At 58.3% G+C, this 57671-nt stretch carries 46 protein-coding genes and 2 pseudogenes (1 of these 48 running past the window's edge); 22 read left to right on the top strand and 26 right to left on the bottom strand.

Annotation, left to right across the window (positions count from 1 at the left end):
- On the top strand, nucleotides 1-210 hold a 210-nt coding region (locus tag ABID16_RS22310; protein WP_354558586.1), incomplete at its 5' end, for a 3-keto-5-aminohexanoate cleavage protein.
- A gap of 105 nt (nucleotides 211-315) precedes the next feature.
- Here ABID16_RS22310 and ABID16_RS22315 read toward each other — a convergent pair.
- The 10 genes from ABID16_RS22315 to ABID16_RS22360 form a co-directional block, all read right to left on the bottom strand.
- The gene (locus ABID16_RS22315; protein ID WP_435532467.1) at nucleotides 316-1812 is read right to left on the bottom strand and encodes an aldehyde dehydrogenase; all 1497 of its coding nucleotides are present in this window, start codon (nucleotides 1810-1812) and stop codon (nucleotides 316-318) included.
- Between the two features lie 74 nt (nucleotides 1813-1886).
- The gene (locus ABID16_RS22320; protein ID WP_354558587.1) at nucleotides 1887-3014 is read right to left on the bottom strand and encodes a zinc-dependent alcohol dehydrogenase family protein; all 1128 of its coding nucleotides are present in this window, start codon (nucleotides 3012-3014) and stop codon (nucleotides 1887-1889) included.
- 48 nt (nucleotides 3015-3062) lie between these two features.
- Complete coding sequence (locus tag ABID16_RS22325) at nucleotides 3063-4559, bottom strand: sugar ABC transporter ATP-binding protein (protein WP_354558588.1); 1497 nt, start codon at nucleotides 4557-4559, stop codon at nucleotides 3063-3065.
- Between the two features lies 1 nt (nucleotide 4560).
- The gene (locus ABID16_RS22330) at nucleotides 4561-5649 is read right to left on the bottom strand and encodes a strictosidine synthase (protein WP_354558589.1); all 1089 of its coding nucleotides are present in this window, start codon (nucleotides 5647-5649) and stop codon (nucleotides 4561-4563) included.
- Between the two features lie 2 nt (nucleotides 5650-5651).
- Nucleotides 5652-7769 carry an ABC transporter permease gene (locus ABID16_RS22335; RefSeq protein ID WP_354558590.1) on the bottom strand — a complete coding sequence of 706 codons (2118 nt, stop codon included), beginning with the start codon at nucleotides 7767-7769 and terminating at the stop codon, nucleotides 5652-5654.
- 85 nt (nucleotides 7770-7854) lie between these two features.
- Nucleotides 7855-8883, bottom strand: a complete 1029-nt coding sequence (locus tag ABID16_RS22340; protein ID WP_354558591.1) for a sugar ABC transporter substrate-binding protein — start codon at nucleotides 8881-8883, stop codon at nucleotides 7855-7857.
- Nucleotides 8884-8925: 42 nt separating this feature from the next.
- Complete coding sequence (locus tag ABID16_RS22345; protein WP_354558632.1) at nucleotides 8926-9894, bottom strand: ABC transporter permease; 969 nt, start codon at nucleotides 9892-9894, stop codon at nucleotides 8926-8928.
- Nucleotides 9895-10274: 380 nt separating this feature from the next.
- Nucleotides 10275-11060, bottom strand: a complete 786-nt coding sequence (locus ABID16_RS22350) for a glucose 1-dehydrogenase (protein ID WP_354558592.1) — start codon at nucleotides 11058-11060, stop codon at nucleotides 10275-10277.
- 90 nt (nucleotides 11061-11150) lie between these two features.
- On the bottom strand, nucleotides 11151-12101 hold the full coding sequence (locus tag ABID16_RS22355) for a LysR family transcriptional regulator (protein ID WP_354558593.1): 951 nt from the start codon (nucleotides 12099-12101) through the stop codon (nucleotides 11151-11153).
- A 109-nt stretch (nucleotides 12102-12210) separates the two neighbouring features.
- A complete protein-coding gene (locus tag ABID16_RS22360) occupies nucleotides 12211-13350 on the bottom strand; it encodes a CaiB/BaiF CoA transferase family protein (RefSeq protein ID WP_354558594.1) in 1140 nt (379 codons plus the stop codon).
- 289 nt (nucleotides 13351-13639) lie between these two features.
- On the opposite strand from ABID16_RS22360, the gene ABID16_RS22365 reads away from it, so the two are divergent.
- From ABID16_RS22365 to ABID16_RS22380, 4 genes are all read left to right on the top strand, one after another.
- The gene (locus ABID16_RS22365; protein WP_354558595.1) at nucleotides 13640-14443 is read left to right on the top strand and encodes an HpcH/HpaI aldolase/citrate lyase family protein; all 804 of its coding nucleotides are present in this window, start codon (nucleotides 13640-13642) and stop codon (nucleotides 14441-14443) included.
- 3 nt (nucleotides 14444-14446) lie between these two features.
- Nucleotides 14447-15805 (top strand): MmgE/PrpD family protein, encoded by a 1359-nt coding sequence (locus ABID16_RS22370; RefSeq protein WP_354558596.1) that lies wholly within the window; start codon nucleotides 14447-14449, stop codon nucleotides 15803-15805.
- A gap of 101 nt (nucleotides 15806-15906) precedes the next feature.
- Nucleotides 15907-17061 (top strand): acyl-CoA dehydrogenase family protein, encoded by a 1155-nt coding sequence (locus tag ABID16_RS22375; protein WP_354558597.1) that lies wholly within the window; start codon nucleotides 15907-15909, stop codon nucleotides 17059-17061.
- Between the two features lie 11 nt (nucleotides 17062-17072).
- Nucleotides 17073-17939 carry an HTD2 family dehydratase gene (locus tag ABID16_RS22380; RefSeq protein WP_354558598.1) on the top strand — a complete coding sequence of 289 codons (867 nt, stop codon included), beginning with the start codon at nucleotides 17073-17075 and terminating at the stop codon, nucleotides 17937-17939.
- Nucleotides 17940-18107: 168 nt separating this feature from the next.
- On the opposite strand, the gene ABID16_RS22385 is transcribed toward ABID16_RS22380, so the two are convergent.
- Nucleotides 18108-19106, bottom strand: coding sequence for an IS5 family transposase (locus ABID16_RS22385; RefSeq protein ID WP_354558599.1), 999 nt, complete (start codon nucleotides 19104-19106; stop codon nucleotides 18108-18110).
- 80 nt (nucleotides 19107-19186) lie between these two features.
- On the opposite strand from ABID16_RS22385, the gene ABID16_RS22390 reads away from it, so the two are divergent.
- The 7 genes from ABID16_RS22390 (at nucleotide 19187) to ABID16_RS22420 (ending at nucleotide 25574) form a co-directional block, all read left to right on the top strand.
- Nucleotides 19187-19735 carry a topoisomerase DNA-binding C4 zinc finger domain-containing protein gene (locus ABID16_RS22390; RefSeq protein ID WP_354558600.1) on the top strand — a complete coding sequence of 183 codons (549 nt, stop codon included), beginning with the start codon at nucleotides 19187-19189 and terminating at the stop codon, nucleotides 19733-19735.
- 156 nt (nucleotides 19736-19891) lie between these two features.
- Nucleotides 19892-20737 carry a type IV toxin-antitoxin system AbiEi family antitoxin domain-containing protein gene (locus ABID16_RS22395; protein ID WP_354558601.1) on the top strand — a complete coding sequence of 282 codons (846 nt, stop codon included), beginning with the start codon at nucleotides 19892-19894 and terminating at the stop codon, nucleotides 20735-20737.
- Nucleotides 20727-21647: a nucleotidyl transferase AbiEii/AbiGii toxin family protein gene (locus tag ABID16_RS22400; RefSeq protein ID WP_354558602.1), complete on the top strand. Its 921-nt coding sequence runs from the start codon at nucleotides 20727-20729 to the stop codon at nucleotides 21645-21647. The genes ABID16_RS22395 and ABID16_RS22400 overlap by 11 nt, the downstream gene beginning before the upstream one ends.
- Before the next feature lie 183 nt (nucleotides 21648-21830).
- Entirely contained in the window at nucleotides 21831-22223 is a 393-nt protein-coding gene (locus ABID16_RS22405; protein ID WP_354558603.1) for a BP74-related protein, read from the top strand.
- A 270-nt stretch (nucleotides 22224-22493) separates the two neighbouring features.
- Complete coding sequence (locus ABID16_RS22410) at nucleotides 22494-24851, top strand: hypothetical protein (RefSeq protein WP_354558604.1); 2358 nt, start codon at nucleotides 22494-22496, stop codon at nucleotides 24849-24851.
- Between the two features lie 50 nt (nucleotides 24852-24901).
- The gene (locus tag ABID16_RS22415) at nucleotides 24902-25261 is read left to right on the top strand and encodes a type II toxin-antitoxin system RelE/ParE family toxin (protein WP_354558605.1); all 360 of its coding nucleotides are present in this window, start codon (nucleotides 24902-24904) and stop codon (nucleotides 25259-25261) included.
- Nucleotides 25251-25574, top strand: coding sequence for a helix-turn-helix domain-containing protein (locus ABID16_RS22420; protein WP_354558606.1), 324 nt, complete (start codon nucleotides 25251-25253; stop codon nucleotides 25572-25574). Before ABID16_RS22415 ends, ABID16_RS22420 begins: the two co-directional genes overlap by 11 nt.
- On the opposite strand, the gene ABID16_RS22425 is transcribed toward ABID16_RS22420, so the two are convergent.
- Complete coding sequence (locus ABID16_RS22425; protein ID WP_354558607.1) at nucleotides 25559-25996, bottom strand: hypothetical protein; 438 nt, start codon at nucleotides 25994-25996, stop codon at nucleotides 25559-25561. The genes ABID16_RS22420 and ABID16_RS22425 overlap by 16 nt on opposite strands.
- Nucleotides 25993-26730 (bottom strand): restriction endonuclease, encoded by a 738-nt coding sequence (locus tag ABID16_RS22430; protein WP_354558608.1) that lies wholly within the window; start codon nucleotides 26728-26730, stop codon nucleotides 25993-25995. Before ABID16_RS22430 ends, ABID16_RS22425 begins: the two co-directional genes overlap by 4 nt.
- Before the next feature lie 859 nt (nucleotides 26731-27589).
- On the opposite strand from ABID16_RS22430, the gene ABID16_RS22435 reads away from it, so the two are divergent.
- Together ABID16_RS22435 and ABID16_RS22440 are read left to right on the top strand one after the other, a co-directional pair.
- Nucleotides 27590-27793 (top strand): cold-shock protein, encoded by a 204-nt coding sequence (locus ABID16_RS22435; protein WP_354558609.1) that lies wholly within the window; start codon nucleotides 27590-27592, stop codon nucleotides 27791-27793.
- A 104-nt stretch (nucleotides 27794-27897) separates the two neighbouring features.
- The gene (locus tag ABID16_RS22440; RefSeq protein ID WP_354558610.1) at nucleotides 27898-28686 is read left to right on the top strand and encodes an NYN domain-containing protein; all 789 of its coding nucleotides are present in this window, start codon (nucleotides 27898-27900) and stop codon (nucleotides 28684-28686) included.
- 1 nt (nucleotide 28687) lies between these two features.
- On the opposite strand, the gene ABID16_RS22445 is transcribed toward ABID16_RS22440, so the two are convergent.
- On the bottom strand, nucleotides 28688-29902 hold the full coding sequence (locus ABID16_RS22445) for a Swt1 family HEPN domain-containing protein (RefSeq protein ID WP_354558611.1): 1215 nt from the start codon (nucleotides 29900-29902) through the stop codon (nucleotides 28688-28690).
- 264 nt (nucleotides 29903-30166) lie between these two features.
- Between ABID16_RS22445 and ABID16_RS22450 the strand changes: the two genes are divergently transcribed.
- Nucleotides 30167-31030: a restriction endonuclease gene (locus ABID16_RS22450; RefSeq protein ID WP_354558612.1), complete on the top strand. Its 864-nt coding sequence runs from the start codon at nucleotides 30167-30169 to the stop codon at nucleotides 31028-31030.
- Nucleotides 31031-31039: 9 nt separating this feature from the next.
- Nucleotides 31040-31900 carry a hypothetical protein gene (locus ABID16_RS22455; RefSeq protein ID WP_354558613.1) on the top strand — a complete coding sequence of 287 codons (861 nt, stop codon included), beginning with the start codon at nucleotides 31040-31042 and terminating at the stop codon, nucleotides 31898-31900.
- A 174-nt stretch (nucleotides 31901-32074) separates the two neighbouring features.
- On the opposite strand, the gene ABID16_RS22460 is transcribed toward ABID16_RS22455, so the two are convergent.
- Both ABID16_RS22460 and ABID16_RS22465 read right to left on the bottom strand, forming a co-directional pair.
- Nucleotides 32075-32956 (bottom strand): nucleotidyl transferase AbiEii/AbiGii toxin family protein, encoded by an 882-nt coding sequence (locus tag ABID16_RS22460; protein WP_354558614.1) that lies wholly within the window; start codon nucleotides 32954-32956, stop codon nucleotides 32075-32077.
- On the bottom strand, nucleotides 32944-34023 hold the full coding sequence (locus tag ABID16_RS22465) for a type IV toxin-antitoxin system AbiEi family antitoxin (RefSeq protein WP_354558615.1): 1080 nt from the start codon (nucleotides 34021-34023) through the stop codon (nucleotides 32944-32946). The genes ABID16_RS22460 and ABID16_RS22465 overlap by 13 nt, the downstream gene beginning before the upstream one ends.
- Before the next feature lie 260 nt (nucleotides 34024-34283).
- Here ABID16_RS22465 and ABID16_RS22470 point away from each other — a divergent pair, with 260 nt between their 5' ends.
- The 4 genes from ABID16_RS22470 (at nucleotide 34284) to ABID16_RS22485 (ending at nucleotide 43889) form a co-directional block, all read left to right on the top strand.
- Nucleotides 34284-35669, top strand: a complete 1386-nt coding sequence (locus tag ABID16_RS22470; protein WP_354558616.1) for a hypothetical protein — start codon at nucleotides 34284-34286, stop codon at nucleotides 35667-35669.
- Between the two features lie 24 nt (nucleotides 35670-35693).
- The gene (locus tag ABID16_RS22475; protein WP_354558617.1) at nucleotides 35694-38414 is read left to right on the top strand and encodes a UvrD-helicase domain-containing protein; all 2721 of its coding nucleotides are present in this window, start codon (nucleotides 35694-35696) and stop codon (nucleotides 38412-38414) included.
- A gap of 214 nt (nucleotides 38415-38628) precedes the next feature.
- Entirely contained in the window at nucleotides 38629-42090 is a 3462-nt protein-coding gene (locus tag ABID16_RS22480) for a DEAD/DEAH box helicase (protein ID WP_354558618.1), read from the top strand.
- Nucleotides 42087-43889: a phospholipase D-like domain-containing protein gene (locus tag ABID16_RS22485; RefSeq protein WP_354558619.1), complete on the top strand. Its 1803-nt coding sequence runs from the start codon at nucleotides 42087-42089 to the stop codon at nucleotides 43887-43889. Before ABID16_RS22480 ends, ABID16_RS22485 begins: the two co-directional genes overlap by 4 nt.
- Here ABID16_RS22485 and ABID16_RS22490 read toward each other — a convergent pair.
- From ABID16_RS22490 to ABID16_RS22525, 8 genes are all read right to left on the bottom strand, one after another.
- Complete coding sequence (locus ABID16_RS22490; protein WP_354558620.1) at nucleotides 43886-45184, bottom strand: DUF4062 domain-containing protein; 1299 nt, start codon at nucleotides 45182-45184, stop codon at nucleotides 43886-43888. The genes ABID16_RS22485 and ABID16_RS22490 overlap by 4 nt on opposite strands.
- A gap of 119 nt (nucleotides 45185-45303) precedes the next feature.
- Nucleotides 45304-47589 (bottom strand): nSTAND3 domain-containing NTPase, encoded by a 2286-nt coding sequence (locus tag ABID16_RS22495; RefSeq protein ID WP_354558621.1) that lies wholly within the window; start codon nucleotides 47587-47589, stop codon nucleotides 45304-45306.
- A gap of 16 nt (nucleotides 47590-47605) precedes the next feature.
- Nucleotides 47606-49636 (bottom strand): AAA family ATPase, encoded by a 2031-nt coding sequence (locus ABID16_RS22500; RefSeq protein WP_354558622.1) that lies wholly within the window; start codon nucleotides 49634-49636, stop codon nucleotides 47606-47608.
- Nucleotides 49633-50163 (bottom strand): hypothetical protein, encoded by a 531-nt coding sequence (locus ABID16_RS22505; protein WP_354558623.1) that lies wholly within the window; start codon nucleotides 50161-50163, stop codon nucleotides 49633-49635. The genes ABID16_RS22500 and ABID16_RS22505 overlap by 4 nt, the downstream gene beginning before the upstream one ends.
- The gene (locus ABID16_RS22510; protein ID WP_354558624.1) at nucleotides 50160-51488 is read right to left on the bottom strand and encodes an SIR2 family protein; all 1329 of its coding nucleotides are present in this window, start codon (nucleotides 51486-51488) and stop codon (nucleotides 50160-50162) included. The genes ABID16_RS22505 and ABID16_RS22510 overlap by 4 nt, the downstream gene beginning before the upstream one ends.
- A gap of 310 nt (nucleotides 51489-51798) precedes the next feature.
- Complete coding sequence (locus ABID16_RS22515; RefSeq protein ID WP_354558625.1) at nucleotides 51799-52683, bottom strand: hypothetical protein; 885 nt, start codon at nucleotides 52681-52683, stop codon at nucleotides 51799-51801.
- A gap of 20 nt (nucleotides 52684-52703) precedes the next feature.
- On the bottom strand, nucleotides 52704-53279 hold the full coding sequence (locus tag ABID16_RS22520; RefSeq protein WP_354558626.1) for a hypothetical protein: 576 nt from the start codon (nucleotides 53277-53279) through the stop codon (nucleotides 52704-52706).
- A gap of 249 nt (nucleotides 53280-53528) precedes the next feature.
- Complete coding sequence (locus ABID16_RS22525) at nucleotides 53529-54611, bottom strand: RHE_PE00001 family protein (protein WP_354558627.1); 1083 nt, start codon at nucleotides 54609-54611, stop codon at nucleotides 53529-53531.
- A 131-nt stretch (nucleotides 54612-54742) separates the two neighbouring features.
- On the opposite strand from ABID16_RS22525, the pseudogene ABID16_RS22530 reads away from it, so the two are divergent.
- Nucleotides 54743-55522: pseudogene (locus tag ABID16_RS22530) on the top strand (IS66 family transposase); the annotation flags it as partial.
- Nucleotides 55523-55599: 77 nt separating this feature from the next.
- Here ABID16_RS22530 and ABID16_RS22535 read toward each other — a convergent pair.
- The gene (locus tag ABID16_RS22535) at nucleotides 55600-55857 is read right to left on the bottom strand and encodes a HipA domain-containing protein (RefSeq protein ID WP_354558629.1); all 258 of its coding nucleotides are present in this window, start codon (nucleotides 55855-55857) and stop codon (nucleotides 55600-55602) included.
- Nucleotides 55858-55951: 94 nt separating this feature from the next.
- On the opposite strand from ABID16_RS22535, the pseudogene ABID16_RS22540 reads away from it, so the two are divergent.
- Nucleotides 55952-56076 (top strand): annotated as a pseudogene (locus tag ABID16_RS22540) (homocysteine S-methyltransferase family protein); the annotation flags it as partial.
- A gap of 223 nt (nucleotides 56077-56299) precedes the next feature.
- On the opposite strand, the gene ABID16_RS22545 reads toward ABID16_RS22540, so the two are convergent.
- Nucleotides 56300-57671: part of an autotransporter domain-containing protein coding region (locus ABID16_RS22545; protein WP_354558630.1), annotated on the bottom strand (this coding region is incomplete at its 5' end). 173 nt of the annotated region lie beyond the right edge of the window; the window shows 1372 of its 1545 annotated nt.

The raw sequence follows: 57671 nt of genomic DNA on the forward strand, positions 1-57671 counted from the left end.
GGGCGATCGCACATTGGAAAGACGTGGCCGGAATTGCCACCTGATCACCCCAACCCCACCGGATGCGCGCTCGTCCGGATTAACCTGACAGCACCCCAACAGGTAGTCAAGGTTCGTCGAATCGTCGAGGAACTGGGATGCGAGGTGGCGACCCCCGACGAGGCGCGTGAAATCCTGGACCTCAAGGGCAGCGAAAAGGTCGGTTTCTGAGGAACGCCGACCTCAACACCCTTTGTCTTTAGGCGGCTGAAGGTCGTTCAACAAGATAATTTCGAAGACCGGATCGGCGATCCATTTCCCGGTCAATATGCCCCCTCACCGCATGACGAAGGGGTTCGGCACATCCTTGTTGAAGGCGAGCCAGACGGCCTTGGTCTCGAGGAATTCATAGATGGCGTCCTGCCCGCTTTCCCTTCCCATGCCCGAATTCTTGATCCCGCCAAAGGGCATCATGTAGGAGACGGCGCGATAGGTATTGGTCCAGATGGTCCCTGCCCGCAGCCGCTTGGCGGCGGTGAAGGCGCGCGCCATGTCGCTGGTCCAGACGCCGGCGGCCAGACCATAGGCCGTATCATTGGCAATGTGATAGGCTTCGTCGTCGTCCTTGAAGCGGATCACCGACAGGACCGGCCCGAAGACCTCCTGCTGGGCGATCTGCATCTCGTTCTTCACATCGGCAAAGACGGTCGGCTCGATAAACCAGCCATCGCCGCATTCCGGCCGGTCGGCGGGCTTGCCGCCCATGCGGATCGTCGCGCCCTCGTTCTTGGCCATGTCGATCATCGACAGGACGCGATTGAATTGCGGCTGGGTGGTCACCGGACCGACCTGCGTGGTCATTTCCATCGGGTCGCCCATGCGGGCGGTTGCGGCAAGCGCCAGGAATTTCTCAAGGAACTCGTCATGGATGGATTCATGCACCAGCAGCCGCGAACCGGCAATGCAGGTCTGCCCGGTCGCCGCGAAAATGCCCGATACGACGCCCTTGACGGCATTGTCGATATTGGCGTCCGGGAAGACGAGCTGGGCCGATTTGCCGCCCAGTTCCAGCGTCAGCCGTTTGAAATTCACCGAGGCCTGCTGCATGATGCGGCGGCCCGACACCTCGCCGCCGGTGAAGGCGATCTTGTCGATCTTGTCATGGGTCGAAATCGCCTCGCCGACATCCTGGCCGAAGCCGGTGATGACATTGACGACGCCCTTGGGGAAACCCGCCTCTTCCACGAGCCGCATGAGTTCGAGCGTCGAGGCGGAGGTGAATTCGGAGGGCTTGATGACCATGGTGCAGCCGGCCGCCAGCGCCGGGGCCATTTTCCATGTCAGAAGCAGAAGCGGCGAATTCCACGGCGTGATCGCCGCGACCACGCCGACCGGTTCGTGGCGCGTATAGGTGAACATGTCCGGCTTGTCGATCGGCGGAACCGCCCCCTCGACCTTGTCCGCCATGCCAGCGAAATAATAGAACCATTGCGGGATATAGCCGACCTGGCCGCGCATTTCGGCGTAAAGCTTGCCATTGTCCTGCACTTCCGTGGAGGCCAGATGGTCGGCATCGCGGGCGATCAGGTCGCCGAGTTTGCGCAGCAGATGACCCCGCTGGCTCGGCGTCAGCGCCGGCCATTCGCCCTTGTCGAAGGCGTTCCGCGCCGCCTCGACCGCGCGATCCACGTCGCGCGCATCGCATTTGGGAACGCGCGACCAGACCTTGGCGGTGAAGGGGTCATGCGACTCGAAGGTCTCGCCGGATTGCGCGCCGACCCATTCGCCATTGATGTAACACCGAAAATCCTTGATGCCCTCGGTTCTGGCCATGTCTCATACTCCGGATCTGAAATGGAAAATTTGCCCGCGCGGCAGGCTTGGGAGGACCTGCCGCATCAATGGCTTCATGGGAATTCGACGATCTGACGCACGGCCGAGCCGTCGGACAGCCGGTCGAAGCCTTCGTTGATCTCGTCCAGCTTCAGGCGATGGGTCAGAAGCTTGTCCACCGGCAGTTTTCCGCGCCGGAAAAGATTGAGGAAGCGCGGAATGTCACGCGACGGCACGCCGGAGCCGATATAGCTGCCCTTCAGGGTCCGCTCCTCGGCGACCAGCGACACGGCCGGGATCGACATCATCGCTTTGGGATGCGGCAGGCCCGCCGTGATCGTCGTGCCGCCCCGGCGCGTGATGGCGTAGCTGAATTCCAGCGCCTTGGCGGAGCCGGCGAATTCGAGCGCCGCCTGCACGCCGCCCTTCGTTGCCTCGCGCACCTTGGCCGTCACGTCGGGATCGTCGGCGTTGAACGTATGCGTGGCGCCGAGTTCCCTGGCAAAGGCGAGTTTTGAATCCAGCCGGTCGATGGCGACGATGGTTTCAGAGCCCGCCGCGACCGCGCCGATCAGCGCCGCCAGGCCGACACCGCCAAGCCCGACCACCGCCATCGTGCCGCCCGGTTTGACGTCGCCCGTATTGAACACCGCGCCCGCCCCGGTCAGCACGGCGCAGCCGATCAGGCCTGCGACATCGAGGGGGATTTCCGGATCGATCTTGACCAGCGAGCGGCGCGACACCGTGGCATATTCGGCAAAGGACGAAACGCCGACATGATGCAGGAGCCTCTCGCCGTTGCGCGACAGCCGCGTCGCGCCGGTCAGGAGATCGCCCTTGCCATTGTGCTCGGCGCCCGGCTCGCAAAGCGCCGGCCGGCCTTCCGAGCAGGGCGCGCAATGGCCGCAGCTTGGCATGAAGACGAAGACGACGTGATCGCCAGGCTTCAGGTCCTCGACATAGTCGCCTACCTCCTCGACGATGCCGGAGGCCTCGTGGCCCAGCACCATCGGCAGCGGGCGGGGACGATTGCCGTCAATCACCGAAAGGTCGGAATGGCAAAGTCCGGCAACCGCCATTTTCACCAGTACCTCGCCCGGTCCCGGCCCGTCGAGATCGACCTCCTGGATCTTGAGGGGCAGGCTCTTGGCATAGGGGCGTTCGAGGCCCATTTCCTCCAACACGGCCGCTCTGATTTTCATCGATAGTCTCCTTTCGCCGGCAAACCGGCATTCCTCCGGTAGCCACCTTCAGTGGACGGCCGCATACATGATCTTTTCCTCGGTCGCTTCCTCGACCGAGAATTCCTCCACCACGCGGCCCTGCCGCGACACCAGGATGCGGTCGGCAAGGTTCAGGATTTCCGGCAGGTACGAGGAAATGACGACCACGGCGAGCCCGGCATCCGCCAGGCTGTTGATGACCTGGTGCAACTCGGCAATCGCGCCGACATCGACGCCGCGCGTCGGCTCGTCGAAAATCACCAGCTTCGGCTTCTGGACCAGCGACTTGGCGATCACCACCTTTTGCTGGTTACCGCCCGACAGTTCGATGACGCGCGCATCGGCATCGATCGCCCGGACATTCAGCCGCTTGGTCCAATCGCCGGCCAGCTCCATCATTTCGGACCGGCTGAAGATGGCGGACTTGTTGAGATCGGCGGAGAGCAGGTTCAGATAGATGTTTTCGGCAATCGACTTGGTCTCGTAGAAACCTTCCAGCTTGCGGTCCTCGGTGACATAGACGATGCCGTCCTTGACCGCCGGGCGCGGCACGCGGTAGCGCACCGCCTTGCCTTCCAGCCGGACCTCGCCGCCATGGAAGAAATCGCGCTTCACCACGCCGGAAATGATCTTGGCCGTCTCGGTGCGGCCTGAGCCGATCAGGCCGAAAATGCCGGTAATCTGCCCGGCATAGACCGAAAACGAGGTGTTGCGGACCATCTTGCCCATGGAAAGGTTCTGCACGGAAAGGACCTTCTTGCCATAGGGGCGTGCGGCGCGCGTCTTGTCGCGGCTGTAAAGCTCCTCCGACAGGGAACGGCCGACCATCGAGGCGATGATCTTGTCGCGGTCGAAATTCCTCACCTCGTCGGTCACGACATGCTGACCGTCGCGCAGGATGGTGATGCGGTCGGAGATTTCCAGCGCCTCCTCCAGCGCATGCGAAATGAAGATGATCGACACGCCGTCCTGCTTCAACCGCCTTACCAGCGCGAAGAAATGGTGCTTTTCCTCCGGCGTCAGCGTGGCGGTCGGTTCGTCAAAGATGATCACCTTCGCCTTGTGATGCACGGCGCGGGCAATCTCCACCATCTGCTTCTGGGCCGCACCCAGCTGCGACACATACATGGTGGGGTCGACACCGAAATTCAGCGACTGCAGGAATTGCTGGGCAGCGATATAGATGCCGCGCAGGCGGTTCAGGAATTTCTCGTTGCCGAGATAGATATTCTGGGCCACTGTCAGCGAGGGAACCAGGCTCGTCTCCTGGAACACCATGGCAATGCCCTTGCGCAGCGCATCGGCCGGACTGCCGAATTCCATCGGCTGCCCCTGGAAGAAGACCTCGCCTTTCGTCGGCTCGTAAACACCCGCCAGGATCTTGGTCAGGGTTGACTTGCCGGCGCCGTTTTCACCGAGAAGGGAATGAATTTCGCCGGGCATCAGCGTGAAGCTGACATTGCGCAGCGCCGCGACGCTGTGAAATTCCTTGGTGACGTCCTTGATCTCAACGATCGGGCTCATGTCAATTGCCTCCCAGGTCGATGGCGAAGACTTCGTCCCCGCCCTTGCTGGTCATCCAGAGCTTACCGTCTGCCTCGACCGCCGAGGTGATGCCATGGCGCCGGCCGCCGGTGCGGCTGTGGAAGCTGCGCGCGGGAACGAAATCGCCGGTCAGTTCGACGACGAGACCATAGGAGCGCGTCGGCGCCCAGGGCTTCAGGATGCCCATCTGTTTCAACGCGCCGCCCTGCATCGGCTCGCGGAAAGAATAGCCGCTGCGCAATGCCGGCGCGACCCAGAACTCCTTGTCGACCTCCGCCATCATGGCTTTTCGGTAAGCTGGCTCGCGCAGAACGAATTCGATCAACTGGCTGCGCGGCGCAAAGACGGACAGCCAATAGCCGCCTCTGCCCGACGGGCTGATGCGGGCCGGATAACCCGGAAGGTCCTCGATCACCTGGCCGATCAGCGTGCCATTGGGGGCAAGCCGGATCAACTGCTTTTCCCAGGCTTCCGAGACGATGATGGTTCCATCCGGCGCGACGGCAAGACCGTTGGGATAGCGCAGACGTTGGGCGAACTGGGTCGCCTTTCCCGTGGATGGCACAAGCCGCCACACCAAGCCCGCCCGTTCGCGTTCCAGAAGATCGCGCTGCCAGTCGGCAGGCAGGTTCTTGCTCGATCCGACGGCGATCACGAGTGTGTCGTCGGGGGCGAAGGCAAGGGCTGTCACGGTGGTCCAATTCTGCTGGCCGCCGGAGAGCCCGCTCATCGGCGCGCCGCTGAGATCGAGGAACTGGATCTTGCCGGCGATGGCGAGCGCAAGGATGCCGGCGGAGGAGACGGCAAGCGCTGTCACCTCCGAGGCGGCGCGGTGGAATTCCCGGCCGGCGCTACCGTCGAAGGGCATCAGGAAGAGCGTGTTGCCGCTCGAATAGATGAGCCCGGCTGGCGTCGTCACGCAGCAATCGGGCTGCGGAACCGTGATCCCCCTCGGCGCCTCTTCCAGGCGATTGTTGGGCTTCAGCGCGCCGTCGAGCGGCGGCACGGTCACGGCGGCATCGCCGCTGCCGAGGAAATTGTCGAGCCAGTTGCGCAGGATATTGGCCATGATCAAACTCCCCAATAGCTTTGGTAGCCGGACCAGGAGGCATCATGCCCGTCGAGCTTGATGCGGCCGATGCGGTTGTTGGTGATCCCGCCGAGGTAGAGATAGCCCTTGTGCTCGCGCATGGAGGTGATCATCGGATGGTTTTCCGCGCCCTGGTCCCACAGCGATTCCAGCACCTCGCCGCGATCGTTGAAGCGAATGACGCAGCCGATATTGAGATTGGGATAGAGCCACTGGTCCGGTGCGATGCGCCGCGCCATGCGGCGACGGAAGGCCGGCATCCGCAGCGCCACGTCGAGCGCCGGCGAGCGCATGCCCATGATCGCCGCCCAATAGGTTCCGTCCGAGGCGCGGTTGATATTGTCCGGATAGCCCGGAAGGCGATCGACCACGCGCTCCATCGTTCCCACCTTGGGGCCGCTGACATAATAGCGGTTGATGCGGCAGGCCCAGCTTTCGGCAAAGAGAACGGACTGGCCGTCATGCGCCGTGCAGACGCCATTCGGGAATATCAGGTTCCTGAGCACGGTTTGCGATTTGCCGCTGCGCGGATCGTAGCAGATGATGCGCCCGTTGCCGCGGCTTTCCAGCGCGTCGACCGGCCAGTCATGCATCTCGTAGCGGATCGTCGCCTCGGAGAAGAAGATGCGGCCGTCGGGCACGATGTCGAGATCGTCAGCCAGCCGCAGGCGCGAATCGTCGACTACCGAGAGCTTCGAGCGGTTGGTTTCATCGGTCACTTTGCTGACATTGCGCTGCCGGTCGATCTTGTAGAGACCCATGCCGCCGACGCAGACGAGCAGGTTGCGATCCTTGTCCCAGCTCATGCCGAGCGGCGAACCGCCGATATGGGCGTAGATTTCGTGGGTCGAATAATCCGGCGGGGCGAAGCGGACGATATCGCCGCGGCGCGTGCCGCAATAGAGGTAGTCTTCGTCATCAAGGATGACATCCTCCGGCGATTCCACCGCACCGAGACCGATGATCTCGACATCCTTCAGCCGGTCGTTCAGCGCGAAGGCGGTCTTGGCCGTCGCTTCGGTCGAATGCGGCTCGGGCAATTCGATATAGGTTGGGGACACATAGACCTTGTTCAGGAGCTTGTCGCGGTTCTTCAGCCAGCGCACGTCGATGAAGACGGCGAAGATCAGCGTCAGACCGAGCACCATCGGACCAGAGCCCGAATTGAAGCCGAGCCGGAGCACGCCGCTCGTCAGCAGAAGAACGATGACGGAGCCGATCAGCGCCTTGACGATCGAACCACGCCCGCCACCGAGACTATTGCCGCCCAGCACGGCCGCCGTCAGGGCCGAGATTTCAAGCCCCATGCCCGTGTCGGTGCCAGCACCCGAAAGCCGCGCTGCGTAAAGCACGCCGGCGAGCCCGCAAAGCATGCCGGAAATCGTATAGGCCGCGCAGATCGTGCCGCGCACCGACAGGCCGATATTGTGGGCCGAGCGGCGCGAGCCGCCAATGGCCATCAGCCGCCAACCGGGACGCGAGCGCGTGAGGAGGACATGGCCGACAATCGCAACGATAACCAGGGCGCAAAACGAGAAAGGGATGCCGAAAAAGCCGCCAAGGCCCATCAGGTCCCAGATGGTTGAATCGTAGAAGCTGGTCGACATGGCCTGCGCATATTTCAAAAGCAGCATGTCGACGACGGCGCGCACGATGATGAGCGTGACCAGCGTCGTCAGGAATGCCCGCAGCCGCAGGTAACCGACGAGGACGCCATTCAAAAGGCCGACCGCCCCGGAAATCACGACAACGGCGGGAATGGTCACGCCGATCGGCCATTGCGCCAGATTGAGCAGCGCCAGCGTCATGAAATTGGCGAGCGCGAAATTCGAGCCGACCGACAGGTCGATGCCGCCGACCACGATGACCACCATCATCGCGATGCAGACGAGCGAAAACTCGCCGAGCTGGCGCGACAGGATGGAAAGATTGCTGCCGGTGTAGAAATTCGGAATCAAAGCGCCGAAAACGAGGACCACGGCCACGAGCACCAGGAAGGGGATCGCATTGTCGATCCATTTCTTCGACAGGATTTCGCCGATCACATGATCCGGTATGAAGCGATATCTCAGCTTCGTAATGGTGTTCGCCGCCGCCAAGGCATGCCTCCTCATTCAGTCAATTCAGTCGAATGGCTGTCCGGATGACGTGGCCGGGGAAATCCGGCCACGTCGATTTGCAGGTTCAGCGCAGGATTTTTGCGTATTGCTGCGGGTCCCAGCAGGTGCCCGCCTTCACATCGGCCTTGGTCATCACATAGGTCGGCGAATAGATCTGCGTCTTGATCGCGCCGGCGCCCTTCTTGTTCTGGAGAGCGGCCATGATGGCGGTCCAGGCGTCGCGGCCCATGCCCGGCGCATTGTAGTTGATCGCGGCCGAGAAGGTGCCGTCGGCGAGATTGTCGCACATGCTCTGTGCGCCGCCGCCCGAGGTTATGAAGAAGACCTTGTCCTGCATGCCGGCCTGCTTGATGGCGGCACCGGTGCCAATGCCCTGGCCGTCCCAGACATCGACGATGCCGCAAAGGTCGGGGTTCTGCTGCAGCGCCGTTTCGGTGATCGCGCGTGCCTTGGACGCATCCCAGTCGGCCGCCTGGCTGGAGACGATCTTGATTTCGGGATGCGCGTTGAAGACCTTCATCATGCCCTGGACCTGATAGTAGCTGACGCCACCGGTCAGAACGCCCTGGACGATGGCGACCTTATGGGAGGTCTGCGTATCGGCCCCACATTTCTTCACCATCATATTGGCCTCTTCCTCGCCCATGGCGATGAAGTCCGGCCCGACAAAGGCATCAGTCTGCACGGCGCCCTGCATGTTCATCTGCACGACGACGATGCCGGCGGCATTCGCCTGTTTGAGAAGGCGCGCCAGCGACTGCAGGTCGGGGTTCTGGGTGACGATGACATCGGGCTTCTCGGCGATCAGCGCGGTCATGCCCTGCGCCATCGCATCCGTGTTCCAGTTCGGGTCCTGCGAGGTGAAGGTCATGCCGTAGCGAAGCGCTTCGGTCTTGACGACGCCGCCCCAGGCCTGGGCGAGATCGAAGCCGATCGAGATCGGCAGATAGGCCACCTTCTTGCCTTTCAGCGCGCTCAGCGCCGGATCGCGATAGGGATCATTCATATTGTCGTCCGCCGCAGCGATCGTCGCTCCGAGCGTCAATGCGGTCAAAGCCGCAGCGGCAAGCCTCACCAAACCAGTTGTCTTCATGTCATGCTCCTCCTCAATGTGCATTTTTAGTTTATGGATGGATCAGATATCTCCTTGCTGGCCGGTCTGTTCGTCGCGCGGGTTGACGACGCTGTCGACGACAATGGCCAGGAGCAGGATCAGGCTCTTGATGACGTTTTGAACGGTGTATTGAATGTCCATGATCGTCATGCCGTTCATCAGCACGCCGATCAGCATCGTGCCGACAATGACGTTGCGGACATTGCCGCGCCCGCCGGACAGGCCGACGCCGCCCAGCACCACGACCAGGATGACGTCGTAGATCATGTTGGAATTGACGATGCGCGTGTTCATGGCCTGAACCGAGGTGGCCGTGATGACGCCGGCGGCAAAGGCGATCGCGCCCGACAGGACATATTGCAGGACAAGGATCGGCCGCACGGCGATGCCGCCAATGCGCGACGCCGCCAGATTGTCGCCGATCGCGTAGATGAAATTGCCGACCTTGGTGAATTTCAGGAACAGATAGACGAGAAGCGCCATGGCCAGCGCGACGAGTATCGGCATCGGAATGCCCAGAAGCCGGCCCTGCCCGAGACTGATCACCCAACCCATGTCTTTCGGCATGTAGACCACGTCCGTGCCGACGATGAGATGCGCCCGGCCGAAGCCATAGATGAAGGTCGCCATGGCGAGCGTGGCAAAAAGCGGCGGTATTTCCGCATAGGCGACCAGAATGCCGGTCACCAGCGCCATGCCGATGGCAAAGAGCAGGCCGGTCGTCAGCGCCACGGAAACCGGAACGCCCTGCGACACGAGCTGCATCGCCCAGGCAACCGAAATCGCCATGGTCGCGACCAGCGAAAGGTCGATGCCGCGCCCCAGCACCACGATCAGCATGCCCAGCCCGAGAATGCCGAGCACGGCGACGCTGCGCATGAGGGTCAGGATATTGTCCGGCGACAGGAAGTTCTTCAGCGTCAGTGAAAAGATCACCAGAAGCAGGACCGTCAGCAGGAAAACGATCTTTTCCTGGTTCAGTTGCCGCATCAGCGCGCGAATGTTCACTGTCCAACTCCTCCTTGCAAAACGCGCCAGACCCTCCAACCGGTCGTGGCGACGTCGTCTATCGGTGCGTCCGATGTCCCCCGGGCTTGAGAACTTGCCCGGCGATGCAGAGATTTTTTCTATCGTTATTTTATTGAACCCGCTGGAAATAAACGGGAAATCTCTGCTTTCGGGGGAAACTATATCAGGCGATCATATCAAATAAACTATCAAATTGCGTTATGCGCCATAGTGGAATGTTATAGCGAAAAGACCGCGCATTTGTTCAGGCGCTGAACGTTTGCCCTCGTCACCAAGACGCAAAAAGGCGCCTGATCATCACATCAAGCGCCTCATGCTGAAGGACTGTTTCGGCGATCGCCTCAGATGGTGCGTCCGCCATCGACGGGGAGGAGAACGCCTGTCAGAAGTGACGCCTCGGGCGAGGCGAGGTACAGCGCCGCATAGCCGATATCGTCGGGACGCGACAGCCGGCCGAGCGGGATCGTCGTCAGGAACCGTGCGCGATTTTCCGGCGTATCCGGCTGGCCCATGAAACTCTCCAGAAGCCCCGTCTCGCCCAGAACCGGGCAGATGCAATTGACGCGGATGCGGTCGGGCGCAAGTTCGACGGCCATCGATTGCGAGAGCGTATTCACCGCACCCTTCGAGCCATTGTACCAGGTCAGCCCCGGCCTTGGGCGGATGCCGGCCACCGAGCCTATATTGATGATGGTTCCGCCGCCCTTCGCCTTCATCAGCGGCACCGTCGCCATCGCCATGAGATAGATCGACTTGACGTTGATCCGGTAGACCCGTTCGAAAGTCTCCTCGTCGATCTCCAGCATCGGCTGGTTCCGGTGGGTCCAGCCGGCATTGTTGACGACGATGTCCGGCGCGCCGAGGCGGGCGGCAACATCCGCCACCGCCGCGTCGACCGACGCCTTGTCGCCGACATCGGCCACCACCGAAATCGCGCCATGGCCTATCGCCGCTGCCACCTTTTCGGCGGCCTCGGCGCGGATGTCGAGCACGGCGACCTTGGCGCCTTCTTCTGCAAAGATCCGCGCAATGCCCTCGCCAAAGCCGCCGCCGGCGCCCGTGACGATGGCGACCTTGTCTTTCAATTTTCCGCCCGCCCGTGCACCGGTCTCCAGCGTGTCCTGCATCGATCATCCTCCCTGACAGTCTGCGCGGAAGTTGCGTCAGATGCCCTGGGCGATCAAAGACAATAAACAGCTTGGGGGAATAGCGGCGCGCTATGTCTCGTCGGAAAGCGGCGTCACGCCCCGCCACTGGCCGGTCGCCGCCAGATCGAGCAGTGTTTCCCGGCACAGTTTCTCGATGGTGGAGACCGCATTGGTCATCGGCCGGTCGGCCGGATGCACCAGATAGACCTCGCGTTTCAGTTCCGGCTTGTGGATACGCCAGGACCTCAGCCGCCCGTCATGCACTTCGCGCGCGATCGAATTATAGGGCAGGATCGAATAGCCGATGCCCTTTTCGACCAGTTCCTTGATATTGGCGTAGGAATCGACCTCGATCGTCGTGTTCATCTGCAGCTGGTTCGTCGCCGCCTCGCGCTCCAGCAATTCTCGCAGGCCATGCGAGGAGCTGGGAAGGATGAGCGGCAGCGGAGCGACCTGTTTCAACGCCACCGTTCCGAAGGCCGGCGCCTTCACATCGGCAATCGGCTCGACCGGGCCAAGCAGGCACAGTTCCTCGGTCAGAACGGGATAGGAACTCAACACCCGATCTTCGACGGGAATATAGAGAATGGAAATATCGACGCGGCCCTCGCGTATCCATTCGGCGACGAAACCGCTCATCGCCTCGGCAATGCGCAGCTTGATCTTCGGATAGCGCTCGCGGGCGGCAATGATCAGCGGAACCGAGAGGATCTGGCTGATCGTGCCGGGCAGGCCGAGCCGCACCTCGCCCGACGGTTCGGCCTCATGGCCGCGGATTTCCTCCTGGGCGATGAGGAACTGGTCGATGATGGCGCGCGCATTGCGCAACAGGATTTCGCCGGCTTCGGTCGCCACCACGCCATGCGGCGTGCGAAACAGCAAGGCCGTGCCGAGATCGGCTTCCATATTGCGCACATGCAGGCTGAGCGCCGGCTGGGCGACATTCAATGTGGCCGCCGCCTTCGAAAACGAACCCTGCTCCACGATGGCCACGAAATAGCGCAGCTGCCGAAGATCCACCTGCCCCTCCCATTATTCTTTTATAGCCGATACGCTCAGCTTCACAATTCTATATGGGAGCAATCGTTGCTGGCCTGTCAAGTCGTCGCCGCGCGGCAAGGCCGCGCGCTCAGCTTTTGCCCGCTGGGGGAGAGAATTCCAGGCGAATGCGATCGGTGTCGGCGCCAAGCGCCGGCACGGCGCCGAACACGGCGGGTTTCCCCTCGACCACAGCAGCAGGGGCCAGCATCCGCACCGGCCCGCTCGGCGTTTCCACCGTCACATATCTGTTTTGCGGATGGTCGGCGACATCGGCGAGCGAACTCACCCGGCCGTAGGCAATGCGGGCATTGCGCAGCTTTTCCGCCATGGCCTCACGCCCGAGACGGGCGAACGTCGGCCTAAGCTCGGCTTCCAGTGAGTCGCGATTTTGGACGCGGGCGCTGTTCGAGGAAAAACGCGGGTCCTTGGAAAGCTCCGGCCGACCGAGAATTTCACCGCAGAGCGTCTGCCATTCGCGTTCGTTCTGGATCGCGATCAGCACCGAATGGCCATCCGCGCAGACATAGGTTCCGTAAGGCGCGATTGTCGGATGGCTGAGCCCGCTGCGCGCCGGCGCCTTGCCGCCATAGACAAATTGCAGGAAGGGAACATTCATCCAGTCGGACAGCGAATGATAGAGCGATACGGCAATATGCCGCCCCTCGCCGGTCTTCTCGCGCGCATAAAGCGCCTGCAACACCGCCTGTGTCGCCGTCATTCCAGCGGCGATATCGCAGACGGAAACGCCGACGCGGGCCGAGCCGTATTCGTTCCCGGTAATGGCGGACAGTCCGCTTTCGGCCTGGACGAGAAGGTCATAGGCCTTGAGGTCGCGCAAGGGGCCATCCTCGCCATAACCGGAGATGGAGCAGGTGATCAGTTTCGGAAACATCTCCCGCAAGGTTCTGTGCCCGAAACCGAGCCGGTCGACGGCGCTGGGCGCAAGGTTCTGGATGAACACATCGGCCTGGCCGACAATGGTCATCAGCAGGTTACGGTCTTCCTCCAGCTTCAAATCTAGACAGAGCGATTCCTTGCCCCGGTTCAACCAGACGAAATAGGCGCTTTCGCCATGCACGAGATGATCGTATTCGCGTGCGAAATCGCCCTCAGGACGCTCGATCTTGATGACGCGCGCACCGGCATCGGCCAGCTTGCAGGAAAGGTAAGGCGCGGCCACCGCTTGTTCCACGGAGACGACGAGGACGCCTTGAAGATCAGGATTCATGAGCCCGCCAGTTTGATTAGAAATCCCTCAAATCGAACGGGTGACAATGCTCCGGGTTCGATCTCACCCGACCATTGCCGATTTCTGCCATCACTTCAAATAACACTCTAATGTGGGCGATATAGAAAAATGTGATCGCCAAGATGGAGCGGCGCCATACAGCGAGGCTATAAGGCGGGGCATAAAAAAGTATTGGCCGGCCGCCATTTAGGCCGCGATACTGCCGGCGCGAACCCATGAGATGCACGGGAATAACGAGGTCGGAGGACCGGTGGCGCCAGACGAGGACATGACATTGCTGTTCGTTCCCGCCGACCGGCCGGAGCGCTTCGACAAGGCATTGCAGGCGGGCGCCGACGCCGTGATCGTCGACCTGGAAGACGCCGTTGCCGCGCCCAACAAGGGGTTCGCGCGCAATGCGCTGCCGGATCTGATCGTCAAGCCCGATCCGACGGTCGCGATCTACCTTCGCGTGAACGGCGCATCGACCGCCTGGCACGAGGAGGATATGGTCATCGCCGCCCGGCTTCCCATTTCCGGGATTGTCTTTCCGAAGGCGGAAAGTGCCGCCGAGATCGCCGCGCTTCGCCAGCGGCTCGCGCCGCACCAGCGCGTCATTGCCATCGTCGAAACTGCCCGGGGCCTTGCCGCCGTCGAGGCGCTGGCGCCGGCCGCCGACCGCCTCGCCTTCGGCTCGGTCGATTTTTCCGCCGATCTTCGCTGCGCCCATGAACGCGAACCGCTGCTCCATGCCCGGCACCGGATCGTGCTGGCCGCCCGCCTTGCCGACCGGCCCGCGCCCATCGACGGCGTGACGCTCGCCGTCAAGGACGAGACGGCGGTGGAAGAGGATGCGCGCTATGCCATCCGCATGGGGTTCGGCGGTAAGCTGCTGATCCATCCAGCCCAGGTCGAACCGGCCAAGCGCGGCCTTGCCCCCGGCGACGCGGAATTTGCGCAGGCCATGAAAATCATCGCAACGGTTCAGGACAGCGCGGCCCAGGCCGTCGATGGCGTCATGGTCGACAGACCGGTGCTGGAACGCGCCCGGCAAATCGTTGCCGCGCGCGAACGACTTTTGGGAGGCCAGTGAGCGATGATCCGGATCACCGAAATTCTGTCGGACTATGTGGCGAAACTGGATTACCAGGACCTGCCGCCTGAAGTGCCGGAACGCGCCAAGCAGCTCTTCATCGATCTTGCCGGCAGTATCGTGCGGGCGGCAAAGGAGGCGGATTCGACGCCGTCGATCTTCGCCATGGCCAGGCGGCTCGGCCTCGATGCGCCCGGCACCGCAACCGTTTTCGGCCTGCCGCGCGGCTATATCCCGGCCACCGCCGCCCTCCTCAACGGCGCGCTCGGCCACTCGCTCGATTTCGACGACACCCATGCAGACAGTTCGCTTCACGCGAGCGCGCCGGTCATTCCCGCAGCGCTCGCCGCCGCCCAGATGACCGGCGCGTCAGGCCGCGAGCTGCTCGCAGCCATCGTGGCGGGTTACGAAGTCTGCTGCCGCCTCGGCAATGCGCTCGACCCGACGGCGCATTATGCGCGCGGCTTTCATCCGACCGCCACCGCCGGCACATTCGGTGCGGCGGCGGCAGCCGGCAAGCTGCTGGGGCTCGATGCCGCTGGCATTGCGTCCGCCTTCGGCGTTGCGGCCAGCCAGGCGGCGGGCTCGCTGCAATTTCTCGTCAACGGTGCCTGGAACAAGCGCTATCAGGTCGGCGCATCCGCCATGAACGGTCTGATCGCAGCAACCCTTGCCGCAGAGGGCTTCCTGGGTGCGGCCGACGCGATCGAAGGAAAGCATGGCTTCCTCACTGGCTATACCGACAATCCCCGGCCCGACATGGCGGTCGCCGGGCTCGGCAGCATCTATGAAACGCTGAAGATCGGCATGAAACCCTATCCGAGCTGCCGCTATACCCATGCGGCCATCGACGGGTTGCTTTCAGCCAGGGCAGAGCATGGCTGGTCGGCACTCGATATCAGGCGCGTCACGATCGGGCTGCATCGCAACGGCATCGTGCTGACAGGCGCGCCGCTGGACGAAAAGCGCCACCCGAAAAGCGTGGTCGACGGCCAGTTCTCCATGCCCTTCACGGCGGCCGTCGCCCTCTACAAGGGCGGCTTCGGCTGGGACGACTATTCGCTTCTCGGCAATCCGGATGTCGAGGCGCTGGCGGCGCGGGTGGATGTCGTCCAGGACGAGCGGCTGGAGGGCCTTCGCCATCCCTTCGGCGCCCATATCCGCGTCGAAACCGCTGCCGGCACGCTCGAGCGTCATATCGCCGATCCGTCGGGCGAACCGGACAGCTTTCCCGACCATGCGCAGATCGAGGCGAAATTCATGACCCTCGCCCGGCCGGTCCTGAAGAACGAAGCCTCCGCGCTCTTTGCCCGGATCGACGATCTGGCCAACCTTTCGGATGTCCGCAAGATTGCGATCTAGCAATATATTTTCGCGATATCCTTGGTCATCAAACTGTATTGGAAGTTATAGCCGCAGCGCCATAGGTTGAACTGAAATTCAGGCGAAGGGCGAGAAAAACCGTGTCAAATCAGAACTATGCCGAGATCCGTGAGGAAGTAGCCAAACTCTGCGCCGCCTTTCCGGGCGACTATTGGCAGGCGCTCGACCGCGACAATTCCTATCCGGCCGCATTCGTGCAGGCGCTGACGGAGGCCGGCTATCTCGCGGCCCTCATCCCGGAGGAATATGGCGGGTCGGGCCTGCCGCTTGCCGCCGCCGCCGCCATCCTTGAAGAAATCCAGAGATCCGGCTGCAATGGCGGCGCCTGCCATGCCCAGATGTATATCATGGGCACCATCCTTCGCCATGGCAGCGAGGCGCAGAAGCAGGCCTATCTGCCGAAAATCGCCTCGGGAGAGCTGCGCCTCCAGGCCTTCGGCGTCACCGAACCGACAAGCGGCACGGACACGACCTCGCTGAAGACCTTCGCACGGCGGGAACGCGATCATTACATCGTCAACGGACAGAAGATCTGGACGTCGCGGGCCGAATATTCGGACCTCATGCTGCTTCTCGCCCGCACGACGCCAAAGGACCAGGTGGCGAAGAAGACTGACGGCCTGTCGGTCTTCATCCTCGACATGCGCGAGGCAAGGCATGCCGGCCTGACCATCCGGCCGATCCGCACCATGATGAACCATGCCACGACCGAGGTTTTCTTCGACAATGTCAAAGTGCCCGCCGAAAACCTCATCGGCGAGGAAGGCAAGGGCTTTCGCTATATTCTCTCCGGCATGAATGCCGAACGGCTTCTCATTGCCGCCGAATGTATCGGCGACGCCAAATGGTTCATCGACAAGGCCAGCCGCTACAGTCGCGAGCGCGTGGTTTTCGACCGGCCGATCGGGCAGAACCAGGGCATCCAGTTTCCGATCGCACGCGCCTATGCGCAGATGCGGGCCGCCCAGTTGGTGGTGGAGGAAGGCACGCGGCTCTATGCCGAAGGCGCCAATTGCGGCGAGGAGGCCAATATCGCCAAGATGCTGGCCGCCGAGGCCTCGTGGGCTGCGGCCGAGGCCTGCGTGCAGACCTTCGGCGGCTTCGCCTTCGCCGAGGAATATGACGTCGAGCGTAAATTTCGCGAGACACGCCTCTATCAGGTCGCGCCGATCTCGACCAATCTCATCCTGAGCTTCATCGCCGAGCATGTTCTCGGCATGCCGCGCTCCTATTGAAAGGATACGAGATGGAAGAGGTCGATATCGATCATCTGAGGACCTGGATCGGCAGGGAACGCACGGTCGAGGACGTGATCACGCCCCGGCTGGCTGCGAGCCTCAATGCCGTGTTCGACGTTGAAGAACCGGTCACGGATGGCATGGCCGCCCCCTTGGGCATCCATTGGTGCCTGGCGCCGGATATCGTCCCGATGAAAGGGCTGGGAGCCGACGGACACCCGGCTCGGGGCGGCTTTCTCCCGCCCGTCCCCTTCCCTCGCCGCATGTGGGCCGGCGGCAGGTTGACATTTTTCGGCGATTTCCGGGTCGGCGATACTGTCAGCCGGCGCTCGGTCATCGAGGACGTGGTCCTGAAGACCGGTCGCAGCGGCGACATGATTTTCGTCACACTGCGCCACGACTATGCGACGCCGCGCGGCATTGCGCTCGAGGAGCGCCAGGATATCGTCTATCGCAAAATGGAGACGGGCGGCCCTGTTCCGCGCGCAGAGGCCAAGGCTGAGCCGCCGGTCGCAATGCCTTCCGGAGACGCGGTCGTGACACTCTCCGCCGATCCGGTTCTGCTCTTTCGCTATTCGGCCATCACCTTCAACGGACACCGCATTCACTATGACAAGCCCTATGCGACCGACGAAGAAGCCTATCCCGGGCTCGTTTTCCACGGTCCCCTGCAGGCGAGCTATCTGCTCCGCTTTTCCCTAGACCCGTCGACACCGCAAAAGACGCCCCGAAGCTTTAGCTTCCGCTCTGTTAAACCGCTTTTTGCAGGCGGCGAGGTCACGCTTCACAGGACGATGGCGGCAGGGCAGGTAGAACTCCGCTGCGCCGACCAGTCGGGTCGGGATACCATGTTGGCAACGGCAAGCCTGACCTAGTTTGAAGGCGTCTGCTGTCCGTCACGTTGCTTGAACTATCGTCGCGTGAGGCCAGTTCTCGCTCCCCTTGGTCATCTAGGGCGCGTCCGCGTCCCCTCGCCTGTGGCCTGCTCCGGCGTTGGTGCGCGGATCAACTAATGTGCGGTAGTCGGTCTTTGATCTTCTGGCTTATTTGGTTTCTCCCGCCGATGCTTGGCAACGAACGGATTTCGGGCGTGCGCAGGCTAGCATTCGGTTAAGAATGGCGACGCCGATCGCAGCTTCTGTCTGTTGAGCGAGGAATGACCGAGCGCGCAAACGCTGTCCAATGACGCCTTTATATCGACCCATCGTTGTTTCAACCAATGCTCGTTTGCCATAGCCGGTAGATGCCTGCCATTTAAGCCGGCCGTCTATCTGCACGGATGCGATGTGGTCGTCTCTCTGGCAGGACGCTTGGGCGCAGTGTTGCTCTACCGCGTTCGAGCGCGGTGGAATGACGACCTTTGCGCCTGCGCTGTGACGCAGAACTGCGTCGTAAGTTGGATAGCCATCATAGGCTCCATCGGCCGTGAACTGGCCGATCTCATCATCGATCTGATCCAGCAACGGCTTCAGCTGCGAAGTGTCGCCGGCTTCTTGATCCGTCAGGCTATGGGCAATGATCTCGCCACTGTCCGCGTCAACAGCCAGGTGCAGTTTGCGCCAACCACGCCGGGATTTTGTCCCATGCTTTTCTTCCAGCCATTGGCCGGTGCCATAGACCTTGAGCCCGGTGCTGTCGACCAGAACGTGAATGGGTCCGTCTGGCACATGCTGTCGGTCAGTGCTTCTGGCCGATGGCTTCCAGGTTCTGGCCCTGCGGCTGAGCGTGGTGTGATCGGGCACAGGCAGATCCAGCGCCATCATATCAAGCACCGAACTCAAAAGCCCTTCGCTCTGGCGTAACCGCAGCCCAAACACCATACCCAACGTTAACGTAGTTTCGATCGCCAGGTCCGAATAGAGAGGCTGGCCACCGCGCGTCTTGCGCCGTGGGGCCGCCCAGCCTGCCAGCGCCTCTGGCGTTATCCAAAGAGTTAAACTGCCACGGCGGCGAAGGCCCGCCTCATACTCTGCCCAGTTCGTCACTTTGAACTTCATTTTAACGATGTAATGGCGGCGGGAAGCGTTATGTTTGTGCGGCATCCGGGATCAATCTTGCTATTTTCGATCGCAGCCACATAGTTGCAAAACGTTGAAGATTTGATCCCCGCACCAACGCCTTCTTGGGTGGGATCTCGGGGCAATGGCAGTGCGATGGACGTGAAAAGCTCAAGGTGATGGTGCTGTGGCGCTATAATCAGCTCGATCCGTTTAGAACTGCGCTGCAAAAGTTTGAGCATATCGAGGTTTCAGGCATGTCGTTCCATCGCGCCAAAGGGCTTGAGGCCGACTACACGATCCTGCTCGATGTCAGCGAAGGCGATTACGGGGTGCCGAGCCGGATCGAGGATGACGAACTTCTCAATCTGGTCATGCCACGACCGGAAACGTTCGAATTTGCTGAAGAGCGTCGCCTTTTTTACGTCGCCCTGACTCGCGCGAGCCGCGGCGTGTTTTTGCTTACGAATAGCCGGGAGCCTTCGCGATATATCCGCGAACTTTCCGACATTGCCGGCGACAATCTGCGATTTGAATCGATCGATGGCGATCCCCTGCATCAATGTCCCAAATGCCGGGTCGGCCAGTTGGTCGAAAGGAATGGTCGCGGCAATAGCCGGTTTCTGGGATGCAATCAGTATCCAGAATGCGAGCACACCGCACAGGCGCACTGAACCGTCTAAGGCGATCCGAGTCCGTTGCGGTAAGGGAGCAACGAACCCCTCATGTCACTTTTCGATTGACACGAATAGTCAATTCAGAGTTGACAAATTGTCTTCTCTATAAAGTTTCATTCGCGCCCGCTTTAATTTTGTGGCATAACGTCAAACATGAATGGACAATCAGAGACAAAGCTAAAGCAGCTTCTCCAGCAAGTCCCCCCCGGATTCCTGGTGGACTCGAGGTGGATGGCCCGTCATGCCATCTCGCGACAATCCGTGTCAGGCTATCTCAAGCAGGGCTGGCTTGAGCCAGTCATATCGGGCGTGTACCGCCGCCCATTCTCCTCAGATACCAATCCAGAAGCTGTCGGGGGCTGGAAGATACCCCTGCTCTCAGCCGTCTGGCTCATGCGGCATGAGTTCCATGTCGGCGGGGCGAGCTCCCTATCCTTGCGGGGACATGCTCATTACCTCTCCTTCGGCAACGAATTTGCCCTCTATCTCTACGGATCCGATATCCCGACATGGCTATCGAAGCTGCGGACGGACGCTGATGTGAAGACCAGGAGTAACGTCCTGTTCGGCGAAGGGGCGACCGGCGTCGAAAACGCGGACTTCGACCTTTCCAACGACGAGGATCCAGAACTGGCACAAAGCCCGTGGCGCTGGCCAATGCCGATGTCCTCACCCGAGCGCGCAATCCTCGAAATGCTAGACGAAGTCCCGAGGGGCGAGAGCTTCCACAAGGTGGACGTGGCGTTCGAGAGCCTGGCCAATCTGCGCCCGAGATTATTGGCGACGCTCCTTACCCTATGCCGAAGCGTCAAAACCAAGCGCCTCTTCTTCGTGTTTGCTGACAAGCACAATCATGCCTGGCGCCGGCATATCGACGTCTCCTCCGTAGATCTCGGCAAGGGCGACCGGGCGCTGACACCGGGCGGCCGGCTACACCCCATCTATCGCATCACAGTCCCGAATGACTTGATGCCAAAGGAGGCCACTTATGGCCCGTGACCAATACATGCGCCAGGTCGCACTCCTGGTGCGGACCCTTCCATTCATCGCCCGCCACGAAGCCTTCGCCCTGAAGGGTGGAACGGCGATCAACCTCTTCTATCGCGACATGCCGCGGCTCTCGGTCGATATCGACCTGACCTATCTGCCGATCGAGGATCGCGAAACGACCCTGAAAAACATTGACACGATCCTTGATCACATCCGCGAGGACCTTTTGCGCAATCTGCGGGGTGCGAGCGTTCAGAGGATCGCCGGCGGCGGCAACAATGATACCCGCCTCCTAGTCCGGCAAGGCAACGCCGAAATCAAGGTGGAGACCTCTCCTGTCGCGAGGGGCACCGTTCATCCGCCGGAACGACGCCGGGTGAGCGAGAAAGCCGAGGAAGCATTCGGGTTCGCCGAGATGCAGGTCGTCTCGTTCGAGGATCTGTTCGGCGGGAAGCTGCATGCAGCGGTTGACCGTCAGCATCCGCGTGATCTGTTCGATGTAAAGCTGCTCTATGAAAACGAGGGGCTGACGGACGCGTTGTTTCGGACATTCTTGATTTATGTCGCAAGTTCCGGGCGGCCGCCGCACGAGTTGGTCAGGCCCTCCCTCATCGCACTCGAAGAGGCATTCGTGAAGGAATTTGAGGGAATGACGACACAGCCCGTCAGCCTCGATGACTTGAAAGCCGCGAGAGAGCAAATGACGGCGGATCTTCTTGCAAGGCTCGACGACAACGCCATGCGCTTCCTGCTGTCGCTCCATGATGGCGAACCAGATTTCGAAGCCATCGGGTTGCCAGAAGCGGCTGATCTGCCGGCCGTTCGTTGGAAGGTTCTCAACCTTGAGAAGCTGAAGGCGCAGAACCCCGAAAAGCATGCCGAGCAACGGCGAGAGATTGAGGGACTTCGGTCAAAATGATGCGCACTCTACATGCGAAGGTTGATTTGACGGGCCGCGTCGCGCATGCTGCATTTCAGATCTTGGGAGAGTTGTCTGGGCTGCGGTTTTCGCTGCATTGCCCCTCGTCAATGATGAACCTATGAGGACAGCATCCTTCCAGATAGAATGACTATTGTGTTAGGTCGTCAAGGGGTCCCGAGTATGTCCGAGAATGCTTATTTTTCCTTTTGGCAGCGATCTCCGAACGGGACTATAAACACATTCTTTTTCAAGCTCAGCGACCCGATCAGGATCGCGCAAGCCCGCCAAATCCTGGCAGATCCGACCCGTATCGACCGCCATGTTCAGGGCACCGTTCTGCAATATAAAGCTGCCTACAATCCGGACTGGTCATTTCACCTCGATCCTAAAACCATTGGCTTCTTCGAACAGCAGATCGAAGTGTGCGACGCCAACATGACATACATCGAAGAACACCTTGACGAGATCGGTGGAAGCACACTACCGAAATCCTTCTGGTGCCCGTGGCATTCTACTCTTGCGGCGGAAGTTACGCATCTAGTCGATTCCCAAACCGAAAAGCTCATGATCTAACACTGTGACAAAGTCTTTGCCCGCGCTCTTGAGCGGATGCGAACCGATGACCCGCCAAAAGCTCCGACGAGGCGATCGAGGAGCAAGATTGTGTCGCGATCACGCGCCACTGAACCAGAGGCGCCGGTGGGTGTAGCAAGTGACACTGAGGCGTCATTGCCTTGAACAGCGCTTACTGTCTTTCGCCTAAAATGTTACATCCTTTGTTAAATCACACGCCCTATTTCCGCTCGCCCTCGGCATTGGTGCCGAGCAAAACGGAATACGAGCATGTCAAGACAAGATCTTTCATCACGGCATTTCCAGCAGAAAATCTCCAAATTCTGCGAGATGCGCGTTGCAACGGTCGCCCCCGAAAACGCTTCGAGGAAAATCGAGCGTTACCTCATCAGCCTTATCGTTCACCGCAAAGCGCCGCCGCGTTTGAATGGGCGCATAGACTGGATGGAGATCACCATTGCCACCGGGATTGACGACCAGTGGAAGGGCGAATTCAAACGGGAGGTTCGAATTGCATTGGATGCCATCATAAGATGGCTTGGAGCACCACCGGTACTCGAAGACCGCCAAATCCGAGCACTTAGTCCACGACAAGGATACACCGATCAAGACATCCCTCAGATCAAAGGCTCTTCCACACGAAAGCCTCGGAGAGATGGAGAGGAGTTTGCAGAAGCAGATTTCAGGGCCACGTCAAGGGGCCCCCAGCCCAAACCAATCTTGGAATTCCCGGAGCCGCTATTCGATGCGACTAACGATCCAGGCAGCTTTCAAGAGGCGCTTGTCTATCACATGCGCCGGTTCGGCGAGAGCTATTGGCACCTTTACCGCGCCGTTATCCGGCTTGATGAGACGTTCGACCACAAAACTCTGTTGTCGTGGATCGAAGGCGAGCGCGTGCCGCGATCTGTCGGCAGCATGAACATCCTTGCCCGCGTCGAACGGCGCTATCGGTTGCCGGAAGGATATTTCAAGGCGAAACTGCCGCACCAATCCCGTTCCCTCCTCGGTCACGACCTCGGCGATATCAGCCCAGCGGAGCGACGCAGGATTGCCTGGCACCTTCCTGACGATTTCGGCAGCCTTCCGTTCAGCAAAAGGGAGGAGATTATTGACTGGGTGCGCCGGGTCCTCATCTCAGGGTCGACCGACTATCGGCGCTATCAAGCAGCGGCCAGCAAGCAGCGCTATGCCATCCGGTTTCCGGGCGTCACCTATGGCGGAGGGTCGCTGTCGCATCGCGCAAATTCCCTCACGGCCAGTGCCAACAGTGATCCTGCCGTAACCTTCGAAGACCCGGACCTTCTGTCCGGCGTCGTCGATGCGCCGCCACGCCTCGCGATGGAAATGTCTGACCTGATCCGGTTCAAGACTTCGACGCTGACCGCAATCGGCTTCCGGCGGAATGGGGTCTGGGGTGAGGAAACGGCTTCCCAGAAGATCGAACATCTCGGTCTGATGTTCGGCGCATTGGCCGCCTCGCCAACTGGTGCAGTCAAGGGCTGCGGCGTGTCGCTCAGCCAATTGACCTTTGGCCTGCTGATCTTCCCCGGGGTCTGGGATTGGTACCTGCAATGGCGGGAGCAGCGTCGCGGCTTCTACACGAGATGGGAAGAGGACATGCTGATGATCGCGCAGGCCCTGTCGCGCTCCGAGGTCGGCTGGATTCGCCAACATCCAGAACTGCTGAAACATGTGAAACCGATCGAAGGCCTGATTGCACCAGAGGAGATCGAGCTCGCATTGCGCGACTGGCATGGTGCTTGCGACGCGTTTCACCGGCATGCCGCTAATCGATCGAAGGAAATCCAGCGGGTGATGCGCGTGCACCGCGATCCGTTTGAACCGATCATGGTCGTTCTCGAAGCCGATAGCCCGCTTTCAGAATATCGCAAAATCACAGACGAGATCCTGAAACGCATGCCGGACGAAGATCGCTACCCCAGAGCGGCCGCAGAGGCGGTACGGTCTTTCCTGCTCCTTCGCCTTGGACTGCATCTGGGGCTTCGGCAAAAGAACCTCCGCCAGCTTCGCGTCTGCCCGCGCGGCCATTTCCCGACCTCCGAACGACGTCTCGAAGACATGAAATGCGGCGAATTGCGCTGGAGCGACCGGGAGCACGGGTGGGAGGTGCTGATCCCTTCGGTGGCCTTCAAGAACTCCGGTTCGTCCTTCTTCGGGCAAAAGCCGTTTCGGTTGATCTTGCCGGATCTGCTCGATCTCTACAAATACCTCGAAGCCTACATCGATCGCCATCGCGGTGTGTTGCTCGGCCCGGCGAAAGATCCCGGCACATTGTTCGTGAAAACTGTGAAGACGACCAGCCTGGATGCCGCATACGATTCCACCAAGTTCTACGAAGCTTGGCGAACCGTGATCCAGCGCTATGGGATCTATAATCCCTACACCGGCCGCGGTGCAATCAAAGGTCTACTACCGCACGGCCCTCACAATCTTCGGGACATTTTGGCAACCCATATTCTCAAACAGACCGGCTCCTACGAGCAGGCAAGCTATGCGATCCAGGACACCCCGGATGTCGTGCAGCAGCACTATGGGCGGTTTCTGCCGCAGGACAAGGCTGCCCTTGCCGCCCGGATTCTGAATCAGGTATGGGAAGCGGCATAATTCCCCTCCTCCAATCTTGATGGATATAGCACTTAGTGCTATATAGGCTGATGTCAGAACGAGTGTTCAAAACAGCATGGTTCGCGAAGGCAGCAAAGAAAGCGCGCATCTCCGACAAGGCGCTGTCAACGGCAATACGTCAGGTAGCCGTTGGACAGGCCGACGATCTTGGCGGTGGCGTTTTCAAGAAGCGTCTCAACGACAACATGCATCGTTCAATCGTTCTGGCCAAGGCCGGCGAGTTCTGGGTGTTCGCCTATCTTTTTGCCAAGAAGGATCGGGCAAACATCGATGACAACGAGCTTCTGGCGTTCCGGAAGCTTGCTGACCTCTACCGCCGCAAGACGCAAGCCGACATCGAGGCGGAACTCGAGACCGGTGCCCTATTGGAGATAGACCATGGCGATTAATCGCAAGTTCAAGAGCGATGCCTTCGAGGCAATCCATAGTGCTGTTGAAGGCATGTATGCGGCTGGGACCATCGACAAGGAAACGATGCGGACCTTCGACGAAGATTGCCTAATTATCCCGCAGGAGCTTACGCCTGAGGAGATCAAGGCGCTCCGAGAGACGAACCATGTCAGTCAGCCCGTCTTCGCCCGCTATCTGAACACCAGCCAATCGACGGTGCAAAAATGGGAGTCAGGTGCAAAACGACCGAGCGGCCCCGCGTTGAAGCTGCTTTCGCTCGTGCAAAAGCATGGGCTTCAGATGCTTGCGTGACTGAAAATCCGTTCGACGGGTGCGAATTCCATTTTCGTCTTTTTCGCCTTGAACGGGTTCGAACCGCCGACCGCGTTGTTACAAAAGCCCTCGGCCTCAAATTTTCCGGCAGCGGACATCGGCTTGGTCTGGGTGGAATGACCGATTTGGGGCCGTGAACAGGCGGGCTGGTTACAGGCGAGCATTTGGAGATGGCTGCCATTCTTAGCAAAGGTCGAACGACTATGCAGTTCCTCGGAATTGAGGTCATCCCACCGCGAGGCCGGAAAGCCACCTGTAACCTTCACGACGACGTCGGTGAAATTAGACCTGCGGTTCGATACCGCTATGATTCGTGGTCTCGAAACGGAGTACGAAGCGGCGTGCTCGCCGCCGGCACTGTACTGTGTCAGACGCGAAATAGGTCGCGTGTGGTCGGTCAATCCTCGTAGAAGCGGCCTTCGTCGAGGTCGTTGAACGAGCCGAACTTCCTCAAATGCGGCTTGATTTTCGTTATCCACTCGTCCGCAGAGCGATTCACCTTGGTTTGAGAGATTTTGAGCGCGTCGAAAAATCTCGGGGCATCCAGCAATTCAATTGGCATGCCGAGGGCGCTGAATCGGTTCGCGTCCTTGATCGCGCCAGAGCGAAACGAAGACGTCGTGACGAACATGCCCCTGGTGAGGCCAGCGAGGACCATGGCCCCCGACAGGGCATGTATCTGGGTCGCTTCGATCCTGTCTTTCCACCGTTTGACCTGGACGCCGATCCGCGTCTCACCGGCGATTAAAATGACGTCGATCCCGCCATCGCCTGAGTAAGCGGTCACCTCGGAGACATAGCCATGGTCCGCGAAGACACTTCCCACCGTCAGCTCAAAAAGGCGCGGATCCATCTGAAGCCGGTGCTCGTATTTAGCCGTCAGATAGTCCCGTACCTCTTGCAACGGGGTCTCGACATTTGTCAGGTCGAGATTCTTGAGGACACCGAACGACCCGAGTTCAAAAACGGCCGTCGTATAGCGGTCTATCCGCTCCCTGGCTTCGCCTCGGGCATTCCACCACCCGCAGATTTGGCAGACGCCAATCCACACCTCCGTAATATAGCCGAGGCGCCCATCATCCCTTTCAGAATCGAGTTGGTTGAGCCGCGCACGGCAAAACGGGCAGACGTCCAAGCGGCATGCCTCCCCGATAAGCTCATATGAGCACTGCGCATAATCCCAAGCCGACATCGCAATGCACCCTAAATGTCTTGCACGCCACAGTCGTGTTATGTGACCTTTGTCGAAGTCTCAAGTCTCGATCTATAGCAGCAAGGGGTACGACCAGGCATCCCGTGAGATGGCCGCTTACCACATTTCTACGGAGAAACCGGTCTAACCGGGTACCGCAGTTTTGTCTGCAACCACTGCTAGGACATCCTGCTGCCACAACAGGCGAGCTACCCGCGTGAATGAACAACAGCATTCCTCAATCCCGCCTCGTAGGCTACCAACCGGATCGTCCCAAGGATCGCCGCTGCCGTCACCTCAATGAAAGTCCGCTACCAAGCAGTCACCAGCCCGCCCGTAACGGCCAATTTGACGGCGCGAAGCCGTCGTTAAACGCATTCATCGCAAATATCCGCAGCGTCCTCGTCAGCGGACGAGCTCTTAAAATGCTTGATCGGAATGGAACCGCTGACCCGTCATTCCGAAGATGAACCGCCTTGAAGGGATGGCCCTTTCCAGATGTTGCGTTAACAACTGATACGATTAAGAAGATCGAGGATCGCCGCTACCCGGCAGCCTGGAAAACGCGCGGGCAGCGAAACACGTTCGAGACTGGATGGATGGGATGCGTTCGACGCGGACGGCCTCCTTCGCTGAAGCAATCCGGCCGGCCGGATTGCCGATCGGCCGGCTGACGCTTGATGCAAACGATGGTCGTCCTTTTAGGGCGTGTGACGGGGTAGGTCTTCGAGGTTGATGCGGTCCGGTTCACATTGTAGTTTCCGCTTCGTAGTCTTGGCACAAAACGCAGGAACGGAATTCCATGGCAACCGGAACGGTTAAATTCTTCAATGACGAGAAAGGCTTCGGCTTCATAACGCCCGAAAATGGCGGACAGGACGTCTTTGTCCATGTATCTGCCCTGCAACGCGGTGGTTCACTTCGTGAAGGCGACAAGGTTAGCTTCGAGGTTGGACAGGATCGAAAGACCGGGAAGTCCAAGGCAGAGAACGTCGCGGTCCTGTAAAATCGCGGGCGCCGCTATTACTCGGCCTGCCGACCAGGCTGGACGGAGTTGCGGTGCCCCCTTTGTGGCTTGAGGAAGCGCGTTGCGTGGGAGAGGTTTGACAGATGACCGGCACATCCGACACGTTGGCCCTTCTCATCGACGGTGACAACGCCTCACCGAAGATCGTCAGCGGGCTTCTGGCGGAGATCGCCACCTACGGCACGGCGAGCGTGAGGCGCATCTACGGCGATTGGACCAAGCCAAACCTGAATGGCTGGAAGGAGTGCTTGCTGGAGCATTCTATCCAACCCGTCCAGCAATTTGCCTACACGACCGGCAAGAACGCAACGGACGGCGCGATGATTATCGACGCGATGGACCTGCTCTATACCGGGCGCTTCTCTGCTTTTTGTATTGTCTCGAGCGACAGCGATTTCGCTAGGCTAGCATCGCGCATCCGCGAACAGGGCGTGACCGTTTACGGTTTCGGCGAACGCAAGACACCTCGCCCCTTTATTACCGCTTGTGACAAGTTCGTCTATTTCGACGTCCTCAACGCCAGCTCGGTCGAACCGGAGTCGCACCAAGACACACGACCCGTTGCCGCAGCCAAGGCAAAGGCGTCGGCCGCCAAGGCACCTGCAAAACCCAGGCTTGACGCAGCCGCTTTGAAGATGCTTGAGAATGCCGTGACGGCGTCGGCCGACGAAGACGGCCGTGCCAACCTGGCGCGTGTCGGCGCCCACCTGGCAAAACAATCTTCGGACTTTGACGCCCGTAACTACGGTTTTGCCCGCCTAACCGATCTCGTCGAGGCCTCCGGCATTGTCGATGTAGAGCGAAGCGGCGACAGCCCGAAGATCGTCACGGTCCGCCTGAAGGGAATGACCCGGCCGAAAGCCAATCGCTAGGTTACCAGCACTGGCGGCGAATGGCGTTGATCAGACGGGTAGTCTCGGATCTCAGCAAGAGGTCGTCGTCAAGTGTGATGAAACGGGAATGCATCGTTGCCAACCTGACTGGAAATAGCCGCTGGAAGGATTCCTGGACATCTTCCTTGCGACCGAAAATGGGTTTGAAAACCTTAGTCCAGTTGTCGCTCTTCTCGATGATCAGTTTGTAGTGTGTGAAATCGGCGTAGTCTATCAGGGGGATATCGTTGGCTCCTGCCGCGCGCGCCTTTTCCCGCTTCGCATGCCAATCGTCTCGCACCGCGGGCGGCAGCTGATTCATCCACTGATCCCCGAAGGCACCACTCATTACGGTGACGATGAACGCCCGCACCTCCCTTTCGAACCGAATGAGCGTCCGATAAGCGCTGGAATTCAGCTCGACGAAATCATCGTCATCGTCCGCCGGTAGTTCATCTTCCTCGACGGCAAGTCCGGCAATCACAACCGCTTCGTGGTAAGCCGGCTCGGAAAAATGCGTAAGATGCGGGTCAAAGCCCCTGCTGTCATACAATGCGAGGCGCCCGGCAGCCGTTTCCAGCTCTGCAACGTTGAAGGTAATCGGATCACGCCAATCACCAAGTTCGAGCCGCAGACGCGAGGAGATGTCAGCGCTGAACGATAATGCCGATGTGGAAAGGCGACCGACCTCCTGGAGGTCGATGAAGGACTGGAACGAACGCATGTGATCGTGGGTATCGACCCAGCCAAGTCGCATCGCTGCCATTCGGCTTTCGACTGTCTTCGCACCCCCGAGCTCAGCTATCGTCGAGCTTATGAGCTTCAAATCTGCGACAGTGCTCGAAATTGTCTGTGTATCGGGGAGAAGGAACTGCTGTTGCAGCTCGCGCAGTTGATCGGAGAACTGAGCATGTTGTGCTCGAATTGCGAGCACGTCACCTTTCCAGTTCGCCTGATCGATCTTGGCAACCGCGCCACTTAGGCGGCGTACCCGCTCCGAGATGGCGTCGCTGCCTCCAAGGGTCTGGCGCAGCTCCGCAAACATCCCTGTAGCTTCCGTTGAACGAGACTTCAGTTCCTTCATCACCGCTTGTATATCTGCGCCGGGACCAAGTCCGCTCGCTACCCTTAACGTCTCCTGCAGGTCCTTGAGAGGATTTCCTGCCTTTTCAATCTCGCGGCTGAACTCAAAGAGCTTCTTGAATTCATCGTTCATTGGCACCCACCTTTGCGGTACATCCATATCCAGTTTTGAATCTGGCCTCGACGTTACCGCTTGTCATCTGCCGATTGCTAGAGAACCTTCTAGCCGAACTCTTTGCTAACAACGTGCATTGCTTAGAGACGGGCCACTAGCAGCTTAGAACGAAAAGAACGAGATTCCCGTTTCCGCGATTGCATGCCTATCCGGTCTTGCGCCAAATTAGATTGCAAAAGAAATTGAGCGGGCAAATCGATGGCGCAACTTACGACAACCGACATGGCGTTGATCGACAAGATCTTCGGAATGTACGGCGGATATGCCTTGGACTTCAGCAACGAACGTTTCGCGGCTTTCTTCAACCGCGATCTCAAGATTGACATCTATCACGACCGTTATGCGATATACGGACCCTCTAAAGGAAAGCATTTCCGTGCGTTCCTCGAGATCTCCCCCGACGCTGACGTCGTTCGCACTCTCACAGCATTATGGGAGTATCGGGAAACCGGTATGCTTGATCGTGCTGAGGAAGAATCGGTACCCAGCGCACGGCAGCGCCTTAGCAATTTGCTGCAGAAGCTGGGCGGAAAGTCACTTTCACCCGATTCCAACGCCGCACCTCCACAGCCACCTGAGCCGAAAGGGCCGAGTGAGGGCGAACTTCTTGCGTTGGAGCAGGAGTTCCTCGCTTTGACGTTGATGGACGAAGCCCCCCAACAGCGAGGATATGCGTTCGAACGTTTCTTGAAGCGCTGGTTCGACGCATGGGGCCTGGATGCGCACGCATCGTTTCGCACCGCCGGCGAACAGATCGACGGATCGTTTCAGCACGAGGGAAGCACTTACCTTGTCGAGGCCAAATGGCACTCGCGACCGGCAGATGCCGCAATGCTTCACAGTTTCCAAGGAAAATTGCTGGAGCGCCCGGATTGGACCAGAGGGCTTTACGTTTCATATGGCAGCTTTTCCGGCGAGAGCTTCGGCGCATTCACCGCCCGCCGCTTGATCATGATGGATGGCGCCGACATCTACCACGCTCTCAACCGACGACTCGATCTTGGAGAGGTCGTGCGAAAAAAAGCCCGACATCATTCGGAGCGCCGGCAGCCGTTTGCGCGTGTGACCGACCTGTTCCCCGTCTGAGGTTGAGCGATGAAATTGTTTGCCACCCGGGTTTGGGGGATGGGCTTCGAGCGTATCCCGATCGCAACCTTCGGAATGAAAGGGCATGTCGATCGGCTGCTCCGGCTCGCACGGCGAGGTGATCGTGTTGTTTTTGTCGGCACTCAGACAGACCGAACCGACGAGGAAAACAGGGGCAAGATCCTCGGCATGGCCGAGATCGGATTTGAACCCTTGAAGACCCTTGATCTGGTCGGTCGAGCAGACCTCGATGACCGCGATTTCGATGCTGCAGGAAATTTCAAATTTCCTCACGCCGTGGCGTTGACTCGCGCGTGGCGGTTCGAACCGGCTCCTCTACTTATCCGAACGCTCTCTAGGCAGTTGGCCATGGTGGCGACTTCGGGAGTGCAGGAAGTCGAAGGGCCCTCCGACGTCGCCGCCATACTCGCACTGCAAACAATCGAAATCGATTTACCGACATTGCCGTCGCTGGAAGCAATGCGCCGGATGAATGATGCGCTTCGCAACACAACCGGTCCGCGGCCAGGCGATGCCGGCTACATGGTCAATCCATCTACTGATGGTGAAGCGTGGACCTATGGATTGCAGTTCGGGAAAAGAGATGTCTGGAAGATCGGATGGGCAACCGACGTCGATGTCAGATGCATCGAGATCAATCAGCACATCCCTGTCGAGCTTGGCCTAGAACAGTGGGGCGTCGTTCTTCGTCAACGCATGAACAGTCGCAACGCCGCCTATGACATGGAACAACGCGTTCTTGAGCTGCTTACGAGTAAGCGGAGGGGCTATGAGCGCGTCCATTGCTCGCAGAAAGAGATCGATTCTGCCTGGCAGCAGGCGTTTGTTGATGTCATCCGCGGGAAATGACGCAGGATTGAATCCAAGCGGCTACCGTACCGGCCAGTTTCCTGGAGGTGCCGCACCATGTCCTCTCCGTTCGATGCCGCCGGAGAATGGCGTTTCGTCGCCGCGAGCCAGTCACCTCCACGGGTGCTGTGACGGGCGAAACAATCAGATCGAACTGTTGCGGCATTCGCTATCTCAGTTTAGATGTCTGCTTCGCAGGCCGAGTGCCTGCAGCCACGCATCCACCTGTCCGAAAGCATCAAGTTGCCACTGGTCAGGGGAGCGGTCGCCGAGAATCTCGGTCTCAGCCACGAATTTTCGGACACTCGTCGGGCCATAGCCCTCAGGTAGGTCAAATTTTTCGGAAATGTACTGGTAGCCTTGAACGCCGCTCTTCTCTTCGAGCAAGGGCTTGCAGGCTTCGGCCAGTGCTTCTATCCCATCGGGATAATTTCGAATGCAGTAATAGACATCATATGCGTCTTTTTGCTTATGCCTTCCGTTGAGGGCATATCCCTTCATTGCCAACAATGCTGGGATGGAACACACCGCGACCTCAACGCGGTTTGTGCCGCCTTCTGGCATATCGCCCGAAATAGCAACCAACTGATAGAACCGGAGAGCAAGATCCGCTCCATAAGCCCGTTGCACGGCAAAATCGCTCAAGATGGGAGGACTATTTTTTACGATCTCAGCATGCCTGGGCATGAGGAAATCAACGATTATATTAATGGGTGCGCCACCATCGCTCGCCGGCACCTCACGGACAAGCTGGAATCTCCGGAGTTCCTTTCCCTGCTCGTAGCCGTGCCCCATCAAAGCCTCGACGAGCGTCACATATTCGCCATCGCCCAACGCTTCCGCGTCAAGCCCAAGGTCTACATCAAGCGTGCCGACATGACGCATGTCCTCATTGTCAAGCAGAAGCCAGGGAACCGCGCCGCCGATTACGGCGAACTTTCCCTTGAAACTGCCGAGAATCTGGCCGATCTCGAGGAGCACGCTCTTAACGGCCTTCGTAGTGCGGTCTTCATAATCAGCCGCAGATTGGGGATCGGGTGCGGCTACGTTTGCCATGATAGTTTTTCCTTTCGCAGGTGATCAGCTGCCTCCGCTCCTCTCTCCCCTGCTATCGCAAGATCGAGATAGGTCTGAACGGGACTCGTGCAGACTATACCTGGCCCCGGAGCGATTGCGTCGAGAAAGGCCCCCTCTTCTCGTAGCACTGTAATGACGACGTTTGCCCCAGCGGTAGCGGGCGATAGTTTCAATGAATCGTGCAGGCGTTTAGCACCAGCATCGTCCGCGTAGAAATACTGAGTGGAAACCCGTCCATACGGCGCGAGCCACTGCGCTGCAGAAAACGAAGCGAAAACTGAGCGCGGCGCTTCAGCATCGACGTTCAGAACTTCACGAGCAGCCGACTCGAGCAAAGATCCGTGCAGGGTGGTATAAAAGGTGAGTCGCTCACCTTTCGGCGCCTCGTACACTTCACGCCAAGCGTCGAGCAGGTCACCAGGACGTGCAAGTCGTAGACCATCGTCAGTGACCTCGGCCCACTCGCGATCAACGAGCTCCGTTCGAACGTTGCTGACATGACCAAGGCTCACGGCAGATGCTTCGGCGAGATCCACGACCTTCCATGCCCGCCCAGGATCGCGAAGGAGGATACGAAGAACTTGCGCTGACTTGGGTTTGAAGACCGATTTGAAGCTGCGCTGGAAGGCGGGTGGTTTGTCCGAAACTTGGCGCTCGATGTATATGCCGTCGAGCACTATGCGAGCATTTCCCATTAGGTCGAGGTAACCCACCTCGTATTCTCGGCAGAGAGCCTGAGCCTCGTGCGACAAAAATGGAGCAATGAAAATTGGAACGGCACGAGGGGTAAAGTTGTCAGCCGCCCTTTGAAGCTGAAGCAGAGCTGCTCTAACATGCCGAGGCTGCCCCATGGACTTCACTTCACACGCAAGCAGGTGCGGGCGGCCGTTGTGTGTAAAGCGGGCAATGATATCGACCCCGATGTCTGGACCGTGCGCAAGTTCCACGCCGTGAACCTGCAGAGCGGGCACGTGCTTAAGCAGCTCCTCGACTGCCAAGGCAGCTTGCTCTTCTAGTTGTTTCAGTGGAAGATGCGCTTTCAACATTTGCTGAAAATGTCATCAATAGTGAAATTAGTCAAGAATATTTCACCAAAAAATGCATTTTCAACGTTCGTTGAAAGGTGAATAACAGTGAAATATTTCTGAACGCTGTGCACTTGAGGCGACCGCAAAGTGCTTTTCCACCATAGCACCTCTTGGTGACCTGGAAGCAACGAACGCTTGTTAGTAAAGTCAGGAAAGCTCTCGGGGGCTGGCTTCAAGCCCCTAAGTTTTACGCAAGTTTTCATCATTTGAGAGCGGCAATGGATAGTCAGACGCAACAGCCAAACCGAGAACATCACTTTTACGTCTCAACCGCCAAGTTCCTCTTCCACCACTCTCAACATGGCATTGTGGCTGTTCGCGACCCCATAAGGCTAGCGGACGCCGCACGGCATGGGCTGAACCCTATCATACTCTACGGCCTCACCGTCGCAGGCCTGCCGATACGCTGGCTGACGTTTTCTCCAGTCGGCCAGCGCAGAGCATTTCGGGAAGTGCTGCTAACGGCGTGGAGAAACGCTGAGGGGTTGCGCGGCCTGCCAGATATTCTGCGTGTAAACCGCTATGTGGCACAGGCAGATCCGATGTTGGCGGAAGACATGGGCAAAATCGGCGTCCGGCTTGAGGTCGCCGACGCCAAGGATAAAACGGTGCCAGCATCATTACGCTCGGCCCAAGAGGCATCCGGATGGTTGTCAAAAAGGCACGCTTCGGTTGATCCGTCTCAGACCGCTTGCGTCGAAGCCCTTTGTCGCGATGCGCTTGACGATCACGATTGGAGAGCGAGTCGCGGTCCCCTCAGCCTCAGCAACCGAAAGCTCGAGGAAAAGATCGAACGATGGCTGGAGTTGCCGATGCAACAACCGGCATCCATTCCCTTCGAAGAGATGGATTGGGAAGCTGGTTCATGGCTATCATCCTGGGAAACCTCGCTCCCGCCCGATCAGCCGCGTTACTTTCATCATGACGGGATGAGCCGAAGGACCTGGTTGCTTTTGGGAGAAGATCCATTGGAGGATATTGACGATGATGACGATATCCCGGTCTACAAAGAACACGACAATACAGTTGAAATCGCCAAAAACTTGGTAGCCTGCTGGCCCAACTCGCCGAAAGAGATCGCCGCAGCAGTCGGGATAACCCTGCGTCAACTCCAGTGGTTTATCTCGGAACGTTCTACCCTGGCCCCATCGGCGCGCTTCGACCTGCAGCGTCTCCTGGGCATCGAGTATGACGAACGGATGGGTGGCTACACCCCCGTTGGACCTTACGTTCTGATCGCCAAGAAAGGTCAGGCACTTGAAGCGATCTATCAGGAGATTTCAGACGGCGGGAATGCTTGGCCTTGCGAACTCGTCCCCGCTCAAGGAGCTGCCGACCCGAGCTGGCGATATGTCTTGATCAATGCCTACGGGAAGCGACCAACTTTTATCATGGCGCCTCGCGGCGATGCAATTACTGAGCGCCTGCCGGATCTGGTCATGAACTATGAGGGAATCCGGCCGGTCTCGCCAGCCTTTTACCGGGATGTCGTCTCGACCTGTGCTAGGGCTTGCAAGACGACGCAGGCCAATATTCGAGAGATGATGGAATTCGCACGCAGGCACGAACAGCAGTGGACCGATTGCATGTGGGTTCCAGACTGAGCTTTCTGGTAGCACTTAAACTTGATGTCTGATCGCATTCGAACATACCGACCTGGATTTTTTGCACGGCTTCTTCCCTCGGGAAAATGGAAGGCGACGCTGAACTCGTCGTTGCCAGCAGCCGTGCAACTTACTGTTGGCGGCGTAGTCAATCTTCCTTGCCTCGAAATCATAGCCATCTCTGTCAGAAAGGCTTTGCTATGGCATTCGGTTGAAGTCAGCACGCGGAATGGAACCCACAGCCTGTCCTGCCTCGGAGAAGAGGCCGCGACCGGATTGGCGGCTGACCTTTACAGCTTCATCAATAGCCACCTCTTCGACCTGATCGGCTCCGACACCAAGCGCCTGAGCGAGGTTGACACAAAACTACACTCGATAATCGAAGGTAACCGGCAATATCTGGCCCAAGCCGACCTATCCCGTGCGATTGCAAGTGTAGGCGGTCAAGCCGCGGCCTCGCTTTTGCACCCCGTGTTCGACCCGGAACTGATGCCAGCCACCCTGAAAGCGGCGCTTCCACAATCGCTCGCCTACATCACCGATCCAGCTGTGCGTCATAGATATAATGCTACGTTCGTCTCGGTGGAGCTGTCGAGATACCGGTCGTTCTTCGACAATTTGGACGGCCGCTCATTGTCCGACCAGCAACGTGAGGCATGCATTCGGCTGGAAGATAGCAATCTTCTCATCGCCTCCGCCGGCTCCGGCAAGTCTGCCACCATGGTCGGCAAGGTGGCCTATGTACTGGACAAGCAGCTCTATCGGTCTGAAGAGATCCTTGTTCTCGCCTTCAACAAGAGCGCAGTCGACGAACTGAAAGAGCGATTATCGCGTCAGCTCGCGGTCGATCCGGGAAATCTGGGATGCAAGGTGACCACGTTTCATGCCCTCGGTCGCGGAATTATCGAAGAGGTCGAAGGTCGGCCACCACAACTCGCCGACTGGGTCGAACACCCTGCCGGCGAAGCGAAGGTCATTGAACAGATCGTTGACGAGCTGCTGCGATCGGATGTGGAATTTGCCAGACTCTGGATCAACCTACTCGTACTGCATCCCAAGGCGGATATTCCGGCCGACGCGTTCGATTCCGACGCTGACTACGAGCGCTACCTGTCGGTGCGCCGACGGAAAGGCAACGCGACCATTGGGACGATGGCCGGCATCTATGTGAAATCGCTCCAGGAACAGACGATCGTCAACTGGCTCTGGCTGCACTCCGTCGCGTTCGAATACGAGCGTCAGACCCCGATTGAAGAGGAAAATGGGGAGATCCGGCATGTGCATCCGGACTTCTACTATCCTGACAGCAACACCATCCATGAGCATCTGGCCATCAACGCCGACGGTTCCTCGCCGTTCGCCAACTACGTCCCCCATGCCGAAAACAAGATGGCTGCTTACCGCCAGGCCGGAATGGACGTGTTCCAGACGACCTCGGCACAGGCGAGCAGTGGATCGCTGATTACCGAACTCGAGGCCGAGATCACGAGACGGGGCATTCAGCTCGAACGAAAAAGCTATGCGGCAATCGTCAAAGCCCTCGAACCGGTTGTCATCAAGCACTATCACAAGCTGATTGCGGTCTGCATCAAGCACATCCGCGCCAGTCACCTCACCCTCGATGTGCTGCTTGAGCGGGCCAAGTCGCTTCATGATCGCGCCCGCGCTGGAGAATTTGCGCAAATCGCCTGGAAGATCACCGAAACCTATTCCCGGAAATTGGAGGAAGCCAATCGCATCGACTTCGACTCGATGATCGCAAACGCCACGCGGCTCGTGCAGACCGGGCAGTACCGAAGCCCCTACTCCCTGATCCTCGTCGATGAGTTTCAGGACATTTCCGCGCCGCGCGCGAATCTGATCAAGGCACTGAAAAATCAGAAGTCGTTCACCAAGATCTTTGCCGTCGGTGATGACTGGCAGTCGATTTACCGCTTCGCCGGATCGGACATAACAATCTTCACACAGTTCGAAGCAAATTTTGGGGCAAGCTGGCAAGGCCGCTTGGAACAGACCTATCGTTGCAACCAGCTCATCGCCGAGACGGCCGCCAGCTTCGTCCAACGCAATCCTGCCCAGCTCAGGAAATCGGTGCGCTCCACCCGGTTGGCGATCGCACGATCAATCCGAGTCATTCCGATCGAGAGCGAGCGCAGCAGACCCGATTTCGCCGATGCCTGCCGTCGGTTGCTAAGACGGCTCGATATCTTCCTGGGCGGCATTTCCGAGCAGAACGAGAAGTTCAAGGTGATGGTGCTTTGGCGATACAACCAGCTCGACCCCTTCAGGGGATCGGAACCGAGGTTTGAGAACATTGAGGTCGCGGGGCTGTCGTTTCATCGCGCAAAAGGACTCGAGGCTGATTACACGATTTTGCTCGATGTCAGTGAAGGTGACTACGGGGTGCCGAGCCGGATTGAAGACGACGAACTGCTCAACCTTGTTATGCCTCGCCCCGAGACCTTCGACTATGCCGAAGAGCGGCGCCTTTTTTATGTCGCTCTGACCCGTGCGCGCCGGGGCGTGTTCCTGCTCACGAACAGCCGGGAGCCATCCAGATACATCCGAGAACTTTCAGAGATCGCCGGCGAAAACCTGCGTTTCGAGACCGTCGACGGTGACGGACTGAATCAATGTCCGGTTTGCCGCGTGGGTTATCTGGTCGAACGCACAGGTCGCAACAAAAGCCGGTTTTTTGGATGCAATCAGTATCCCGAATGCGCTCATACCGCTCATATGCGCTGATCTATGTTGTCGTCTTCCGGTGGCGATACGAAATCCATGGTATTGGCGAGTACAGGAGTTTGTCTACCTCTGTGTAAAACGATGCCTCCCAGGGGCTGCCAACTTGATCGCAAATCGAACCGCAGAGCCTGTCACACGTAGCAAATGATCGTGGAAGTAGACTTTTCTGTGCATACCTTGCTCAACACTTGCGAAGGAAGTTGATAAGATCTTCGTGGAACGAATCGCCGCACGAAAAAGGATGAAAGCAAATATGGCTAGTTCGACATCCGCGCGCGTGAGGTCGTTGGATGCCATCTACCGGTTTTCAGATGATTCCTTTCCTGGCGAGGCAACCTCCTGGAACTCCCATCTCCGACCAGCGACAGGCATCAAGGATGGTGAGCGCTATCTCGTTCGGCTTTTTAAGAAAACCGGCACCCCCCTGGACGGTGATCTCAGGCATCTGCTCGATAGGGGGCTTCGGAGAATCCATCGTGTCCTGACATCACGACGAGCCCGAGACGTACTCGTTGAGGTGATCGATATTGTCGAGGACGATAATGAAATCGGTGTCGCCATGCTCAGGCCTGGCGATCCGCTATCAGGGTCGACGTATAGGACAAGAGCACGTCTCCAGCTGCTCATGACTGGCCCCGGACGCCAAGTCTTCTGGCGCAATATGCTCCGCATCGCGGAGGGGTTGAGCCTATGTCATGACGCGGGCATTGTGCACGGGGCGATCAGCCTTCATACCATATTCTCCCAAACCGATGATGTGCCGGACTACCGCCTCGGGGGCTACGAGTCTTGCGTTCAGATTTTGGACGAGGACCCAACACCCGATCGCGGCAGCCTGCGAAACACCGGCGTTGTTTCGTTCAGGCATGACTGGGTAGATCTAGGGAGGGCCGCCCGCGCCATACTCGGCATGGATGGAACCGCTCCACCGACTTTGTCGAGCATGGAATTCAAAATGCTCGATCGGCTCACGAACCCACCAAATTTCCAGTTGTTTGATGGTCGGACGGTGATTCGGGAGATCAAGGAGGTCATCGAGGAACTAGATCGCGTGGGTTCCGGCGGAGAAGGAGAATTGATCCTCTACCCGAGCAGGCAGGCAATGCAGAGCGACCTTGCTTCCCTGACATCCGGAACCATCCCGGCAGCGGAAACACAGCGCGTCTTACGGTTCGTAGCCGACGACCTCCTCGGTCCGGAAATCAGCGCGGTCGCAACAAGTACCGGGTTGATCAAGCTTGTAACCGATCTGGCAATATACAACGTTCGTGTCGAAGAGGGACGCATAGGCACAATAACGGGAGCGTGGAAACGACGGCCTGACGATAGAGTGGCTGACGCCTTCGAAATCAAACAGCGCATTCACGTTGCAGTCAATCGCGCCGGTGCAGACGAGCGGGCCCAGCGGACTGGGCTTGGTGTGATTGGGTGGGCAGAGATTGCGAGGAAGAAAACGGCCGCCGGTGCTCGTGACGACCCGCCTTCCTGGTTCGCGCTCATTCTCCTTGAGGCATTCTCGTTGCTGCGCGAGCAGTTCAGGATATATCCCGTCAAGGTCGTCGACCCGCCTGACACTGCCGGTAAGGATCTGGTGTGGGTAACCCCGCTGGACGATGAGGAAAGGAATGCCAGACGCAAGCGTGCTGGCCTGCGGCCTTGCGCCGAGTCGTTGAGGCGTGAATTCTCTCATGACGAGGGGGGACCCGATTGGACTCTTGCCGCATCCGACGCTCTCGGTGGGATGCGTGAGAAGGTGCCGGAGCTTTCTTTCGAGGGCGCGGAAAATATTGGCGGCGATCGGCTTTACGGCTTTTCCTCGAGCGAACCTGTCGTCCCAGGCCAATCGCTCTTCCTGAGGCCGCGCAGGGATGTTGGCCTCGAGCAAGCTGTGAAACGCCGTTTGCAAAACATCGTGGCGGCAAGAACCAATGCCGAGTTGTTGAGGGCGATCGATGATCCGGCACAGGTTGCGATCGATGACGCGCTCGTCGGTATCGCCGCGCCAGGGCCGCCCCCGCGAGGTCTGGACGGTACCAAAACGACCGCATGGAATTCCATTGCGGCGGGCAAATCGATCAGCGTAGTCGTAGGGCCTCCGGGCGTGGGGAAAACGTACCTCATTTCAGAGCTCGTAAAGAGCATCCATTCCCAGGCCAGCCGCTCGCGAATTCTGGTGTCCGCGCAGAACCACGAAACTCTCATCAACATGGAACATGAGTTGAAGGAGGTCCTGCCTAAGGAAATTGCGATAGTTGTACGGGTCGAGCGCGCCCGAAATGGTGGCGAGAAAGGCTCATTGCGGGCGGGTTCTGCCGCCATCCTTGGTCGTATTAAGAAAACCCCGGAGCTGGGAGTGATGGCCCCCCAGTTTGAGCTGATCGAGCAAGCATTGCATCCTACGGGTTCGGGGCAGGCTGCCGTCGCGGAGAGGGTGTTACGCGACACGGACACCCTCCTGCTAAGGTCATCCAATGTCACGCTGGCAACGACATCGTCGCATGTGATTGAAGAGATGATAGCAGACGGCGACCAGTTCGACTGGGTGTTCGTCGAGGAGGCAGCAAGGGCAAACGGGTCCGAGCTTGTTGGCGCGCTCCTACTCGGCAATAGAAGAGTCATTATCGGCGACCACAACCAACTTTCACCGTTCGATGCGGCGGAACGAAAGAAATTTTACGATGCTGATCGGGCGCAAGAGCTCCTCGCGGATGCCCGTAAACAGCTCGGCACCTTTTCTGATTTACCTCCAGAGGTAGACCTAGCCCTCGAAGTTCTCGAAACCGACAAATCGCTCAGGGTGGATGTGCTTGGATTGGCGACGCGATTTGAAGAGCCCTTCAGATCGATCGCAGAGCGCGAGGAGGAGCGATCCCGTACAAACGGAATTGCTAGCTCAATAGCCAGCGCTTTGCTCGAACAGAGCCGGATGCATCCGGCGATCTGCCAGCTGGTGTCAAATACCTTCTACAACGGTCTGCTTCAGCCAGCCCAACGTGTGGTGGATCGCAAACCGACGCTTTCGACAACCAAGAATCTGCCGTCATCACCAATTGTCGTTCTGAACTTGCCATCACTCAGCATGGTCAAAATCCGTGCCTTTGAGGAAAATATCAAGGGGTCTTTCAGGAACGTGACTGAATGCAAGGCACTCATCCAAGCAGTCAAATCCGTGCAACCCCACCGCGACGATAAGGGATGCCTCCCAACACTCGTTTTCCTCGCGCCCTACTGGGCGCAGGTCAAGCAGCTTGAGCGGCAGCTAAATTCCCTGATCGACGAACAGGACGGCACGCTATTCGGCTTCGCAAGTCCGCGTGACGACCGGAGGTTTGTTTACACGTCCGACAGCTTTCAAGGCGGCGAGGCTGATCTGGTGGCGGCGAGCCTGGTCCGCAATAACACGCTGGTCGGCGGTCGGGCCTTGGGTCATGTCAGGAGCCGTCAACGTATGAACGTCCTTCTTAGTCGCGCAAGGCAGAAGCTCATCCTGGCGACTAGTCTCGGATTCCTCGGCGATGCCGTCGAAGGCACCGATCCTGATCATCTCGGGGGGGAGTTGGGCTTCGTGAAGAAAATGATCGATGAAGTGCATGTCCTGACAGAGAGCCGGCTGGGGAATACAGTGCCTTGGGCATCCATTGTCCCGGTCGACGTGGGCGGAAAGCTTTGTCTATGAAACTCCATGTCGCCGCCTGGCATTACAGGGCCCGAGCCATAATCCAGCGGGTATGGGGCTGGAGCCCTGTTGAGGAGATGGTGCTTCTTCGACTACACACCGCGCCGGGAACAATCGAGAGCGTTGCGAGTGCATTGTCTATTCCCAGCCAAATCGTTGACGCCGCCGTGGCACGGCTGATGCAGTTTGGACTCGTCGAAGTACAGGTTGTTCCAAAACCGGTTCTTGTGACGAGCGCGATTGGAAAGGAACTCATCCACACCGACCGCCCCCTTCCAGAGAGGACTGTCGAAAGGGAAATGAGCATCAGCCTTGTCTACGAGCGAGCTGGCCATTCGATCTTTCGTCGACGGGATGTGACACTAGACAGCACCCGAGACAGTTCCGGATCCGTAAGAATGGTAGGTTTCCCGAAGGACGATCCACCCGAAACCGACGACACAATGGCCGATCGCGTGCAAAGGCTTGTGGCGGGCCAGATCCGTCCAGGAGAGTGGATGCGGGGAATCAGGACCGTCAATTCCGTGATCGAGCCAAAGTTTGTAGTCTTCGACCTGAACGATGCGCGCGATGGTGTTTTTCCGGATGGATCGAGCGACGAGCTCAAGGCAATGCTGGGCGAAGTTATCAAAACGGGCAACCTCCCCAAGCTTACGCCACTCAAACGTCGGGAGCCTGAAGCTTTCCGAACTGCGTTCAATCCTGACGATTTGGTTGTTGGCGCCGAAGAGCACCTTGACCGGTTCGAGCAAATAGCGGACGCGGCACGGAGCGATTTATTTGTGCTCTCGACATTTGTGGCGGGTGCGGATGATGAAAGAGGACGCGAAAACCGCGAGCGCATCATCGGAGCAATAGAGCGTGCCTGCCGGCGAGGTGTTCATGTGCACCTCTTTTACGGAACGACTTTGGACGAGCGGTCGAAGAACGCGAATGCGATGGAAGCTCTACGGGTTCGTCTCACCGTCGGGAATCTGACAAGAGGATATGTCCTGGTGCATAGGGACCCGGTGGCGAGCCACGCAAAATTCCTCGCCGCGGATGACGGCCAAGGTGGCGTCGTGGTCTTGTTAGGGTCTTGTAACTGGCTGTCGTCGCCGTTCAATTCAGTGGAAATATCCGGGGAGATTCGCGAGCATGAGGCGAGCGCCAACCTGCTCGACATTTTGAGAAGCATTGTTGGTCCGCTGTCGGAGGCGCGACGTTCAGTCGAAGAACTTACCTTCATGGCCGCTGAACTGAGGAGGAACAAGCGCACGCTTAGGGACACTGAAGCGGCCAGCCCGGGCAGAATCGCAGCTAAGATGACCATTCTCCTGGCAGATGACCACGAGCGTGTGCTGCGGTCGGCCGCGCATGATGCGAGGGAGCGTTTTGTTTGTTGCACGAACCGATTGGGCGCTCCAATGGTGCCCGGAGTGTTCAACCCTGCACATGTTGCCGGCCAACGTATCGCCGACGTGAGAGTGTACTATTCACGCCGTTCCGGCCCAATCAAGCCCCGTCACGTAGCCAGGCAGCGGGAACGGCTGATTGGTTTGGCAAGGATCATTCCAGTGCGGGAACCACAACTGCACGCTAAGTTTCTCGCCTGGGACAATGATAGTATCGTTATCACGAGCATGAATTGGGCCTCGCAGACGGGTCTCGCTGAAAACGCTCTCGACGAGATAGGGCTCCTTGTTGAAGCACCCGGATTAGCGGTTGCGCTGCTCGGGAAGTTCGAAGCACTACTTCCGGTCGACGCGCGAGGCCAACAGGTGCTCGCGACATGGGAAAGCGTTGAGCTACAAGATTAATCGGCCAGTCTTGTCAAGTTCCGATGGGCAGACTCGTACGATCGTAGAAAGTTGTCGGCAGTGGCAACACATTCCGAGAGGTCGAATCGATCGTGAACGATATCGTCCATCAAATTGTCAGCGATCGAGACGTAGAGACCGGCTCCGCTACCGCGCTCTAACAAAACCCGCCGCGCGTTGTCATCGCGAAGCGAATGACCAACAACGATCATTGGCCGATTGCCGATCATTTGCGAAATCTTGCGCCAATAATTCTTGTCGTTGCGAGCTTTGGCAGCATCCTCTTCTGTAACGATCAAGCTCGATGGACTGCTTACCGATCCATCAAGTTGGAAAATTGTGACTTGCCGGCCATCTCCCCGAACAAATCCGTTTGGCGACCGTACATTGAAAGGGATGCCCTGAGCTATACACGCGCGCTCGAATAAATCGTCGTAGTTTGTAGTGACGATGTGGCTGAAACTTGCTACCGCCGATAAGTGGCCGGCTGTCGGAACAACCCCTTGAACCACATCAAACGCTTGTGCAATTGTCGCTTCGAGGATTGCGCGGCCGAGGCGGCGCTCGACCGCATAGGCTACATCCGCGAAGCGATGTCTGGCGAGAATGTTTTCACCCGAGACTCCGAGCGACAGCCGCGATCCAAAGAGTTCGGCCATCACATTCGCGGTAGGCAAGCCTGCGGACACAGAAACCCCGGCTCCCGCGAAAAGGACGGGATCGCAGCCTATAAACCCCTCTGGAATTACAACACCGGCGAAGTCTTCAGCGATCCGTCCGTTTGTGTCACTGCGATTGGTTGGCTTCCGCTCCGCCAACTCCCGCAAAACCGAACGTTGAAACAAATCTAGGACCGCGTCTCCAACCTTGCTTGCGAGCTCGTCAATCCATTCGAACTCCTGCCTGAAGCGCCCAGCCTCCCAGTCACCAACCTCGCGGCGGAACGCATCTCGCGCCTTCGCATCCTCCGTATCCCGAGGTGAGTCGTACGCAAGGCGCTTGAAAAATGGCAAGATGGGCAATCCGATCGAGTTGGCGAGGAGAGCTTCCATGTGGGTCACTGATCGCCCCTCACCGGCACCTTGCCCCGCATTGGGAACCCACCCGTAGCTGTCTCCGCTGAGCAGAATGAAAAGATGTGACGTCTCGATCTCGTGACGAATGACATCCCAGCTTGAGTTGCCATCGGGATGCATGTCCTCTGCGTTGACGGGTTCGACGTTCAGAGAGCGAAGCCGTACAGCTATAGCCCGGCGTGCATCGCCGAGATCCTTCATCGTGCTGCTGATGAACACGCGCAATCTACTTGACACTTAGTTCCCCCTTCGACGAGAGACTGAACAATGCTGAAAGGCACCCGTCAAGGCGAGCCACACATCGCGCAGCAGACAACGGCAACGAGAGGTCGTTCCAACTACTCACGTCGCAAGGTATCAAAAAGATTTCGGAGCTCGCTGTCCGATTCCCGTGCGTCGTAGGCGCGCTCCCGATAATCGTCCATCATTGCGTCGGCGCGAGCCTCCTCCGCATTTTCCAATTCGTCGATCTGCTCTTCAATCGCGGCCAATTGCGCCGATACATCGACGTCTAGGGTTTCAGCGAACCACTCATAATCTTCCACTAGCCCTTTGTGCTCGTCGAGCGTTCGGCATTCCGCTAAATCGCTATGGAACTGTGTAGTAACAATGTTGAAAGCGCTGACCAGAGCGTCTTTCGCATGGGGAAAATCAGCATCGTCGAGATCAATCGCACTGATCGCTTCACGTAGTTCGTCTACCCTGCAACCTCGGGAAGCCGAGGATATGATTGCTTCCGCCATCCGATATCGCAGGCCACTCATCCGTTGAAGTTGCTCCCATGATGCTCCTTCGAGAGCACGAAGCGCAGTGATAGCGTCGTTCAAGCGAACTCTGCCTGTATGCCAAGACTCTTCCATTTCAGCCGCGGCAAACTCGGTTAGCTCGAAAAATTCAGGGGTTTGTAGCTTATCGGTCAGATCGATGATTGCGGCGAGCCTATATTCGGGTGTCAACTCCGTGGCATATTCGCCACCCGTATATTGAACAATCCGCTTTGTGTCTGAGAGGCGTTCTTTCGTCGCGGAAGCGAGGTCGGCGGACTTACCTACAAACGCACTGAGGATCGCACGAGATGTCCGCGCGAGCTGCCAAAGGCGTTCGACCTGACTCAGGTCAACGGCAGCAATCATCCCGTCGACGACGTTTTCAGGTGCTTCGCGAGCAACCGAGTTCATAAGATCAAGCACCGAAGGATTCAACACTTCAAAGTCGTTCTGGCCGACTGGCCGGATGAAGGAGTTCTTTACCGCAGCCATGCCTTCGCGGAAGTCACCAGGACCCCGACGGAGCCCATATTTGCGTGATCGATGCTCGTGTAGCTTTTCGAAAGCTTTGTGAAGCAAAGCTCCATGCGTCTTTCCGCCCAGCGAAAAGAGAGCCAGCAGAATTGACCGGCCAGCGTCAGTCAACTCCTGCTCGTAAGCGTGCCGCCAGATTTCAGCCGGATCATGGAAAAGCCTCCGGACAAATGGCTTGTATTCTTGGACGGCGACGTTTCGCACCCGTTGATAACTAGATAGCCATTCGATGAGTCGAGGATTAAATTTGTCGTGCTTTACCACTTCTAGATAGAACTCGTCGCTCAACAGAACATGGCGGTATTGTTCCGGCAGATCTCCGAAATAGATGTGATTATATAGAATACTTGCCCGTTCCCGGACGCTATATTCATTGAGCAGCATCACAATGCGATGCACTTCAAGGCCGGCGTTTCGCAGCTTTTCGGAAACGCCGATACCTTGGCGCCAAATATGCTCGCGTGTCGTCAAAATTAGACGCGAATTTGGGCTTGAACGCACAAGTGCGATGAAATCGGCGATAGCACGATCTTCATTCTTCAGAAAAAAACCGCCTCGGTCCCCTGAAAAAGTGGCTCCCAAAAAGTCATCAAAGCAGAAGATTTGCGGTCTCTCCCGCTCAAATATCTTTTCACCCTCCGCGATATCGCGACGGATAAAATTGCCTTCCCAGCCTGCGTTCATATGAGCATAGGCAAGCATGTCGGACAGCGTGGTTTTCCCGACCCCTGGTGGGCCAGAAATGATGAGGACCCGCTCCTTGTTTAGAACTTCGATGCCCTTGGCGTAGGATGAGCTGTGAACATACCGCTTGACGTTGCCGCTGATTTTTTCGATTTGGAGCCGGTTGCGTACATGCTGTTCGTTATTGAGGACCCTGTCGAGAACAGCTTTACTGCCTAACCAAAGCTTTACGGTTGCCTGAAGAATATGCGGGTGGCGTTCAAGCAGATTGTTGATGTCGCTTTGGCTGAAAATGTCGGACGGCGAAAGAAACTGCGCGCCTATCGTTTGAACGATAGCGTCCTTGTTATGAGCAGACAGTGGAAGAGATGTCGCGAGGACATATCGACCTGGCCGCAAAGCTCTGACCTTTGTTGCCTCCACAGCCAGCTCCCTTAGGAGCCCAGCGAAACCCGTCTTGATGAAGCGTTTGGCTTGGATGATGATCTGCTTTTCGCCCTGCGCGAATCTTAAATCAATGCCGCGGTCCTTGCCTGTCTTGAAGCTCTCGATACGTGTGCCCCATTCAGCCTGAAGGAGGTCTCGTACGAGCAGTTCGAAATCGTGGCTCGAAAGTTCGTGAAAATCATAGTCGGACAATACGACTCCACCCCGATTACGAGACCTGCTGGGATCCGGCGGTGATGCCTCCCGATCGGAAAACCATCTGCTGAAGCGGGTTGAGCGGCTCGTCCGAAATTATCGCGAACGCCCCTTCTGGCGAATTGCCGATTGTCATCCTCCGCGCACTGTTTGCGTCGGTGATCGGCAAGCGTCGGCAGAGCATGTCCGCCAGCGCTGCATCTTCCACCGCGACAATGACTTGCCGGCCACCGATGACCAGTTGCGCCAAAAGCTCCGCCAAATGTACAGTCCTGAAGTCGTCGACGTGTTGGACGGGGTCATCGAGGAGGATTGTCCTCCATCGGCTCCAAGCTAGGGATAGGTTGATCGAGAGCAAAAACGCGAGGCCGGTTGCACGACGTTGACCGCTCGAGAATAAAAACTGCGGATTGAGACCGTCTCCAACCCGCAAAGTGAGAAAGCGCCGAACGTCACCGCGGATTGCATATTCGATATCGCGCCAGTGGTGGTGGGGTCTTAAGCGCTGATAAAGCTCGGACATCAGAGGAAGAACGCGATCAAGCCGGCGATCAAGCGTTTCTGCGCCCGCACGGCGTGCTGCATCAAAAAGCGCGGCGGCCATCGCTTCCGCTTTTCTCGATCGACCAGCCCGCTCCTGAGCTCGCGCGAGATTATCTTTGGCGGACTGCAACCTTCCTAGGACCGCGTCAAGCTCGCTATCCTGTCGAAGAGTGCCAAGAATCCTTATATCGCGCTGCAGACCCTCGATTGATGTGATCAGCTCACGACGCCGATCGGCGGCAGCTCCCGCAGGATCATCAGCGGGAAGGTTTAGAGCTGATACGTCCGTATTGTATCCTGTAATCTGCACTGACAACTCGCTTATGCGATCGGAGATAACCGAGAGCTGTGACGTCAGGCCCTGCACGGCTCTACCTGCAGCACTCCGTTCTTCCTCCGCCTTCGCGAGTTCGGTAGCCTCCGCATCTATTTCGCTCGCAAGTTCGGTCATTCTTTCGGCGCCGGCCGAGAAACTTTCGGCTGTATGTTCCTCTCCGCACACCGGGCATAGTGATTGAACTAACCCTACGCGCTGGCCAAGCGTTACGAGGTGGACGAGTTCGCGCGCTTTGGCGGAAAGCAGGGTCGATTGCCCTTCGCTTGCCAATGGCAACCCGGCAAGTAACGCTTCTGCCTCGACCAAATCTGATTCTACTATAAGCCGCCGGCCCTCGAGGTCTTCAATTTCCGCGGCAAGCCCTGCAAGCAGCGTTGCCCGTCGCTCGAATCGAGTTAAAGCTTCCAACAGCCCCTCGCGGGCAGCCACAAGCTCGCGAGCTCGGGTGAGAAGAATATCAGGAGCGTCGGATGAATTCAGCTGCTGACCTACTCTCGAGGCCGCTTCCGAAATCGCCTGATCCCCTGAGAGAGAAAGTCGGATTTCGTCTGCACGACGCTCAAGGTTCGAAACCTGCTGAGACGCGTCATTAACATCAGATTTAGAACTTTCCAGCCTCTTCTTTGCTGCAGAAACCAATCGGTTGGCCCGTGAGATCCACTCGTCTGCATCATTGGCGCCGATGGCTTGCCGGAGCATCGCATAACGATCTGTCTCAGATAGATCCAAACTCAACCCGGCAATGTGCTCATCTCGAATTATCGAGGCAGCGCATAATTGACGAAGCGCGTCTTTGGGCGCCTGGTCTTGATCAATGAATGATCGCTCGATGACCTGCAAATCAGATTCTGACGGTTCATCGAGAACCGACCTGCGCAGAGTAAGGATTTTTCCGTCTTGCTCGAAGGAAACTTCCGCGAACCCGTCGAGCATGGCGCTACCGTACCCGGTCCACCAAAGATAGTGGCCAACACCCTCGCCGGCGGCTTTGGCATCTCCGTATTTCGATATTCTCCCGGTCAGGACGAACTCGATCGCGTCGAAGATCGTGCTTTTGCCGACACCGTTGCGCCCGTCGATAACCGTGAAGCCCGGTGCGAAGTTAAAAGTAACCTCGTCTCGATACCCGCGAAATCCGCGCAGCTTTACAGACTTTAGCTTCATTGCTCCTCCAGTAGACGAATGAGCTGTTCTTCATCATCGAGCGTCAGAAATGCGTCCACGACGTTTGCGGGGAGCTCGGTTGTTCGCTGCTTGATTTCGTCGGACATATTGATGGGCTGAAGAACGGGAGCCGCGCGTAAGGGGAGCAAGGAAAGCAATGCGTTGCGGGTATCCTCATGTCCTCTGATCCCGGCGCGCGCAATTTTTCGTGTTCCGGAAAGATTTTCCTCAATCTCTGTCATGGCGACAGATTGAATGTCACTTGCGGGTGCCTCAGCAAGAAGGATGACGTACGTGTTCCAAGCCTTCGTGCCTGCCGACCGGAGTTGAAACCGGCGCTCGCCAGTGATCTTGCTTGAATCGTCCGACCATTTCGAAATCAGTTGCGCCGCGTCGTCGTATGTTAGGATAAATCCGAGAACGGTTGCCGATTCAAACGCGACAGCCCGTTCGAGACCGGTCTCGCGGTCAATCAAAAACTGAGCATCGGCCAGCACCGCGATCGCATCATCCAGAAGGACCGTCATTGGAGAAACTCCTGTTGTGCCGCGTCTCGCGTAATCCACCGACTGCTTGCTCCCCGAGCGATTGAACCGGTCGGTGCCCGAGCGACATTGGCCGGCAGTCCCATATCTTGAGCGCCCACTGCAATGATAACGTCGGGTGCGACCGCAGGCGCAGCTTCCCGGGCATACCGGCCTTCAACTTTGTGGAGCGCCTCATTCGCCGCCCGAATGACCCGAAATCGGTTCCCATCAAGCAGCCAGTATGAACCATCAGCAACAGCGCCAAGCCGTCGAAGCTGAAGTATCGTAAGGCCAACAAGCGGTTCTGCATGCGGTCGCCTCGACACGATCGGCTTGAAAGGCTCACAACCTAGTAAATCCCGCCTAGTTTGCCAAAATTCCTGGTTTGTAATTTGCGGAGGGTCTAACAGATCGTCAGTCGGTGCGATGCCGTACAAATCTCCATATGTAGCTCTACCATACATCAACGCTTGTCGTACAAAGCTCCGGGAATACTGTTCACGTAGGCGGCCTAGAAATTCGGCGCCAGACGCTTGCAAATGGAAATTTCCGTTCACGCATCCGTCACCTAACGCAGATAGAAATGGAGCCTTCGCGACATAGTCAGCCGATGCAACCGGATCAACAATCAGGATCCGAGCAGGATTCACGGCGCCGAGCGCTTTTTCAAGTACTGCATTTAGATATGTCCAGTCCGTCGAATATCCTATTATAAGCAAATCACGGTTGAGTAGCTGTTGCGTGAGCCATTCGGCGCTATGATCTATCCGGGACTTGACCGGCTCCGCCTCAATCTGACTTTGCGTCCAGACGGTATTCGGCCGATCGATAGTCCAGCAGCCGTGAACTTTTAATAGCGGCGAGGTGGATATCGGGGCTCCAGCGGCCGAATGACCATCGATCCCGACGAACACCTGACCAAGCAGATGGTGTCCCGCCGTTTCGATTAAGTTGTCGACGTTGGTGGTGATCCCCAATCGTAGTGCCCCGCAAAGCAGGAAGTCAGCAGCGGCGTTGTGACCAGCATTGGGCACACCCGCAAAAGCATGTTGGTCAATCAAGTTTGCCAGGTAGACGGTGGAAAGCTCACCGCGGTGAAAAAAGAAGTCCGCTTGCTCTTCGATATCTGGCGACAGCGGAGGACGAGTTGCCCCGTGTTGCATATCGTATTTGTCCTTCGCCTCCTGGGCCAATGTCCAGGCACTGGGAAGGCTGCTTGGCGGCGCCATCGAAAGGCCGGCACCCAGTAATACAACCTGACGGTCATTCAGCATGCCATCCAACGCGTACTCGACGGCGGCCGCTAAATCGATGTTTTGAAGCATGTTACTATAACTCCTGCCGCTCACCATTTTGCATGGCTCGGTAGCAAAAGCCAGAGACAAGCGATGCTGCGGCATCAAAGTTGCTACTTCTCATTGTGGCTGGAGCGTTGGCAAAATGCCATCTGATCTCAGATCGAAATGCCTTAGATTGTCACCCACGCCCGACCCTCTCCCGGTCATCGCCCCAGCTCCAAAACAATTCGCCGCACCGCCTGCGGCCCCACCAAAGTGCACCGACCGCCATGCCGGTCAACACCGAAGGTTTTGCCGTGACGAGCTCGAACAGCACCGGCGGCCACAGGACGCATTGTCAACCGTTACGGGAGTCCAAGCGCACAAGATCCCAATCTTGCCATTCCGCGTCGCTTCCCGCGCGCTGTGCGCCCCATTCTTCTGCCGATCGTCCAAACAATCCAGGCTCCAGCGGAACTTCCGCGAGCGGATTATAAGCGACCTGAACCGGCAATTCGGGAGGAGAAAACATTGGTGGGACACACCCGATGACGGCGCTTACGTGGGAATAACTCGCGTCAAAGAAGACTGCCGTGGGAACTGAGGCATTGTTGCGGTTGGGCACTGCGGGACTTACTGTCGTAGTGGCTCCAAGAAATCGACTAGATTCTTCTTCCACCCTGAATGCCAACGGCCCTACGGCGAAGGTGGCCTCCACCACGTAGGGCATGCGTTGGGACGCCCCATGCGTGAGAGGAAACCACCCGAGTTGACTTCCATCAATCGCAACGACGTAAGCGTGGTCGGGCTTCACAACGCCCTTGCTCCGATACTCTCTACCTTTTTTCGATTTGGCAGCGAAGGCGGTGGTCCATCTCAGTAGCGTTTCCCGATGTGGAACTTTCGTACCGGTGATGGGTGGATCCCTAGATAGGTCCGGACCTGGTCCAGGTGAAACGGCCTCCACCCATACGACCCGGCCAGCACTTTCAAATCGAAAGTCCGGCTCTCCCTCCGGACGGGAGCTAATGGTGTGGCCGCGAGCGAGGAGATGCCGCGCGAGCAACATCTCCCAGACGCGTTGAAGAAACTTTGAATCGTTCCCGCTTGTCAGTTCGAGGATGAAGTGATTGTTCGCCAAGCCCGCGGACAAATGGCCATCCCATAGCTGAAGATAATACGCGAGCGACTGGGGATGAGCCGCCTGACGATTTTCAAGGAATTCCCTGATGCGTTGTTCCATTTCAGTACCCCTCGCAAAGCCTAACGGTCAGTCGGCAACGCCTCGGCGAATGCCCTCATCTCCAAAAAGAGGTCGTACCCTGTCTTGTGCCACAGGGTCAGGTGGGTAATTTCTTGCCCATCCATTGCTTCCGATATCGTGATACCATTCCAGCCTACTGGCAGCCTTGCCTTAGTCCGAGCATCAAAGTCGAAGCGGAAATTATGCGAGAGCGTGTTTCTCACGATTCTGGCAAATTGGTACCATCCCGCCGCTTTCAAACCTCGCAACAGCAAGATCTCTGGCTTCTCCTTGTCGTAATCTTCGCAAAAGTCACTGAGAAATTCGAATGGAGGGCAAATCAGCGCATAGAGATGTGTAAGGGCAAATTCTGCCAAAAGGGCTTCTCGCAGATCTTGCTGTTCGAGCGCCTGGGCGAGGTCCAAGTAGGAAATCCAGAGCCCGCGAGCTTCCATCTGCAAGCTCTTTGCCTCGTCAATGGCACTTGGCGTGTACTGCGAACTATCGCGTAGCCAATGAGTGCACATGATTGCCAGCCGATAAGATCTATCGCGCTTTTCGAAGCACTCGATGACGTCTGCCTTTGTTAGACGCACGCTTTTCCTCCTTTGCCTCTGTCGCTCAACGACGCGTGTCCACCTGGAATCTTGTGCTGTAACATTCCCAACGCCGGCCTCGTCTTCCGCGTCGGCCTTTGCCGAACCCCCCGTTGTCGCACGGGCATCATACTGCCGATGATCGGTTTGACATTTAGGGACCGACGGTCACGCCCGGAGTAAAACAGGCTCAGTCGCTCACACTAGCGACCCACGACCCTGCAACGAATGCCAACATTGCCGGTGATGTTAGATCACCCCCCAGGCCCGAAACCTCCCCCTCCCCGTCATCTCTCTCAAGCCCAGCTCCAAAACAATCCGCCGCGCCGCCTGCGGCGTCACATCGAGCGTCTTTGCCACCATTTTTGTCGACACCAACGGTTTGGCCATCACCAACTCAACCAGCTCCGGCAGTTTTGAAGATGTCCGGCGCCCCTCCAGCTTTCGCTCCATCAGTGTTCGAGCCAGCGCCAGCCTGTCATGCTCCTTGAGCCCGATCTCCGCGGCCGCGATCAGTCCGTGGGCGATGGCCAGCATCCGGGTTTCCCGGTCGCGATGCCGACGACGATCGACTGGAATGGTTTTCAGGCCGAGATTAATGGCTGCGAGATGGGCACCGGTGGTGATGCCGGCCTGGCGCAGGACCGAGGCCACCAGCAGCCGGCCAAGCCAGGGCGCGTGCTGAAGGACGGACAGTTCGTTCCAGGCATCGAGGGCAACGATGGCCTGCAGCACCACGGGCAAATTTTCCGCCTGTCGCAACACGCCACGCCATTCATCGAGCCGCGCGTCTTCGTCCCAGTCGAGATCATAGACCAGTTCGTCTCTATCCGCCCCGCTGGCGCGGCCGGGCCGGGTCGCGTTCTCGATCGCAGCTTCAGAGCGGGCCAGCACTGCGTCGATGGCGGCATAGTCCACTCCGGGAAGATTTTCGATGTCGTCGACATCCTCCCCTTCCCCGTCGATCGCGACTGCCGACCGAACTCGGGCCGCTGTCCCCTCGTCCCCGCCGCTCGACCCGATCTCCGAGGTTTTCCGCAGCGAGCGGAGACCGTCGCTCGACAACGCCCAGCTGGGTGCCTGCGCGGCGATACGCCGACGGGTGCGCAAAACATCGCGGGCGATTGTCAGCTCATGGGTGGGTGTGCGAATATCGCGGGTGGCATCATGAAGGACGAGGTCCTCGAGGTGGACGAGTTCGCCGTCGATCCAGAGCGAGGCACAGGCATCGGTGAATTGGGTGCGCTCGAGGAAGCCCTGCCCCGCTGGCGAACGGACGATCCGCTCGTCGAGACGCGCGAGCGCGACACCGGCGTCGAAAGCCGGCCGCATCAGGGTACGTGGGGCAAAATCGGTGGCGACGTTTCAGCGCCAGCTGTCGAAACTGTGCATAACCGGCGAGGCTGGATCGTTTGATCCGCAGTGGGATTCCGGATCAGGGCAAATCATGATTCGATTCTGTGATGAAGAAGCGCCTCCCCTCCCCCGAACATGCCGACACGCTGTCGCTGAACGCGCTGCGTGGATTGGTGACGGGTCTTTTGGAGCGGTCACAGCAGGCGGACGGCCGGCTTGAGAAGCTTGAGGCCGAGACGGTCCAGTTGCGTGAGGCAAACGCGGCGCTCAGGTTGGACAATACCCGGCTGAAGGTCGAGAACCAGCTGTTGCGCGACGAGATCGCGCGGCTGAAGAACCTGCCACCGCGGCCACCGTTTCGTTCATCGGGCATGGACAAGGCAACAGATGCCGCACTCGGCGTCAAGCCAGCCCGCAAGAAGACGCCGCGTGGAGCGAAGTTGGATGTGAAACGGGTGAACCGGCAAGAGATTCTACGGGTCGATGCGCCGGCCGGCTCACGCTTCAAGGGGTACAAAAGCGCCTATGTTCGCGACCTCGTGCTCAAGGCGGAACTCGTCCATTACCGTCGTGAATGCTGGGTGACGCCAGATGGGAAGACGGTGCTGGCACCTTTGCCGGCGAGGATCGTGGGTGGCTATGGCGCCAACCTCAGACGGATTTGCCTGATGCTCCACGCGCATGGACAGGTGACGAGTGCACGGCTGACGACATTGCTGAACGATATCGGTCTCGACATATCAAAGCGCCAGATGGTGCGGCTTCTCACGAACGATCTGGATGGCTTTGTCGCCGAGGATCAGGCGGTGCTGCATGCCGGTCTGGTGTCGTCGTCTTATGTCACCGTCGACGACACCGGAGCCCGACATTCCCATAATCCGTATTATCACGCCTTGAAAGAATGTGAACCGCCGGCCCGTTGGTCGAAGGACATAGCGCTGGATATCAAAGACCATTCAACTGCTTAAGACACCTGCTCCGCGGCTCTCTTTAGCAAACCAGCTCGACTTGTGATGACCTTGCGAATTGTACTCAGGATAGGGTGCCTGGTCCCCTCGTCGGCCAGTTCTGTAACAAGGGCATCAGCCTCGATCACAATTCTTTCCGCCATTTGGGCAAGATTGCGAACAAGGATGCGCTGAGAAGACTTGGTTTCGGGCACCAATGCTTTCCAGTGTTTCAGCTGGATGGTGTCGGGCACATCGCGGACACCAATCTTCATGGCAAGCCTCTTTGACAAGCGGGGATAAACGGCCGTGCAAACGACGTCGTAGATCGGTGCCAGATCCGGTTCGTCGGAGCCGTACCCCCGTCGCTATGCCAACGCGTTTGAAGGCGAACAGGCCTAATCTGCTGCCAACGAAGTCTTCATCAGACGCGGCAGGACCTGAATGGCGATGCCTATTCGCGCGTTGCCTGCTCGTGGGTGTGCGCAGGTAGCTGAGCCCCGCGTACCCGCTTGATGACCGACGCGAGATGACCACAGATGGATGACAGCAAATTCTGTGCCGATGGGTCCGCTATCGTTACCGTAGCTGAAATGCGAAGTCTGGCGCGGTCATCGACATCTTCATATGCGGAAACTGCGATACTTCAAATTCGCTACCGGTCTTTCAGGTGGCCAATGCCGTCATTCAACAAAACTCCAGCGTTCCCGAGACGCATCATTTGCCGCCCAGCGCGATCGACGCGTTCATCTTCAAGCTCCAGACGGCTGTTGAGCTGCCGATGCCGCCTCTTTCGACCCCGATCGAAACCGTCGTTCCATGGGCGAACCGGGCAGACATGCCGACGCTCGCGCGGGCCGACAGGCCATTCATAACGGGTCGCGCAACATTGCCGGCTCCAGCCGAACTCACGTTATCGCTGTTGAAGTAGTAGTCGCCATAAAGACCCAGATAGGGAAACAGTGTCAGCGCATCGCTCCATTCGAGCGGATAGGTCACCTTGAGCCCGGCATCGACACGTCCGTTCGAAAAGACGCGCTCGGCCTGCGTTGCGCCTAGCGAGTCGGTGTAGCCGTTTTCGAATTCCCGTAGGGCATAAACATGAGCCGACGGCTCGATGATGAAGTTGTCGGCGCTATAGAGACCGCTCAGGCCGCCGGAGAGCAGCATCCGGTAACCCGAAAACGATGCGCTGGCGGCACCGGCTGAGCCATCAAATCCTATTCCCGAATATGCGAAGCCTGCGTCAAGCCGTATCGTGTCCGTCAGCTTCCATCCTGCATAGGTCCCCACAGTCCAGCCGTTGCCCTTCAGGCGGCCCTGAATGGCCTCGGCGCGATAACCAAAAGTCTCCACCCCCCCCAACACACCGATGACAAAGGTGGGTGAGATCACGTGCGTGAGGCCTGCGGTCATGTTCAGCTGATTTCCGGAGAGCGTGTAACCGGCGACGCCTGAACTTGCCGCGGATGCGGTTAGAAACATGCCTCTGACTTCAGCCCAAGGCAACCAGTCCCCCGGACGAGGACCAGCCGATCGCGCAAGCGGTCTGGCTGCGGGCTTCGTCTGCGATGCAAAGGCATTCTCAAAACGCTGAGAGGCCAAATCTTGTTTTTGCCTTTCGCCGCGTTCGGGTTCTGCAAACGCCGAATAGATCCCACCAAGAGTGTCTTGCGGATCGGCCCTTACTGTTCTTTGACCGAACTGGTCTCCGGGATCAGCCGCGAAATTGAAGCGAACGCCCATACCGATGGGGGTGATCAAAGGACCGTCGCCCGCAAAAGCCTCGGAGACCGCGTCGGTCATGGCTTCCGAGGTTGTCTGCCCCCAAAACTGTGCGGCCAACGGCGTCACCTGGGTTTGAAGGTTGCGCAGGTTGGTGCTGTCGGCAGGGATTGCGTAGGTAAACTGATCCGCTGCAGATTCCCCACTGATTCCCGCAGGTGTTCTGACGGTGATATGCACCGATCCGAGCAATCCTGCCGGCGCGGTCGTACGAATCTGGCTGGCGCTGACGACAGTAAAGGATATCGCATTGTTTGCCCCGAAGCTGACCAGCGTTGCCCCGGTGAAGTTGTTGCCCTGGATT

The sequence above is a fragment of the Limnomicrobium aquaticum genome, assembly GCF_040545545.1.
GTDB classification, from domain to species: domain Bacteria; phylum Pseudomonadota; class Alphaproteobacteria; order Rhizobiales; family Rhizobiaceae; genus Ensifer_A; species Ensifer_A aquaticum.

What these genes read in the sequence shown, in the direction of transcription:
- ABID16_RS22315 (WP_435532467.1), bottom strand. Translation starts at nt 1,812, where the DNA reads ATGGCCAGAACCGAGGGCATCAAGGATTTTCGGTGTTACATCAATGGC.
- ABID16_RS22320 (WP_354558587.1), bottom strand. Translation starts at nt 3,014, where the DNA reads ATGAAAATCAGAGCGGCCGTGTTGGAGGAAATGGGCCTCGAACGCCCC.
- ABID16_RS22325 (WP_354558588.1), bottom strand. Translation starts at nt 4,559, where the DNA reads ATGAGCCCGATCGTTGAGATCAAGGACGTCACCAAGGAATTTCACAGC.
- ABID16_RS22330 (WP_354558589.1), bottom strand. Translation starts at nt 5,649, where the DNA reads ATGGCCAATATCCTGCGCAACTGGCTCGACAATTTCCTCGGCAGCGGC.
- ABID16_RS22340 (WP_354558591.1), bottom strand. Translation starts at nt 8,883, where the DNA reads ATGAAGACAACTGGTTTGGTGAGGCTTGCCGCTGCGGCTTTGACCGCA.
- ABID16_RS22345 (WP_354558632.1), bottom strand. Translation starts at nt 9,894, where the DNA reads ATGCGGCAACTGAACCAGGAAAAGATCGTTTTCCTGCTGACGGTCCTG.
- ABID16_RS22350 (WP_354558592.1), bottom strand. Translation starts at nt 11,060, where the DNA reads ATGCAGGACACGCTGGAGACCGGTGCACGGGCGGGCGGAAAATTGAAA.
- ABID16_RS22360 (WP_354558594.1), bottom strand. Translation starts at nt 13,350, where the DNA reads ATGAATCCTGATCTTCAAGGCGTCCTCGTCGTCTCCGTGGAACAAGCG.
- ABID16_RS22365 (WP_354558595.1), top strand. Translation starts at nt 13,640, where the DNA reads ATGACATTGCTGTTCGTTCCCGCCGACCGGCCGGAGCGCTTCGACAAG.
- ABID16_RS22370 (WP_354558596.1), top strand. Translation starts at nt 14,447, where the DNA reads ATGATCCGGATCACCGAAATTCTGTCGGACTATGTGGCGAAACTGGAT.
- ABID16_RS22380 (WP_354558598.1), top strand. Translation starts at nt 17,073, where the DNA reads ATGGAAGAGGTCGATATCGATCATCTGAGGACCTGGATCGGCAGGGAA.
- ABID16_RS22385 (WP_354558599.1), bottom strand. Translation starts at nt 19,106, where the DNA reads ATGCCGCACAAACATAACGCTTCCCGCCGCCATTACATCGTTAAAATG.
- ABID16_RS22395 (WP_354558601.1), top strand. Translation starts at nt 19,892, where the DNA reads ATGAATGGACAATCAGAGACAAAGCTAAAGCAGCTTCTCCAGCAAGTC.
- ABID16_RS22400 (WP_354558602.1), top strand. Translation starts at nt 20,727, where the DNA reads ATGGCCCGTGACCAATACATGCGCCAGGTCGCACTCCTGGTGCGGACC.
- ABID16_RS22405 (WP_354558603.1), top strand. Translation starts at nt 21,831, where the DNA reads ATGTCCGAGAATGCTTATTTTTCCTTTTGGCAGCGATCTCCGAACGGG.
- ABID16_RS22410 (WP_354558604.1), top strand. Translation starts at nt 22,494, where the DNA reads ATGTCAAGACAAGATCTTTCATCACGGCATTTCCAGCAGAAAATCTCC.
- ABID16_RS22415 (WP_354558605.1), top strand. Translation starts at nt 24,902, where the DNA reads ATGTCAGAACGAGTGTTCAAAACAGCATGGTTCGCGAAGGCAGCAAAG.
- ABID16_RS22420 (WP_354558606.1), top strand. Translation starts at nt 25,251, where the DNA reads ATGGCGATTAATCGCAAGTTCAAGAGCGATGCCTTCGAGGCAATCCAT.
- ABID16_RS22435 (WP_354558609.1), top strand. Translation starts at nt 27,590, where the DNA reads ATGGCAACCGGAACGGTTAAATTCTTCAATGACGAGAAAGGCTTCGGC.
- ABID16_RS22440 (WP_354558610.1), top strand. Translation starts at nt 27,898, where the DNA reads ATGACCGGCACATCCGACACGTTGGCCCTTCTCATCGACGGTGACAAC.
- ABID16_RS22445 (WP_354558611.1), bottom strand. Translation starts at nt 29,902, where the DNA reads ATGAACGATGAATTCAAGAAGCTCTTTGAGTTCAGCCGCGAGATTGAA.
- ABID16_RS22450 (WP_354558612.1), top strand. Translation starts at nt 30,167, where the DNA reads ATGGCGTTGATCGACAAGATCTTCGGAATGTACGGCGGATATGCCTTG.
- ABID16_RS22455 (WP_354558613.1), top strand. Translation starts at nt 31,040, where the DNA reads ATGAAATTGTTTGCCACCCGGGTTTGGGGGATGGGCTTCGAGCGTATC.
- ABID16_RS22460 (WP_354558614.1), bottom strand. Translation starts at nt 32,956, where the DNA reads ATGGCAAACGTAGCCGCACCCGATCCCCAATCTGCGGCTGATTATGAA.
- ABID16_RS22465 (WP_354558615.1), bottom strand. Translation starts at nt 34,023, where the DNA reads ATGTTGAAAGCGCATCTTCCACTGAAACAACTAGAAGAGCAAGCTGCC.
- ABID16_RS22470 (WP_354558616.1), top strand. Translation starts at nt 34,284, where the DNA reads ATGGATAGTCAGACGCAACAGCCAAACCGAGAACATCACTTTTACGTC.
- ABID16_RS22475 (WP_354558617.1), top strand. Translation starts at nt 35,694, where the DNA reads ATGTCTGATCGCATTCGAACATACCGACCTGGATTTTTTGCACGGCTT.
- ABID16_RS22485 (WP_354558619.1), top strand. Translation starts at nt 42,087, where the DNA reads ATGAAACTCCATGTCGCCGCCTGGCATTACAGGGCCCGAGCCATAATC.
- ABID16_RS22500 (WP_354558622.1), bottom strand. Translation starts at nt 49,636, where the DNA reads ATGAAGCTAAAGTCTGTAAAGCTGCGCGGATTTCGCGGGTATCGAGAC.
- ABID16_RS22505 (WP_354558623.1), bottom strand. Translation starts at nt 50,163, where the DNA reads ATGACGGTCCTTCTGGATGATGCGATCGCGGTGCTGGCCGATGCTCAG.
- ABID16_RS22510 (WP_354558624.1), bottom strand. Translation starts at nt 51,488, where the DNA reads ATGCTTCAAAACATCGATTTAGCGGCCGCCGTCGAGTACGCGTTGGAT.
- ABID16_RS22515 (WP_354558625.1), bottom strand. Translation starts at nt 52,683, where the DNA reads ATGGAACAACGCATCAGGGAATTCCTTGAAAATCGTCAGGCGGCTCAT.
- ABID16_RS22525 (WP_354558627.1), bottom strand. Translation starts at nt 54,611, where the DNA reads ATGCGGCCGGCTTTCGACGCCGGTGTCGCGCTCGCGCGTCTCGACGAG.
- ABID16_RS22535 (WP_354558629.1), bottom strand. Translation starts at nt 55,857, where the DNA reads ATGAAGATTGGTGTCCGCGATGTGCCCGACACCATCCAGCTGAAACAC.